Genomic DNA, 50,781 nt, shown 5'->3' on the forward strand with positions numbered 1-50,781 from the left:
CGGCCTCGGCGACCGCCGCGTCGCGCGGGTCCGCGCCGGTGTCGAGCACGCGCCGCCCGACCGCGCGGTAGAGCATCCCGGTATCGAGATAGGGCAGGCCGAGCGCGGCCGCGAGCCGCCGCGCGAGAGTGCCCTTGCCCGCGGCCGCCGGCCCGTCCACGGCGACGACGAAGTGCTGGCGCGCATCCTGCCCGGCGCCGGTGCCTTCGGCCGATCGCAGCGCTGCCGTCACGGCGCCGCCATCGCCTCGCATCCGGCCAGCCCGTTCATCAGCGAGGCGAAGCCGGGGAAGGAGGTCTCGATGAAGGCCGCGTCGTCCACCGCCACCGGCATCTGCGCGGCGAGGCCCATGACCAGCGCGCTCATGGCGATGCGGTGGTCCATGTGGGTCTCGACCGTGCCGCCGCCCGGGATGGCGCCGCCCGTGCCCTGCACGATCAGGTCGTCACCCTCGATCGCCGCCGTGATGCCGTTGACGGCGAGCAGGGCGGCGGTGGCCGAAAGGCGGTCGCTCTCCTTCACGCGCAATTCGGCGAGGCCTCGCATCCGGGTCACGCCGCGCGCGGCGGCGGCGGCGACGGCAAGCACCGGGTATTCGTCGATCATCGCCGGCGCGCGGCCGGGCGGGACCTCGATGCCCTGGAGTTCCGTGTATTCGGCGACGATGTCGCCCACCGGCTCGCCGCCGGCGACGCGCTCGTTCTCCACGCGCAGCGCCGCCCCCATCTCCCGCAGCGTGGTGAAAAGGCCGGTGCGCAGCAGGTTCAGCCCGACATTCTCCACCACCACGCGGGATCCGGGCACGAGCAGCGCCGCGACGATCGGGAAGGCGGCGGAGGAAGGATCGCCCGGCACCTGCACCGGCGCCGCGACGAGTTCCGGCTGGCCTTCCAGGCGCACGACGCGACCTTCCGCCGTGTCCTCGACGGACACGGTGGCGCCGAAATGGCGCAGCATGTTCTCGGTGTGGTCGCGGGTCGGCTCGGGCTCGACCACGCGCGTCGTGCCGGGGGCGCAGAGGCCCGCGAGCAGGCAGGCGCTCTTCACCTGGGCGGAGGCCACCGGCAGCACGTAGTCGATCGGCAGCGGGTCGGTGGCGCCACGGACGGCGAGCGGCAGCCGCCCGCCTTCCCGCGTCCAGAACTGCGCGCCGGTGGCGGCGAGCGGTTCCGTCACCCGCTTCATCGGCCGGCGGCGGAGCGAGGCGTCGCCCGTCATCACCGCGAAGATCGGATGGCCCGAGAGCAGCCCGAGCAGCAGCCGCGCCGCCGTGCCGGAATTGCCCATGTCGAGCACGTCCGCCGGCTCCACCAGCCCGCCCACGCCGCGGCCGGACACGCGCCAGGCGCCGGGCCCGACCTGTTCGACCTGTGCGCCGAGCGCGCGCATGGCGGCGGCGGTGCGCAGCACGTCCTCGCCTTCCAGCAGGCCGGTGATCTCGGTGGTGCCGACGGCGACCGCGCCGAACATCAGCGCCCGGTGGCTGATGGACTTGTCGCCGGGCACGCCGAGCCGGCCGGAGAGCGGCCTGCCCGGGGCCGCAGCACGAAAGGGACGAGGATCAGGATGCGACATGGTCCGCGCGTTTGACATGGCCCGGCCTTGCGTGGCAATGCGCCGCACTCTTTTTCCCCGGCCCGCACCAAGCCTTCGTGCAGGCCGGATTCCAATGAGGTCCCGCCGGATGGCAAAGTCCGAACTTGGCATGAAGCGCAGCTGCGTCGCCTGCGGCACCCGCTTCTACGACCTGGCCCGCACGCCCGCGGTCTGCCCCAAGTGCGGCACCGAGCAGCCGGCGGAACAGCCGCGCCTGCGCCGCGCCGCCGCCGCCCCGATCCCCGACGAGAAGCTGAAGAAGCGCGCCGCGACGCCCGAGGCCGAGGCCGAGGACATCGAGGTGGAGGACGTCGAGGGCGACGAGGCGATCGAGGACGCGGAGGAGCTCGAGGACGACGCCGAGGCCCTCGGCGAGGAGATCGAGGTCGAAGCCGACCGCGACGAGGAAAGCTGACCGTCCGCCGCGGGACACCCCGCGGCAGTCCAGCCCTTCAGCCGCGCTGGTCGGTGACGACCAGCGGGCAGGCGTGGCACGCCGCGGCGCCACGCTGGGAATGCCAGCGGCAATCCCTTCGGATGCCGCAGCGCGGCAGGGCCTCAGCCGCCTGCGCGGGGTCGAGGCGGGCCAGCACCCGCTCGATGATGCCGCAGGCCGAGCCCGTCCACTGGGCGCAGCGCCCTTCCTGGCAGGTGCCGGAGAAGCGGAACCGCGTCTCGGGCGAGGCCCCCTCCTGCCGCAGCCGCTCGACGAAGCCGCCATCCGCCCGCAGCGGCGTGGCGAGATGGGCGACGCGCCCGTCCGGCCCGACGATGCCGATCACCATGGCCCCGTCCTCCGCCGGCGCGCTGGGGCAGAGCCGGGTCATCGCGGCCCCGCGATTTCTCCGACCTGCTTCTCGATCTCCTCGAGTTGCTTGAGGGATTCGAGGTGCTCGCGGAGGATCAGCCCGATCCATTCCCGCGGGAAGCGGATGCCGTAGGTGCGGCCGCTGTCCTCGCGGTAGCGCGACAGCACGTCCAGCACGACGCGCTGGATGCCGTCGCCCATCTCCTTGGCCGCGGCCTCGCTGATCCTGACATCCCCGAGGTCCACCACGAAACGCCGAGCCTTGCCGCGCGATCCGGACATGGATTCCCTCCTCGCCTTCCATTGCACGCCCCGATTGGCGGGATGCCCCGAGGCGCACGCGACGGTAGCAGCGATCGTATTTCCGCAGTCGGAACAATATCGCGAGGAATGTCTCGGCAGTTGACGTCGTCGCGCCAACGCAATCTTCTCCGGCCTGCCGCAACGAGCGAAGGATTCCCGAGCCATGACCGACCGCCGCAGCCTGCTTCTGGGCGGCGCCGCCCTTGCCGCCGCCGCGATGTTCCGGCGTCCGGCCTATGCGCAGGCCCCTGCCGGGCCCTTCACCCTGCCGGCCATGCCCTACGCGCCCAACGCGAACGAGGCCGCGATCGACGCCATGACGATGGAGATCCATCACGGGCGCCACCACGCGGCCTATGTCGCCAACCTGAATGCCGCGGTGAAGGACCATTCGGCGCTGGCGCAGATGCCGCTCGACGACCTGCTGCAGCGGCTCTCCCAGGTGCCGGAGGCGGTCCGCACCGCCATCCGCAACAATGGCGGCGGGCACGCCAACCACTCCATGTTCTGGGAGATCATGGGCGGGCAGGGCGGTGAGCCGGCCGGCGATCTCAAGGCCGCGATCGACCGCGACCTCGGCGGGATGGAGAAGTTCAGGACGGACTTCAACACCGCCGGCACGCGCGTCTTCGGGTCCGGCTGGGTCTTCGTGGCGGTGACGCCGGCGGGGAACCTCTCGATCGTGTCGAAGCCCAACCAGGACTCGCCGCTGATGGATGGCGGCCGGGTGCTGATGGGCAACGACGTGTGGGAGCACGCCTATTACCTGCGCTACCAGAACCGCCGCGCGGACTACCTGACCGCGTGGTGGAACGTGCTGAACTGGGAGAAGATCCAGGCGCGCTACGACGCGGCGCGGAACGGCACGCTGCGGGTCTGACCCGGACGGGCAGGGGGAGGATGCCTCCCCCGCCCGCGCTCATTGGCCATTGTCATGCCGGCTGTCGCGTTTCCCGACCCGCGGCCCGCAGGCCGAGGCCGGGAATGCGGCCCGCCGGCAGCCCGGCGAGGCCCACGCGACCGAAGGCCAGGCCGCGCGCCCGCGGGTGATGCGACATTCATGCCGGCGGCGAACCACCCCGGCCGTTGGTGTCAGACGGCCTCCCAGGCTGCGGCCGGGACGCCCTTCGAGGTCGAGTACTCGAAGTGCAGCGCCTCCCCCGGGAAGATTCGCGGGTGGATGGCGTGCGCGGCCATCGCCGCCTCGCTGAACCCCTGCAGGATCAGCTTCAGCTTGCCCGGATAGGTGGCGATGTCGCCGATGGCATGGACGCCGTCGACATTGGTCGCGCAGGTGGCCGGCTCGACGGCGATGTGGTGGCGGTCCAGCGCCAGGCCCCATTGCGCGATCGGACCCAGTTCCATCGTCAACCCGAAGAAGGCGAGCAGGTGGTCGGCCGGGACCTCGCGCTCCTCGCCCTTCAGCGTGGCGAGCACGACGGCCTCCAGCCTGGACCCGTCGCCCTTCAGCCCGTGCAACTGGTAGGGGATGGCCATCTCGACCTCGCCGCGCGCGGCGGCGGCTTCGAGTTGCGCGGCGGTCTCGGGCGCGGCGCGGAACTTCGGGCGGCGGTGCACCACCGTCACCTTCGCGGCGACGTCCTTGAGGGACAGCGCCCAGTCCACGGCGGAATCGCCGCCCCCGGCGATGACCACGCGCTTGCCGCGGAATTCCTCCCGCCGCGCCACCAGGTAGCGCACGGCGCCCGTGGCCTCGTAGCCCGGCAGCCCGTCCAGCGGCGGCCGGTTCGGCCCGAAGGCGCCCGCCCCGGCGGCGACGATCACCGCCTTGCAGCGGATCGTGTCGCCGGCGGAGGTGCCGAGCTCGATCGTCTCGCCATCCCGCGCCAGCCGCTCCACCCTCCGCCCGAGCAGGTAGGTCGGCGAGAAGGGCGCCGCCTGCTGTTCGAGCCGGCCGATGAGGTCCGCCGCCGAGATGGTCGGATGCGCCGGGACGTCGAAGATCGGCTTCTCCGGGTAGAGCGCGGTGCATTGCCCGCCCACCGCGTCCAGCGCGTCCACGACGACGCATTTCATGCGCAGCATGCCGCATTCGAAGACGGCGAAGAGGCCGACAGGCCCCGCGCCGATGATCGCGACATCCGTTTCGATGACCGCCGCCATGGCCACTCCCCCGAATCCTGGCCCGCGTGATAGACGGGACGGCCCAAGGATCATAGCCGGGCGGCGCCCGGTGCGCCCCCGATGCCCCGGACATTGACACTCGACCTGCCCGACCTGCCCGCCACCCATGCCCTTGCCGCGCGCCTCGCCAGGCTGCTGCGGCCGGGGGATGCGGTGCTGCTGGAAGGCCCCCTCGGCGCCGGAAAGAGTGAATTCGCCCGCGCCGTGCTGCGCGCCGCCGCCGGCGACCCGAGTCTGGAAGTGCCGAGCCCGACCTTCACCCTGGTGCAGTCCTACGACCTGCCGGCCGGCCCGGCGCATCACTTCGACCTCTACCGACTCGACGGGCCGGCGGGACTCGACGAACTCGGCTGGGACGAGGCGCGGGAGGGCATCGTGCTGGTGGAATGGCCCGAACGCCTGGGCGGTGAGCGCCCCGAGGGCGCGCTGACCGTCGCGCTCGAACCGCTTGCGGACGAACATGCCCGCCGCGCCCGCCTTACCGGCTGGGACGCGCGGATCGAGGCGCTGGCGGCATGAGGGACGCGACCGACTTCCTGCGCGCCGCGGGCTTCGGCGGGGCGCGGCTGGCCCCGCTGGCAGCCGATGCCTCCTACCGGCGCTACGCGCGGCTGCATGGCGGGCCGCGCCCGGCGCTGCTGATGGACGCCCCGCCGCCCGAGGATGTCCGCCCCTTCCTCGCCGTCGCGCGCCACATCGCGGGCATCGGCCTGTCCGCGCCTGAGATCGTCGCCGCCGACGAGGCGCAGGGCTTCCTGCTGCTCGAGGATTTCGGGGACGCCACCCATGCCGCGCTGCTCGATGCCGGCGCGGACCCGATGCCGCTCTACCTCGAAGCGGCCGAGGCCATGGCCGCGCTGCATGCCGCCCCGCCGCCCGGCTTCCTGCCCGCCTGGGACGGCGCGGCGATGGCGCGCGCGACGGCGGCGACCTTCCTCGACTGGTGGTGGCCGGCGGCGACGGGCACCGATGCCTCCGACGCGACGCGCGCGGAATTCGATGCCGTGCTGCGCACGATGCTCGCGCCCTTCGCGGAGGCCGGCTGCTTCGTCCATCGCGACTTCTTCCCCGCCAACCTGATGCGCCTGGAATCGCGCCATGGCCCGCGCCGCACCGGGTTGATCGACTTCCAGGACGCCGCGCGCGGCAGCCCGGCCTACGACCTCGTCTCCCTGGTCGAGGATGCGCGCCGCGACGTGGCGCCGGAGGTCCGCGCCGCCGCCATCGTGCGCTACCTCGACGTCCGCGGCGACATGGACCGCGAGGCCTTCGCCGCCGCCATGGCCGCCTGCGCGGCGCAGCGGCACCTGCGCGTGGCGGCGCTCTGGGTGCGCCTCGCGCGGCGCGATGCCAAGCCGCGCTACCTGGTCCACGGCCCGCGCTGCTGGCGGCTGCTGGACCGGGCGCTCGCCCACCCCGCCGCGCGCCCGCTGCGCGACTTCCTCGACACGCATGTGCCCCGGGCGCTGCGTCGCAACCCGATCGCCGTCACGGAGCCCGCATGATCACTCTCACCCATGCCATGGTGCTCGCCGCCGGGCTCGGCACGCGCATGCGGCCGCTGACCGACGAACGGCCCAAGCCACTGCTCGAACTGGATGGGCGGTCGCTGCTCGACCACGCGCTGGACCGCCTCGCCGCCGCGGGGGTGGAGCATGCTGTGGTGAACGCGCATTGGCGCGGCGAGCAGATCGCCGGCGCCGTGGCCCGGCGCGAGCACCCGCCCGTCATCCTGCAGAAGGAGGACACGCTGCTCGAGACCGGCGGCGGCGTGACGCTTGCCTTGCCGAACCTCGGCAACACGCCCTTCGCCGTGGTGAACGGGGATGCCTTCTGGCTCGACGGCCCGACGCCCGCGCTGACGCGCCTTGCCGCCGCCTTCGACCCGGCGGAGATGGACGCGCTGCTGCTGATGGTGCGCACCACCCAGGTGGAGGGCGTGGTGGGGCAGGGCGACTTCCTGCTCGACCCGCTCGGACGGGTGCGGCGGCCGAAGGAACGCGAGATCGCGCCCTATCTCTACGCAGGCGTGCAGATCCTCTCGCCCGCGTTGTTCGAGGGCGCGCCCGAAGGGGCCTTCAGCCTGAACCGGATCTACGACCGCGCAATGGAGAACGGGCGCCTCTTCGGCCTGGTGCATGACGGGGTGTGGTTCCACCTCTCCACGCCGGAAGATCTGGGGCACGCGGAGGAAACCCTCCGCGCGGGGCTGGTGCGGGCGTTGTTCTGATGGGGCTGCGGACGCGCGGCGGGGAGGGCTCCGCCCTCCCCGGAACCCCACCCGCCAAGGGCCGAAAGGCCCTTGGAACCCGAGACTTGGGCGGTTGGCGGGAGGGGCTCCGCGCGCGTTTCGGTGCCGGAGGCCGCTTGGCGCCCCTCCCGCCAGCCGCCCATCTCATGGTGTCCAGAGGCCTTTCGGCCTCTGGCGGGCGGAGCCCCTCTCCGTGCGACCGCCGCGCCCCATGACCCTCTTCGCCATCCCGCCCCACGCCCGGTTCCTCGACACCCTGGCCGCAGGCGTGCTGGCGCGCCTGCCGTCCGATGCGCCTGACGCCCTGGCCCGCGTCACTTTGCTGCTGCCCACCCGCCGCGCCGCGCGTGGCCTGCGGGAGGCCTTCCTGCGTGCCGCCGGCGGCCGCGCCCTGCTGCTGCCGCGCATGCGCGCGCTCGTGGGCCTGTCCACCGAGGAAGCGGACGAACTTGCGCTGCCCGACCTGCTCGACCTGCCGCCCGCCGTCGCGCCGCTGACGCGCCAGGCGGTACTGGCTGAGATGGCGGGCCGCATCCCGCGCCGCGCCGGCGGCCCGGCCACGCCGGAACAGGCCTGGATGCTGGCGGGTGAACTCGCGCGGCTGTTCGACGAGATCGCGCTCGAGGAACCCGACCTGCGGATGCTGGAATCGGCGCCGCCTGAGGAATTCGCGGCGGCCTGGCTGGCGCGGCTCGACGGGCTGGTGCCGGAACGCCATGCGCAGCACTGGCAGATCACCACCACGGTGCTGCGCGCCGTCGCCACCGACTGGAACGACTGGCTGAAGGATCGCACGCTGCTCGACATCGGCGTGCGGCGCGTCAAGGCACTGGCCGCTCAAGCTGCTGCATGGCGCGCGGAGCCGCCGGAGCACCCGACCATCGCCGCCGGCATCGGCGCGGGCGGTACCATCCCCGCCGCCGCCGCGCTGCTGCGCGTGCTGGCGGGCGCGCCGCAGGGCGCGGTGGTGTTGCAGGGCCTGCCGGAACCGATGGACGCAGCGTTGTGGGAAGCGATCCGCAAGGCGCCCACGCATCCGCTGGCCGGGCAGGCTCGGCTGCTCGCGGCGATGGGCGCCACGCCGTCCGACCTGCGCCCCTGGCATGACGCGCCGCCCGCGGGGGCCGCGCCGGATCGCGCCGTGCTGCTCGGCCGCGCGCTGCATCCGGCCGAGGGCCTCGATACCTGGACGCAGCGCGCCCCCGCGCGCTGGTCGCCGGCGAGCGCGGGCCTGGCGCGCCTCATCGCCGCCGACGCGCAGCAGGAAGCCGCCGCCATCGCCCTGCTGCTGCGCGAAACCATCGAGACACCCGGCCGCACCGCCGCGCTGGTGACGCCGGATCGCGACCTCGCGCGCCGCGTCTCGGCGGACCTCGCCCGCCACGGCATCACCGCCGATGATTCCGCCGGCGAGCCGCTGGCCGAAACGCCTGCCGCGACCTTCCTCCGCCTCATCGCGCGCATGGTCGCGGAGGGCTTCGCGCCCGTGCCGCTGCTGGCCGTGCTGAAGCACCCGCTCTGTGCCGGCGGGATGGACCGCGCGGAATGGCTGGCGGCGGCGCGGACGCTGGAAGCGCGCGCATTGCGCGGCCCGCGCCCGGCGCCGGGGCTCGCGGGGCTGCGCGCTTCCGCCATCGCCGCGCGCGGCGCCGTGCAGGCCTCGGTGGAGAAACTGCTCACCGCGCTGGAAACGGCGATGGCGGGCTTCGCCACCTTGCCGGACTCGCCCGCGCGTCCCGCCGCCGACCTGCTGTCGGCGCACATGGAAGCCGCCGAGGCGCTCGCCGCTACGCCGGACATGCCGGGCGGGCTGCGGCTCTATGCGGGGGAGGAAGGCGAACCCCTCGCCCGCCACCTGCACGACCTTTCGGAAGCCCTGCCGCACCTGCCGCCGATGGCGCCCGCCGATTGGCCGGACCTGTTCGAGGCCGCCCTTGCCGGCCCTGTCGCGCCGTCGCTGCGCGCGGTGCGCGGGCGCGGGGATGCGGCGCATCCGCGCATCGCCATCCTCGGCCTGCTGGAAGCGCGGCTGCAATCCTTCGACCGCATCGTGCTCGGCGCGCTCGAGGAAACCACCTGGCCGCAGGCGACCGAACCCGGCCCCTGGATGAGCCGCCCCATGCGCGCGCAATTCGGCCTGCCGGAACCGGAAGCGCGCATCGGCCGCGTGGCGGCGGATTTCCTCACCGCCGCCGCGGCGGCGCCGGAAGCGGTGCTGTCCTCCGCCGCGCGGCGCGGCGGATCGCCCACCGTGCCGGCGCGCTGGCTGGTGCGGCTCGACACCTTCCTCGCGGGGCAGGGCGGGCTGGCCATCGCACCGTCGCCTGCCGCCGGCTGGGCAGCCGCGCTGGATGCGCCCGCCACCGTCGCCCCTTGTCCGCGTCCCGCGCCCGCGCCGCCCGTGGAGGCACGCCCGCGCCGCCTCACCGTGTCCGATGCCGGGCTGCTGATCGCCGATCCTTACGCCTTCTATGCCAAACGCGTGCTGCGCCTGGCGCCGCTGAAGGAACTGGAGGAGGACGTCGGCGCCATCGAATACGGCACGCTGGTGCACGATGCGATGGCGGGTTTCCTGCGCGCCCTCGGCACCTCCTGGCCGGGCGAGGACAAGGCGCGCGAAGCCTGGGCGCGCGCCAGCGGGACGGCGCTCGCCAAGCATGCCGACCGCCCGGGCATCCTCGCCTTCTGGACACCGCGCCTCGCGAACATCGGTGACTTCGTGATCGCCGAGGAGGAAACCCTGCGCCGCAACGGCGGCCTCGCCGCCTGCCTGGTGGAAACCAAGGGCACCGCCCTGCTCCGCCTGCCGGAAGGCGAGGTGGAGATCGAGGCCCGCGCCGACCGGCTCGACCACCTGACCGCCGGCGGCTGGCGCGTGGTGGACTACAAGACCGGCACCGTGCCGAAGGACGCCGCGCTGCTCACCGGCGACGCGCCGCAACTGCCCATCGAGGCCTGGCTGCTGGGCCAGGGCGCCTTCGCCGGCACCGAAGGCGGCACGGCGAGGGAACTCATCTACTGGCGCCTGACCGGCGGCGAGGTGCCAGGCGAGGTCAAGGCCATCGACGCCACCGCCGAGGACTACGCGGCCATCGCGCGCGAGAGGCTGGAACACCTGGCGGCGCGCTGGCTGCTGGGGAACGCGCCCTTCGCGTCACGGCCGCACCCGTCGCGCAGCGCGCCGGGGGGGGATTACGACCACCTGGCGCGGATCGAGGAATGGTCGGCGGGGGTCGGGGAAGCGGGATGAAGGTCGGGGGAGGGGAACCTCCCCCGATACCCGCCTTTGCCGAACCTGAGGTCAAGGCATCGACGAGATTGCGGTCTGCGGCGCCTTCTCCCGCCGGGAAGGCGCCTGCGGCCTTGAGCATGGCCATCAGTTGTCCGACCAGTTCGATCCCCGGCGGGTGGTCTGGCCCGTCGCCGGGGGTGATGATGACCTTGTCGATCAGGGCGCGGGCGGCCTCCAGCACCTCGGCGCCCCTGCCCACTCAGCGTGCTCCCGGTGCCCCTCGTCCCGGATGGTCGCACCATACGCCAGGACCCGGAGACCGCCCCAGCCAGACAAGACGGGCACCGGGATCTGCATACCGGTTACCAACCCGATCGAGCGGGTGAACGGGGAGATCAAGCGCCGCACCGACGTGGTCGGCATCTTTCCCAACGAGGCTGCCGTCACCCGCCTCGTCGGCGCCATCCTCCTCGAGCAGAACGACGAATGGGCGGCGCAGCGCCGCTCCATGAGCCTTGAGACGCTCGCCCCCATCAGCAATGCTCCCAACGTCAGCCTGCCCGCCGTGGCAAACTGACCGCGGCTCACACCCGCTCGGGAGACCAGGCGCTCTTACACCATCACCAGGGACACGACCCAGCGGCATCGACTTCACCCGGGAAATCCGAGCTTGGATCTTTTCGAGGATGCACTGATGCGACTAGCCTCCAGCTGTCTTACGGAACCGTTGGTGCGTGAGGAGGTTGAGATCGGTGGCGGAGGCGCGGATCGGTTTTCTCCAGTTCAAGCAGCAGCGGCTTCTTCTGTTTGCATTGCTCGTCCTGGTCGCGATCAGTTCAAACCAATTGAATTATCAGACCGATCACGAGCAGATCGTGATCGGAGCAGGCGATATTTTATCCTATTTCGCCATGTCGGAGGCCGCGCCGGGATTGGTCACTGTTCCCGTGCCGTATCACCATGCCCAGCGGATCTTCCTGCCATACCTTCTCGGCATAGTGAGTGACGTTACGGGACTTTCGATCCCGATGACCTACTTGGTGGCCGGAAGTCTTCTTCTGGCCCTGGCGTTCTGGTTTTTTGTCCGGTGCTGTGAGCTGCTGGGGATGCGCGAAGAGACGGTTTTTATTGTTTCAATGGCTGTACTCTTTAATCCGTATTTATTTCGTCACTATTTCATGTTTAATGGCTATATCAACGATATCGGGTTCCTCGCGGGACTTTCCGCCAGTCTGTTCGGCCTGTTCGCTGGCAGGAGAGGCATAATGCTGGCTGGCATCGTCCTCGCATCGCTAAGCCGACAAACGACGCTGGTCATCTTGCCAGCGTACATCCTGCTTGAGTATGCCCTGAATTACTCTCGCGGATGGCGCATCAACATCTTCACGCTGAGCTACCTCACGCTCCCCATCCTGATCTATATTGGCACATCGTTCATCGCCTCGCACACGGGTCTTCCCAGCGAGACGGACATGGCGTTGCTAGGGCTGCTGTATTGGATCCGTTCCGATTTTTCTATAGGACGGTTTTTGGATTTTACGATTCGAGGCGTGATTCCTTTTGCGTTTGCGTTCGCCTTACTGCTTGGCTGCAGGGTCACGGTCCCGCGCGAGCGCGATCGGCTGCTCGTTGTAGCTGGACTACTGGCCTTGATCGTCCCGATCTGCGCGCAGCCATTTCTTGGCGGACCTGATTGGACACTCAACAGCATCGCGCGGCTGAATGCACTGGCTGCGTTCCCGGTCTTCTTGCTCGTGGGGATGTCGATCGATTCCTATATGAATCGTTTGAGTCCGCAGATCGCGAGCGCGCTTGGAGCGCTAATCGTGCTTGGGTCCGTGCACCATATCTATACTTTTCCGGGGGCGTTCTCGGCCGAAAAGAACAAATGGTTTGCCGTGGTGCACTTCTCGGCCGCATTCGCGACCGCCGTGGTCTTGTGGATCAGCACTCGGCGGGATCAGGAGCGGGAACGGGCTGGGTCCCGGCTCGACGCCAGGTGATGCGGGCCGACAGGGATTGGTCCGATCCGCGGTCAGGCGCGGGTGGACAACCGCCCGCCGCACTCCGCCGCGTCTCCGCGAAGGGTGTTCCGAGCGCGGCATCGACGATGCCGTGGGCATCACATCCGAACCATCAGGCTGGTGAAGCCGCCGAGCGTAAAGAACAAGGCGGGCCAGCAATGGCGGCAGGCCGAAGAGGCCACGGGGAAGGAAGAATGCATCCATCCTCGGAGCTATTACGGATCGGGTGGCTTGAGTGGCTCGTCAGTACCCATAGGGGAGGGGAGTCATCATGACAAATTTGAGGAGCGCATATATGTCACCAGCCACCCTCTCCATTATTGTCCCCTGCTTCGATGAGGAGCGAACACTTCAGTCCTGTATCGAGAGAGTCCTAGAACTGAAACACGAGGACGATCTGTCGCTGGAGATCATTATTGTCGACGATTGCTCGCGTGACCGAAGTTTGGCAATTGCGCGGGAACTGGAGGCGCGCCACCCGGAAATCCGTGTCCTGCAACACGTCCGGAACCAGGGTAAGGGGGCTGCCCTCCGGACGGGATTTCGGGAGGCGACAGGGGAATTCGTAGCCGTCCAAGATGCGGATCTTGAATACAATCCACTCGAGCTTCGAAAACTCGTCGAGCCGCTACGCGACGGGCGCGCTGACGTGGTCATCGGGTCCCGGTTCAAAGGCTCCGGTCCGCATCGGGTGCTGTACTTCTGGCATTACGTCGGGAATGCCATCCTTACATTTCTCTCCAACATGTTTACCGACCTCAACCTGACCGACATGGAGAGTTGCTACAAAGTCTTCAGGCGTGAGGCCATCCGGGACATCCAGATCGAGGAAGACCGATTCGGGTTCGAACCAGAGATCGTCGCCAAAGTCGCCCATAAGAAACTGCGGATTTATGAAATGGCCATCTCCTATGACGGTCGGACTTACGCGGAAGGAAAGAAGATCAATTGGCGGGACGGGGTGCGCGCATTGTATTGTATCTTTCGCTATAATTCGTACCACCTACCGCTACCTATTCAATTCTTCGCATATCTCGTCATCGGCTTCATCGCCGGCCTTGTCAATCTCGCCATCTTTCTGGGTCTCCTCGGGTTCGGCGTGTCGCTCCCAGTGTCCACGCTGTCCGCCTTCGTCATTGCTGCCGCAGTCAACTATTTTCTTTGTATCGCCCTCCTGTTTCGCCACAAGGCGCGCTGGAAGACGACGGGGGAGATCATCGCCTACATCCTCGTCGTCGCGACCGCCGGAGTCGTCGATCTCGGCATCACGAGCGCGCTTGTCGCCATAGGAACGGCTGCCTGGCTCGCGAAGATCTTGGCCTCGATCATTGGCGTCGTCCTGAATTACCTCGGTCGTCGGTATCTCGTCTTTTGACGTCGGATGCCCACGCCAGAGTCACGACTTCGCCTGGTTTGCCTATCCGATCGCGTCCGGCGTTCTTGAAGTCGCCGACCGATATGCACGGCGGAAAGAACGTCGGACATTGGAGCGGCGGCATGATGCTGCTGCGGGTGGGGCGCCGGGAGATGTTCGCGGTGGGGGCCTACGCGGCGGTCCGTCGGTTCGTGTTCACGGAGCGGCATAGTCGTCGGGAGGCGGCCCGGGTTCTTGGACTGAGCCGGGACTCGATTGTTCGCGCGGTTCGATGCCGCGCTGTGTGCGGCCGGCTACCTCGCGATGGGCGGGCAGATCGTGGACGCGACCATCGTCGCCGCACCGAAGCAGCGCAACACCGAGGCCGAGCGTGCAGCCATCAAGGCGGGCCAGATCCCCGAGTGCTGGACGGAGAAGCCGGACGCCTCCAGCAACCCCGACTTCTGGGATTGTGATGGTTGTTTGGTGCGCGGTCAGTCGCTGTGCGGCGGGGCAACGGACAGCGCGTCGCTGATGGATGTTTGCCGGGGCGCGATGGTGACGGGCGCGGCGGTTCCGGACCCTACGCCGGCGCGGGCCCGCTGCTGAGCCAGACGAACCGCGACATGTTGTAGGTTAGAGCAGATCCCGATCAGGTGGAATCACCTGATCGGGTGAAGATGCTCGCAAAAACAGAGGCCTCGAGCGGTGTTCGTGAGCCGGGGCGAACGGAAACCGCTCTAGGTTGGCGAGGCCGATCTTCACCCGCGCCCTGGCGATGCCGATGGTGCGCACGACCAGCGCCATCGGCCCCTTCTGTCGGGCAAAGACGTGCTCGATGGCCGAGCGCACGGCCGATTTGCGGGCATTGGCCCATCGCGTCCTTGCCGCCATCGGCCGACCCGGCGGGCCATTCGATTCACCCGCCGGGTGGTCCATCGCGCCGTCACCGACGGCAGACTCAACCCATTGAAAGAATCCTGAAATTCCCCCGATTCAGGCCAGCGGCATCGACTTCATCCGGGAAATCCGGGCTGATCTTGCGACGTGACGTACGCTGAGCGCTGTGACTGCCGTCAGTTGACGGCCGTTCCGCTCTGGCGCCATTGGTTCGTTGCCAAGAAACGAACGAGGCGATCGGATGCAAGGCGTTGGCACCGCGGTCATCGGGGCGCGCCCGAAGACGACGTGGCTCCCAACGGACCTCTTCGGCGTCTTGGCGCTGGCGCGCCGGTACTGGCTCCTCATGCTCGGCTGCGCCCTGGCGGGGGCTGTGGCGCTGCTGGCCTCGGCCGTGCTGATCGGCGGGCCGCGCTACATCGTCGCCGCCAAGATCATGGTCAACCTCGGTCCTGAAATGGCGGGCTCGCCGCTGCTGGCGACGCTGCAGGGCACGCCCTCGGCCCCGGCCATGCTGCGGCCCGAGGATTCGGCGACCGGCGTCGAGATCTTCAGCAACCCGCGCCTGGTCCGCGACCTGGTTGAAAGCCTCGGCCCCGACTTCTTCGCCGACGATCCGCCGGTCACCTTCCTGCAGCACGTGAAGTACATCGGCAAGCAGGCCATGCGCGGCGTCCAGCGCGCCCTGCAGGAAGTGACCGTCGCGCTGGGCCTGCGCCCGCGCATCACCGAGACCGACCGGCTGGTGCTCGCCCGCAGCGCGGGGCCCTTCGACGAGGCCTGGCACGAGGTGATCGACCTCTGGCTGTTCTGCCGGATGTGCCTCGCGGGGGATATCGGCCATCTCGACCGCGTGCTGGTCGAATACCGCGTGCATCCCGCCGCGATGTCGCAGCAGATGAGCACCATGAACCTGATGTTCCGGCGCCAGATCACGGCCGCCAGGCAGGCCTTCGCCTGGCTGCAATCCGTCGCGATCGGCGCATCGGGGCAGCTACGGCAGGCCGAGCTCACCTGCGCGCGCACCGCCGTCGAGGTGCTTCATCTCACGCGGCGGGGCGGCTACGAGAGGTTCGCGGCCAGCCTCGCGGAGATCGTGCGGGAGGTGCCCGCCGTACTGGCCGAACCGGCGACCTGGGCGCGGATCGGCTTCGGGCTCTTGCCGCAAGGAGCGATCGTCGCGCTGTCCCGCCGCCGCCAGGATCGCGCGCGGGCACGCGCGGCGCAGGGGGCGGCATGACGCGCAGCGCTGCCCGGGACGCCATCCTGGTGACCGGCGGGCGCATCGGTTTCGCCGTGCTGTGGTTCCTGGCGGGCACGCTGTTCTGGCTCGCGGTGGCGCCGCTGCCGCTGCCGCTGACGATGGTGGCGGTCCACGCGCCGGAACTGCCCGGGGATGACTGGTCATGGGCCGGCACCAGGCGCTGATCCCGATCGGCGTCGGCGCCGGCCTGTTCGGCGCCGCCGCGCTCGCGGGGCCGCTGCTGGCGGCGGGCGGGGTGCTCGCCGTGGCGCTGGCCGCCGCCGTCTATGTCTGGCCGATCATCGGCCTCGGCATGATGGTGATCTCGGGCACCGCACTGCAGATCCTGGGCAGCGAGAATGTCACGGGCCTGCCGCTCAGCTTCAGCAAGATTGCGGGTGCGCTCACGCTCTCGGTCTGGCTCGCGCGGAGCATCCTGCAGCGCATCCCGATCACCTGGTCGCCGCTGCTGCCCGCGCTCGCCGCCTTCGTCTTCGCGGTCTGGGCGGCGGGCTTCGTCTCGCCCGACGCGGGCGAGGCGCGCGAGGGCGTGATGCGCTACATCCAGCTCGCGCTGCTGACCTTCATGATCGCCAACATCGCCGGCGAGAACGAGCGCACGCTCGACCTTGCGGTGATCGCGCTCACGGCGAGCATGACGGTCTCCGCCACCATCGGGCTGATGGAGTTCCTGCTGCCGAGCCTGGCGCTGGAATCCGACGATCCGAGCCAGGGCGGCGGCAACATCGGCGCCGTGATCGACCGCGACTCTCTCGATGGCGTCGACATCAAGCGCGTCACCGGCGGTGTCTCGGAGTCGAACTGGTTTTCGTACATGCTGGTAGCAGTGGTGCCGGTCAACCTCTATCTGTTCCACCGCTATGCCGGGCGGGCGGCGCGGTTCCTGATCCTCGCGGCGGCGACGCTGCAGAGCATCGGCATCGTGATCTCGCTGACGCGTTCGGGGATCATGGCGCTCGGCGTCACGGTGGCGTGGCTCGCGCTGCGCGGGCGCCTGCCGGCCAAGCCGCTGCTGATGGTCGCCTTCCTCAGCGCCGTCGGGTTCCTCGCCTGGAATCCAGCGGGCCTCGAGCGGATCTACTCGATCGAATACGCGCGGGAAGGCGGCAGCACGAACCTCCGCGCCTACCTGCTGCGCGGCGGCGCTGCGCTGGTGCAGGAGCGCCCGGTCACCGGCTGGGGCTACAACCAGTTCGGGGCGAACTTCATGAAGTGGCTCGCCTCGGAACCGAGTCTGCCGGACGAGATTTCGGCGTGGGAACGCGACATGGAGAACCGCGTCGCCCAGGGGATCGAACGCATCGAGTGGATCATGCCGCACAACACCGCGGTTCAAGTCTGGGTCGAGTTCGGCCTGCCCGGCATGGTCGCCTTCTGCACCCTCTACGTGCTCATGCTGCTCGACCTGCGGCTGGTGCTGCGCCTTGGCGACCCGCCACGGGGCCTGTTGGCGGATTGCCTCGTGGCTTCGGCGCTCGGGTTCCTGGTCTGCGCGATCTTCGGCCACCTGGCGCTGGCCAAGATCATCTGGATGCTGGCCGGCTATTCGGCGGCGCTGCGGCGCGTCGCCTTCGACCCGGCGACGAAGCAGGGCGCGACGGCGTGACGCGCCTCGGTCGCATCGCACGCAGCGCGGGTCTGGTGCTCGGCACGGGCTACGTGCTCTGCTTCTTCTCCGAGGCGATGTTTTGGTCGTTCTGGCGCCCGGACGAGGAGCCCTTCGGCCGGGTCGCGCAGTGGCTGCTCTATTCCCTGTTCGGCTACCTGACGCTGGTCGTGGTCGCGCTGTTCCGGCTGCGCGGCGGCTGGGCGCTGCTGATGGCCGGCGCCTTCTATGGCTGGCTGGGGGAAGGGCTGGTCGCCATGACCGTCTATGGCGATCCCAGCATGCCCTTCCCGGTGACCATCGCCTGGACCGCGCTCGCCTGGCATGCGCCGCTGTCGGTGGTGGTGGGGTGGTACTGGCTCGGCATGGCGCTGCGCGCGCCGCGCATCTGGCCGACGGCGCGGCTCTCCCTCGTGCTCGGCCTGTTCTGGGGCGTCTGGGGCTTCGGCTGGATGGCGGAGACGCCGCCGCTCGCCGCGGAACCCTTCGAGTTCCTGGCCAATGCCCTGGGCACGACGCTGTGTCTCGGCCTCGCGCACCGGGCGATCGCGGCGGGCGCGCGCGCGGACTACCGGCCCTGGTGGCCCGGCGTGGCGGTCGTCAGCAGCGCGGCGCTGGCGTTCTTCGCGTTGGTGACCGTCCCGGCCATTCCCTTCGCGCCGATCGTGCTGCTGCCGCTGCTGGCGCTTCTTGGTCTCGCGATGCGCCGCCGCAGCGCGGCCGCGCCGGACGAAAGCCTGCTCGTCGATCTCGCCGCGCCCATCCGTGGCCGCAACTTCCTGGCGCTCGCGCTGATGCCGGTCTGCGCCTCGGTGGTCTACGCGGCGGCGACCACCGCCCTGCCGCCCCTGGACGCGATCCACCTCGGCTTCGCCGTCATCGCCATCCCGGTGGGCACGGCGCTGTTCGGCATCGCCCTGGCCCGCGCGCTGCGCCGCCGGATCTGAAAGGCCCCGCGATGGACCGCGCTCCGCTTCCCGCCCGGACGCCGATCCCGCTGGTCATGGTCAAGGGCGCCTATGACAGCGCCGGCGGTCCCGAGACGGTGCTGCAGACCATCGCCGGCAACCTCGACCGGCAGAACTTCCCCCCGCTGCTCGCGCTGCTGGCCCGCCCGCACGAGACGCTGCCGCCCATCCTGGCGGACCTGGCGACGCGGCTGCCCACCGAACGCATCGACTGGCGCGGCATCGCCCGCGCGCCGGTCGTCGCGCGGCGCATCGCGGCGCTGATCGCGGAACGGCCCGGCGCGGTGCTGCACACCAACGACATGCGCTCGGACCTGATCGCCTGGATGGTCACGCGCGTGCGGCGCGTCCCGTGGATCGCGCATGTGCATGGCTGGCTGCGCCACACCCATTCCGGCATCCACCGCATCTACGAGGAGATCGACCGCCGCCTGATCCCCGCCGCGGACCTGGTGCTGGTCGGCTCCACCGCGATGGCCGAGGAGGTGCGCATCGCCGGCGCCCGACGCATCGACATCGTCACGAACGGCATTCCCGTCTCCGAGCGCGCACCGCATGCCGAGGCGGCGGCCGCCATCCGCGCCCGGGTTGCGCCCGGCGGCGGGCTGATCGCGGGCGTGCTGGGCCGCCTGCACCCGGGCAAGGGCCAGGCGCTGCTCATCGAGGCCCTTGCCGGGCTGCGCAAGCGCGGGTTCGACATCACCGTGCTGCTGGTCGGCGTCGGCCCGGCGGAGGCGGAGTACCGCGCTCTTGCCGCGCGCCTTGGCGTCGCGGAGCATGTCCACTTCGCTGGCCTCGTGCCGGATATCCTGCCCTGGCTCTGCGCGATGGACATGATGTGCGTCCCCTCGCTCAAGGACAGCCTGCCGCTCACGGTGATGGAGGCGATGAGCGTCTCGTGCCCGGTGATCGCCTCCCGCGCGGGGGACCTGCCGCTGGCGATCCGCGACGGCGAGAACGGCCTGCTGGTCGAGGTCAGCTCGGCGCCGGCGCTCGAGGCCGCGGTCGAGCGGCTGGCGCGAGATGCCGGGCTTCGCGCGCGCCTTGGCGCCGAGGGCCGCCGCACGCTGGTGGAGAAGTTCTCGCCCGCCGCGATGCTGCGGCAGCTCGAGGGATTCTGCGCCACCCTCGCCGCCGAGCAGGCCGCGCGTGGCCGCTGAGCGCCCGCGCCTGATCTGCGTCCACCCGAACAACGAGATCGGCGGGTCCGACATCGCGCTGGTACGCCTGATTGAGGCGCTGGGCACCCGGGACTACGACATCGCGGCGGTCGTGCCGGGGCAGGGGCCGATCACGCCGCTGCTGCAGGATGCCGGGGCGCGGGTGCATGTGCTGCCGATGGTGCAACTGCGCACGCTGCCCTCGGTGTCATACCAGGCGCGCTACGCCGCGCGGCTGTGGCCGACGGTGCGCGACCTCGCGGCGCTGATCCGCGCCGAGCGCGCCGACCTCGTGTACACCAATTCGCTGTACTGCCTGTATGGCGGCTTCGCCGCGCGGCTCGCGGGGCGGGCGCATCTGTGGCACGTGCGCGAGATCCCGGCGGCGATCCCGGTGCTGCGGCCCGCGCTCGGGCGGATGGTGCTGCGGCTGTCGCGCGTGGTGGCGTGCATGTCGCACGCCGTGTCGGACGCGCTGTTTGGCGCGCGCGCGAACGATCCGCGCATCCGGCATATCGGCGAGGGGGTCGACCTGCGGCGCTGGTCGCGCAGTGCGGTCGCGCGCGATGTCCGCGCCGAGCTCGGCATCGCGCCGGACGCGCCGGTGGTGGGCTTCGTCGCGCGGCTCGACCCATGGAAGGGCCTCGACGTCTTCCTGGAGGCGGCGGCGCAGGTGGCGCGCGCGGTGCCCGACGCCGTCTTCCTCGTCTCCGGCGATGCGCCGGGCGGCATGGAGGCGTACCGGGACCGCATGGTGGCGCGCGCCGCCGCGCTCGGCCTTGGCGATCGCATCCGCTTCCTGGGCTGGCGCTACCGGCTCGACGACATTCCCGCGCTCATGGCCGCCTTCGACGTGTTCTGCCACACCGCGATCGCGCCCGAGCCCTTCGGCATGGTGATCATCGAGGCGATGGCGATGGGATGCCCGGTGATCGCCGCGCGTTCCGGCGGCCCCATGGAGATCGTCGAGGACGGCGTGAGCGGGCTGCTGACCACGCCCGGCGATGCCGCCGCACTCGCCGGGGCCATGCTGTCGGTGCTGCGCGACCCGGCCCTGCGCGCGCGCCTGGCCGTGGGCGGGCGTGCGCGCGTCGAGGCGCGGTATTCGCGCGAGGAGCATGCCGCCGACGCGCGCGCCCTGTTCGACCATGCGCTTGGGCGAAGCCGCGCATGAGCGACGCGCCCGACCTCTCGGTGGTGATCGTCAGCCACGGGCACGAGGCGATGCTGCCCGGCTGCGTCGCCTCCTTGGCTGCGGCGCTGGCGGGGCAGCGGGCCGGCATGACCCGCGCACGAGAGCCGGTGGTGGCGGCGCGTGCGACCGGAGGACCGCCATGATCCGTCCATGCCGCCTGCGCTCTGCGCTCTGCGCCCTCGTGCTCGCTCTGCCGCCGCCGGCCTCGGCCGCGCCACGCTGCCGCTTCCCCGGCCCCTTCACGCGCGTCTAGAGCGGTTTCCGTTCGCCTCGGCTCACGAACACCGCTCTAGGTCTTTGTTCTTGCGAGCATCTTCACCCGATCAGGTGATTCCAGCTGATCGGGATCTGCTCTAACCGCCCGCACGCACCGCTGCCGGCACGCATCTCAGCCCGCTGCAGATCGCCGCCGATCCGTCCGTGCTGCACCGCAACGGGCGCTACGAGCTGTTCTTCACCAATGCCGACAGCCGCCAGCGCACCGGCATCGCGCGCGCCGAGAGCGCCGACGGGCGCGTCTGGAACGTCTGGCGCAATCCGGCGGGTGCCGACCGCGCGATGGACCTGGTGCTCGCGGCCCCGTCGGACGCCTGGGACGCGCCGGGGCTCGAGACCGCGAACGTCCTGGTCGGCCATGACGGCGTGCTGCGCATGTACTACACGGCCACCCGCCCCTGTGCCGCCGCAGCTTCGCGCAGTCGAGAAGTCGCCCGCCCGGTGTGCCAGGCACCACGGGCGGACCAGCGATCTCTCAATCAGGCGGTGATGTTGAAGCGCCGGATCAGCTCGACCTCGTACGTGTTCCGTTGATCGATCATGGCTCGATACTCGGTCGGCCCCAGGTATTCCGCGTTGAGGTCGAAGCGGCGGCAGATGTCTCGGCTCGCCTCGGATTCGAACGCCTTGCGATAGGCGCGGACGAGGACGTCGAGATGCTCCGGCGGGATGCCTGCCTTGGCGAAGAGGCCATACGGAGAGTGGGCCACGATCGGGAAGCCGAGTTCCTTCATCGTAGGCACCTGACTGTAGCGTTCGACGCGGGCCTCGGTCGCGAGGGCCAAGGCGCGCATCTGCCCACTCTCGACATTCGGCCCCCACGCCGTCGAATCAGCGACCGCGTCGAGCTGTCCGGAGATCACCGCGAGCGTTGGCTCGACTGCGCCGCGGAAGGGTACGTGGATCATCTCCAGCCCCTCACGGGAGGATAGGTCCTCCATCATGATGTGGCTGGTGCCTGCCACCGCCGACGTCCCATAGGAGACCTTGCCCGGGTTCGCCTTCGCATAGGCGATGAAATCCTGGAGGGTGCGCCACGGACGATCGGCACGAACGGCGATCCCGTACGTGTAGCTGACGAAGTTGCAGATATAGGTGAAGTCGGCCATCGGATCCCACGGCCGCGGCTGCGTGATGTGGGCGTGCCTGAGGATTGAAAAGTGCATCAGGGAGACGGTGTGCGCGTCCGGCTCCGGCGTCCCCTTGATCAGCGCAGCACCGAGCGAGCCTCGCGCGCCGGTCCGGTTTTCGACGACCACGGGCTGTCCGAGATCCCTCGAGACGATCGCCGACATCTGCCGGATATGGGCATCCGATGACCCGCCCGCGGGGAAGGGCAGGACCATTCGGATCGGACGGTTCGGAAAGGCTGCGACCTGAGCGATCGCCGGCGTGGCCAGAACGCCCAGCGATCCGAGCAGAAGGCTTCGACGCCCTGTGGCGGGAGATCCCGGGGTTCGGTTGATTTGCATGACGTTTCCTTCTTCACGCGCCCGGTCAAGTGCGGACAAGTCAAGGCTGCCCCTGGGGTCCTGAGCGAACAAGCGCGCACCGCCAATGTTCCCACATCGTGGAACAGCGCACATACTGCCCTGAACAAGTCCGAGGCGGCTCACTGTCCGAGCCGACCATCCCGTCGGGGGAAGTGCTGATGGAAGCCTCGTCGAGAGCCGCTCGTCGACCTGCGAGAACGCCAGCTGAGACAAAGAGCCGTCGCCGATCGAACGAGGCGCCGGCTCCCGAGCCAAGCCAACCCGCTGACCGCGGCCGTATGGCAGGTGCCCAGGCACTTCGCCGGGCGTTGTCCCTGCTCAGGATCATCGGTGACAATCCGGGACGACACCTCACCCTGTCGGACCTGATCTCTTTGTCGGGCATGGAACGGACGACCGTTCATCGGCTGCTGACCAGCCTGACCGAGGAGTCATTCCTCTTTCGCTCGGCCGACCGTCGCTCCTACCACCTCGGCGTCGAACTGCTCGCCCTGGGTCTCCGCTCCCTGGAGGACGTCTCCTACGTGAAGCACCTCCAACCCGTGCTCAAGCGGATCGCCCTCGAATGCCGTGAAGCCACCTTCCTTACGATCAGGGAGGGCGACTACTGCTACTGCGTCCAGCGCGAGGATCCATCCCCCGACTTCTTCAAGCCGCTGTGGACGCATGTCGGCCAGCGCATCCTGCTCTCGGGCTCGGGCGCCGGCCTTGCCATGCTGGCGGAACGAACCGACGCCGATACCGCGGCGTACATCAAGTCGCGCCAGGCCGACCTTCGGAAGTCCAAGATCTCCCCAGCCCAACTCATGCGCGTGGTCCGCAGTACGAGGGAGCGCGGCTACTCCGTGCTCAGCGATCTCAATCCGGCCGGCAGCGCCGTCGGCGTTGCCTTCCAGGTCGGGGCGGGAATCCAAGCGGCCATCAGCGTCGGTGGCTTTGCCGGGCCGCCGGACGATCGGCGGCATGCAGCCTGGGCCAAGGTCATCAAGCGCGAGCTCGCGATGGCCTTCCAGTCCAGGCCACCCGCCGACGCAGAGTCAGAGACCTGAAGCGAGGAACGCCGACGTCTCTTCGGCTATGACCCGGAGCCTCTGACGCGGAGGCAAGTGCGCCAGGTCCGCGCGAGGGACCTCGATCTCCAGGGGCACGCCGGCAGGCAGCTTCGCAAGGAGGTCGCGCAGAGGGAGGTCGCCGCCTCCCGGGCTGAACCGCTGGCTCCTGCCTTCATAGCGAAGGGCATCCATCGTCGGGGGCTTCGATGCGGGAGCATCACAGAGCTGGCCAACGAAGACCCGATCGGCAGGGATGCCCTCGAGATTCTTCGGCGTCCCACCCGATCGATCGAGATGCAACGCATCGACGAGGACGCCGCAATTCGGTCGGCCGGTCGCCAAGGCGATGGCCAGGGCGTCCTCGACAGTCTTGATCTCCGTGTAGACGACGAACTCGATGGCTACCCCGAGACCACGGGCATCTGCCGCCTCGGTCAGAGACGACAGATTGTCCTGCAGGCGGTTGCGATCCGGATCGCCCCCAACGACCACGACATACTTAGCCCCGAGGTCCGCGCCGAGATCGAGGCCAGCCAGCGTATCCGCAATCCGGGTGTCCGGGCGCAACCAGATGCCGCCCATCTCCAATAGGGGCAGGCCGCTGCCTGACAAGGCCCGGCGGATATCCCGGATCATCACCGGGTCGCCGATCACCGGGGGGACCGGATCGCCGGCGGCCGGCAGCAGCTTCAGGCTGATCGAGCCGAAGCCGCACTCCGCCGCGCCTTCGATCAGCCCGACATGACCAGCGTCAGCGACGGTCAGCCAGCCCAGGGCGATGTCCTTGAGCGTCAGGGCACTCACGTCATGAACATCCCGCCGTTCACATCGATCACCGTCCCGGTGATGTAGTTCGCGTCATCGGAGGCGAGGAACGCGACAGCCGCGGCGATATCCGCCGGCGTCCCCTTCCGCTTCATCGGGATGCGACTGAGCATCGCCTGCTGGACGTGCGCCCCGTACATCGCCTGCAATGGCGTCTCGATGATCCCCGGTGCGATGCTGTTCACGGTGATCCCGCCATCAGCGACCTCCTGGGCAAGGACGCGCGAGAAGCCGATCAGGCCGGCCTTGGAAGACGCGTAAGGTCCGTTCGTCGACTCAGGCCTGGTCCGTCCGGACTGGGAGCTGATGTTGACGATGCGGCCCCACCCCGCCCGCCGCATGATCGGCAGGACGGCGCGGCAGAGGATGAAGGGCGCCGTCAGGTTCACGGACATCGTCCGCGTCCAATCCGCCGCGGTCGTCTCCTCGAGCGGGATCTTCTCGCCATTCCGCTTGATCGAGATGCCCGCGTTATTGACGAGAATGTCCAGTCGCTGGTGGCGCCGACCGACATCAGAGATCAACGAGGCGACCGCCCCCTCGTCGGTGATGTCCATCTTGACCGCTTCGGCCTTACCGCCGCGCTGATTGAAGTCCTCGGCGGTCGCCTTCACCTCGTCGAGCACGTCGACCAGGATCAGTTCGACGCCCTCCTCGAACAGACGGGTGGCGATCCCGAGGCCGATGCCCCTGGCTGCTCCCGTGACCAGTGCAAGCCGTCCCGACAGCCCTCTCACGCCGATGCTCCGGGGAGCAGCAGGATCTTGGACGCCTCGCGCCGATGCCCGATCTCGATCGCTTCGGCGGCCTGGTTGAGGGGCATGCGGTGGGTGACCATATGGCTGAACAATTCGGGCTCCGTCGCGAGAGCATTGACGACATCAACCCAGACCTCGTGCCTGCCGCGCGCCGAGCCGCGGATCTGAAGCTGGCGTCGGGCGACCATCGTCAGGTCGGTCCTCGGAGGCTCGGGATGGATGCCCACCGCCACCATGACACCCTTGAGGCGAAGGGAGGTCAGAGCCGTCTTGACCGCGGCCTCGGCGCCAGCGGCTTCAATCGCGATATCAAAGCCATCCCCCGCGAGTTCGGCCAGGCGCTCCTTGCCGCCGGGCTCGGCCAGATCGACCAGCTTGTCGAAGCCCATGGCCGCGAGAGCGGCAAACCTGGGGCCGTCATTCACGCCGACGATGACCACCTCAGCGGCGCCGGCGCGCCTCGCCAGCAGGGCGGCCCCCTGCCCTATGGTGCCCGGCCCCAGGACCAGCACGCGGTCACCAGGACCAACGCCGCCGGCTTCCACGGCGGCCCCGGAGACGGCGAGTGGCTCTGCCAGGGCACCCAGCACCGGGTCCAGGGTGTCCGGCAGGGGCAGGAGTTGGCTGACCGGGGCGCAGACATAGGGCGCAAACCCGCCATCCTTGTGGATGCCGAGAGCGGCCCGGCGCGAGCAGTCATCGGGCCGGCTGTCCCTGCAGGCCGGGCAGCCGCCGCAGGCCTTGGACGGCTTCACCGCCACGGCATCGCCGATCTTCCATCCCGTGACGCCCGGCCCGATGGCGCTGACCCGGCCCGAGAACTCGTGGCCCAGGGTCAACGGCAGGTGCGGTGTCAGGAACTCATAGGCCGACGTCCACTCCTCGATGTGGAGGTCGCTGCCGCATACGCCGGCGGCGGCCACCTCGATGATGACCTCGTCCTCTCCGGGGGCGGCCGGCATGGGCACGCGGGAGAGTTCGAGACCCGGGTTGGGGCCGGCCTTGCGCAGGGCCAGCATGGTGCCTTCGTTCTGCATGGTCATGCTCCCCTTCACCCTTAGAACGGGTCGTCCCAGATGCTGATGCCCCGGTCGATGAGGATGTCGACGACGTAGGGGACGTCCGAGGTCTTGGCACGCTCGATGGCGGCCGGCAGGTCTGCGGCCCTGGTCACCCGCTCACCATCTGCTCCGAACGCGCGTGCGGCATCGGCAAAACGGATGTCTCCGTAGTCCACGCCGATATGCCGTTGGCCGTACTGCTTGAGCTGGAGCTGCCGAATGTTGCCGAGCGAGCAGTCGTTGAAGACCAGGACGATGACCGGCGACTTCTCACGAACAGCCGTCTCGAGCTCGCACAGCGACATCCCGAGAGAGCCGTCGCCGACCACCGCAACGCAGTGAGCTGCGGGGCGGCTGACCTTGACGCCGATGCTTGCGGGCAAAGCGAAGCCCATCGCGCCGAATCCGACGGGCTTCATGTAGTGACGAGGCTTCTCGACCGGGACGGCCTGGGCCCAGATCCCGCAGTTGCCGGCGTCGTAGCAGATCACGTCGTCCGGGCCGAAGCGCTCCTCGATCTGGCGCATCACCCACAGGGGGTGAACCGGCGCGGTGTCGGCGAAGGCCGGGTTGTGGATCTGCTTGCGCCATTCGGCGTAGCGACCCTTCATCGTGGAGACCCAAGGCGCCCGGTCTTCGGCACCACTGTCCCCAGCGAGGAGTTTGGTGATCCGGCACAGGGCATCCGCGGCGTCGCCGAGGACCGGCACCTCAACCGGATACCTGCGCCCGATCATCATGGGGTCGCAGTCGATCTGCACGATGTCCGGCAGCTTCAGGGACCACCGCGCCGTGGAGATGGAGTTCAGGCTGTTGCCGACGACGATCACCAGGTCGGCTTCGCTCAACGCCGCATTCCCCGGACGTCCACCCCACCGGCTACGGGGTCCGATCCACATCGGGTGGCTGCTCGGAAAAGCGCCGATGCCATTGTAGGTGGAGGACACAGGAATGCCCGCGGCATCGGCGAGAGCCACAAGTTCCTGGGTTGCATCCGAGATGATGGCACCCCGGCCAGCCCAGATGACCGGTCGCTTGGCCGCACGGATCCGATCTGCCGCGGCGACGATCGATGCTTCAGCGGCAATGGGTGCCTGGAGCGGACGGCTGCTCGCGCCGTTGAGGGCAGTGAAGGTGATCTCTCCCTTCTCGATGGCGTCGCGGGCGAAATCGAGGTGGGCCGGGCCGGGGTTGCCGGTCGTCGCAGCACGGAAAGCCTCGCGGGTCGCGATGGTGACCATGTCAGGGTCGCCGACGAAGCGAGTCGACTTCACGAACTGCCGCATCACCTGAACGTGGTCGGCGTCCTGCGGCTCGTCGTAGCCGATGTCCTTGCGGTTGTTGTTCACCGTCACGACGATCATCGGCACTGAGTCACGATGGGCGTTGCCGACAGCCGTTGGCAGGTTCGTCGCACCCGGCCCTGTTGTTGCGATGACGACGGCTGGCTTTCCGTTCACCCGGGCATAGGCATCCGCCATGGCCGCGGCGGCCGCTTCGTGGCGGGCGGTGACGTGCCGCATGGTCGGCTGGTCATAGATCGCATCCAGGATGGACAGGGTTTGGCCACCAGAGACGCTGAAGATGTACTCGACGCCCTCCTCTCGAAGGCATTCAACGAAGGCTTGGGCGCCTAGTAAGGTCACGAACAGAACTCCCCTTGATCGATTGCCTGTGGCCGGCCCGCATTCCGCGCGGGAGCAGGCCGGTCCTTCCTCATCTCACTCGGCAGCGATGAGCTTCAGCTTCCGAGCGGCGGCGACGGATTGTGGTGTGGCCGCCGGGCGGAGCACCGGCAGGAGCTTCTCGCGGCACTCCTGGTAGGTGATGACCTCGTCCGCGGGGCACTTCCTGATCGTCCGGTCGGAGCCCTTGTAGACGCGTTCCTCGACCACCCTGGCGAGTTCGTCGAACGGCCAGAACATCGCCTGCGTCAAGCGCACGACGTAGATGGCTTCGGGATCGTCGATGTCGTCGCCGAGGCTGCGGAGGACCTGGCCGGGCCAGAAGCGCTCGACCACATATTCGGTGAACAGCCCCTGGTCGGAGACCGCGACGTGCTCGTCGAGGTGGTACATCACCGTCGTGCCGGAGGTGATGAAGCCCTTGTACTCGTTCACCACGGCTTCCATGCCATCGAGGATCCGCAAACCCTCGGGCATGTGGAAGCGGTAGACGGGATGGGGGACCATCAGGTCAGGCGCGACGATGCCTTCCCACATCGCGCAGACCTCGAGGATGGCGTGACGCCGATAATTCTCGAGGATCGCAATGTGGCGCGGGTTGTCGAGTGTCGCGATCAGGCGGTCGACTTCGGGCATGCGCTTGGTGATATCGAACTTCATCCGTTCCTCCGGTTGCCGACGGGTTTGCTGGGGAGGCGCTCAGCTGCGCCGCAGGTTCAGGCGCTCCATGACCGGGATCCACTTGGCTCGCTCGGCGGCGATGAAGCGCGTGAAGTCAGCCGGACCGAGCGCGAGCACCTCGAGATCGGCGGACAGCCTGGCGCGCACGGACGGAGCCGCGATCGCCTCGGCAAAGGCTCCGTGCAGGCGGTTCAGGATCTCCGGCGGCGTTCCTTTCGGGGCGGCCACGCCCTGCCAGAAGTAGGAGGTCGCGTTGGGGTAGCCCGCCTCCGCGAAGGTCTGGACGTCCGGGAGCAGGTCGATGCGACGCTCCGAGGCGATGCCGATCAGCTTCAGATGCCTGGCGCGATGGGCCTGCAGGAAGGTGTCCACGATATCGCTCGCTGCCGGCAGGGAGTTCTGCTGCAGCGCCAGGACGAGGTCCGGTCCACCCCGATAGCCAGCCGGCTCGATGGTGATCCCTGCTTCGGTGCCGAAGACCGAGGCCATGAGGTAGGCGGTGCCACCGACGCTGGTCGCCCCGATGATCGCGGGATGGCCGGTCCGTTTGATGTGAGCGACGTACTCGGTGATGTTGTTGGCCGGGATCTGGTTCGAGACGGCGAGGACCATGGGCCCGCGGTAGAACATGATTACCGGTGCGAAGTCCGACACCTGGTAAGGGGCGTCGGGGAAGATGTAGGTCGTGCTGACGAAGGTGTTCCCGGCGTACCAGCCAAGCGTGTAGCCATCGGGCGCCGCACGGGTGACCGCCACCGCCGCGGGGATGGTGTTGCCGCCGGTGCGGTTCTCCAGGATGACCGGGACGCCGAGCTTCTTGCGCATCTCCTCGGCGATCGCGCGGGCGACCACATCGCTCAGGCCGCCTGGCGAGAATGGCAGGACGATCGTGATCGGCTTCGATGGATATTCGTTTGCCAAGGCCAGGGACGGCGCCGCCAAAAGCGGCGCAACAGCGGTCAGGATGCCGCGTCGCCCTAGTATCGGCCGCGCGGTAGTGGCGGCTCTTGCATCTCCGTTTGCCTTCATTTGGCGTTTCTCCCGTAGTATTTTCGCAAGTACGTCGTGCGGTATCTCTACGGTGAGAGGCGTCAGAAGGTACGCCAATCTCGATCTGCGCGGGCGCCCACTATGTGGGAATCAATCTTCGCAAACGCCCGTCCGTCTGCGCGGCAACGAGACCAGCGGCTCAGCGATCATCGGCCGGGCCCTGCGCATGGAGGCCTGCTCACCCATCGTCGCCCGGCACACCGCCGCGGCGCAGGACTGCGAGTACGAAGTCGCCTGGTCCAACACCTACCAGGTCGGCATCGACTACACGGCGACCGCCACCCGCTGCGGCAATGCGGTGATCAATCGCCACCGCGCCCCAGCCTCGCGGCATCTGCGGCTGCTGGGAGCCGTCCCGAATGTCCGGGCCAGGGCGTTCCGGCACAGCGCCACCGAGATCGGCGTCGAGGGGCTGGCGGTGGTCGCCACCTCGACCACCAGCGCCACGACGCTGGCCGGACTGTCCTTCAATGGGTTGGACGACATCACCCCGACCTCCCGCGGGCTGTTGCTCGCCGCGCAGCGGGGGTTGGCCTTCGTGGTGGAGTGCAGCCAGGCGAAGGAGTTCGCCCTCGTCCATTCCCTCGTCGGCGGGGCGGATGCCGGAGGCCGCGCCGTCGCTGCTCTGCGGCACCCCAGCGCTGCCGGTCGGGCAGCGGGAGTTCGCGGCGGAGGTGTCGTGGGATCTGCCGTCACTGGCACCTGGAGCGACCAGCCTGCTCGACGTCACCGTCAATGGCGCGCGGCAAGGGGACCTTGCCCATGCGCTGCGCGATCGGCCGGTCGTGGATGATGGCGTCAGCGCCGATGACTTCGCCGCGCGGGAGGGCGTCACCCCATCCTGGGTCACCCGGCTGGCGCGCCTTGCTTGTCTCGCGCCCGACATCGTGGCGGCGATCCTCGAGGGACAGCAGCCGGTCGAACGGACCGCCAACCGGCTGCTGCAGGATACCCGGCTGCCGATCGACCGGACCGAACAGCGCGCCCGCCTCGGCTTTGGTTGAGCACGGCAGCGCTGCCAGCAGCGCCGCCAAGCGCATCGTCCCCGCCACGCAGCACCGGCGGCTCGCCCCATCTCAGCATCCCGAAGGCGGCAGTTCTCAACCCCGCATCGCACTGAGTGCCCAGCGCGCACCGATCATCAGGCACTGCCTGACACGCGAGCCTCAGGGCATTCCGTCCAAGCCCATCGCAAATAACGTAGTGCCGTACTGGCGCGCAGAGACAGGCCGCCGAGACAGCGCAGCATCTGCCAAAGACCGGACTACCAGAGACGCGCCCGCCCTATCGCACGGGGGCAATGGGCGGCCAGGTGCGGGCCTTCCAGCGAGATGCCGGAAGGACAAAAAGATGTGCTGAATCAATGGTTTGTAAGGTGTCGGAGCGAGTGGGACTCGAACCGACGGTCCGGCAATAAGAAGAAGCGGAGAGACTCGCTGGTTCATATAGGGACGGTGATGACTTGGCATCGTCGGTTGCGTGTCCCCGATTTGAACCTGCCATCCACTTCAGTTTCGCCATCGAAGTGAAATGGAGGTTCGGCATAAGTGGCTCCAGGCCCCGAACCCCCTCCCATCTTTGGTTACCCCTCGCCGGCCCCCGCGGTCGGAAGGGGGGAGAGGGGCGCCGATCACCGGTGCCGAACGAGTTGCGCCGGCCCCCGCGGTCAAAGAGGGGGGGGGAGAGGGGCATCCGTTGGCATCGCCACGCAACGCCAACGGGAACCGGTGCGGGGGGAGATGTTTCCGTCTTCCCCCGCCTGCTACCCGCGCCTGACCGTCGCCCGCAGCGCGTCCAGCACCCCGTCCATCGCCGCCTGGAATCCCGGCCCGTCCAGATACCCGTCCATTGCCCCCGTGCGGTCCAGGAAGGTTTTCCATGCCGATTCCTGCATCGCGCGCCGGAAGCGGTCGTGCAGGGTGGTGTAGATCTCGTCCGGCAGTCCGGCCGGGGCGTTGAGCCCCTTCATGTTCTCGACCACCACGTCCCAGCCGAGTTCGCGCAGCGTCGGCACGTCGCGGTAGTTCGCCAGCCGCTCGGCCGAGGCGACGGCGAGCGGCCGCACCTCCCCGGCCTGGGCGAGGCCCGCCATCTCCTCCGGCGCCAGCACGGCCAGTTCCACCGTTCCGGCGAGCAGCGCCTGCAGCGAGGGCGCGCCGCCGGTGAAGGGGATGTTCAGCAACTCGATCCCCGCGGCCTGGGAGAGCAGCACGAACACCGCATGGTAGATCGACCCGACGCCCGAGGAGGCGTGCGGGATGGTGCCCGGCGCGCGCTTCGCCGCCTCCACCACGGCGCGCAGGTCGGCGTAGCGGCCGCCGCGCTTGGCGACGATCAGCATCGGCTGGCGCGTCAGGCGGATGATGGCGCGGAAGGACGTCTTGGGGTCGTAGGGCAGGTCGCGGAAGGCGGGCAGGGAAGTGCTCTCGCTGCCGCCGCCGACCAGCAGGTTCAGCCCGTCCGGCGTCATGCCCGCCACCTGCTGCGCCGCGATGGCCCCGCCCGCGCCCGGGCGGTTGATGACGACGATCGGGGTGGGGAAGAGGCGGGAGGCCGCCTCGGCCGCCGCGCGCGCCGCGAGGTCCGCCCCGCCGCCCGGGGCGAAGCCGACGATCAGTTGGATGGGGCGGGAGGGTTCCCAGGCCCTTGCGGTCCCCGCCCTGCCGGCGACGGCCAGCCCCGCCGTCGCGGTCATGATGGTCCTGCGCGTGATCATCTGGCGTTCCTCCCGGTCGATGTCGTTGCCGTGAGCCTAGGGTGGAACGCGCACCGCCGGAAACCTCCGAAGGTGCAGGAAACCGAGTTTCCTGCCGGGGTGCCCGAGGGGCGGAGCCCCTCGGAGGGCGCATGGACACGGGTGGTCGGTCGCGCTTCGGTTGTCTGTTCGCGGAGGAAACCGATGCCCCGACTGCCCGTGCCGCCCGGCGCCACCGACTGCCACATGCACATCTACGGACCCGCTTCGCACTACCCGGTTGCGCCGAGCAACCCGTCGCCCGTGCCCTTCGCCGCGGACCTCGCCGCGTACCGCGCGGTGCGGGCGCGGCTCGGCCTGACGCGGACGGTGGTGGTCCAGCCCGCCGCCTATGGGCTCGACAATCGCTGCACCCTCGATGCCGTCGCGGCGCTGGGGCCGGCGGCGGCGCGCGCGGTGGTGGCGGTGACGGCGGAAACCCCCGAGGCGGAACTTGCGCGCCTGCACGAAGCCGGCGCTCGCGGCGCGCGCGCCTTCATGCTGAAGGGCGCGGTGGTGGGCTGGGACGGGCTGCCCGCCCTGGCCGCCCGCGTGGCGCCCCTCGGCTGGCACCTGCAACTGCAGTTCGACGGCGGGGAGATGGCGGAGCGCGCGGCATTGATCCGCGCGCTGCCCTGCCCGGTGGTGATCGACCATCTCGGCCGCTTCCACGACCCCGTGCCGCCGGAGGCGCCGGCGGTGCGGGCGCTGTTGGGATTGCTCGGGACCGGGCGGGTGTGGGTGAAGGCGTCCTCGCCCTACGGCGTCTCGCGAAGCGGGCCGCCGGGCTACGAGGATGTCGCGGCGATCGCGCGCGCGATCATCGCGGAGGCGCCGGAGCGGGTGGTGTGGGGGTCGAACTGGCCGCACCCGAACGCGCCGGAACCGAAGCCGGACGAGGCGTCGCTGCTCGACCTGCTCGGGGACTGGGCCCCGGAAGAGGCGACGCGCCGCGCCATCCTGGTGGACAATCCGGCGCGGCTTTACGGCTTCTGACCGGTCCGGCCGAACTGGGTCTCACGCCCGCCGTGCGCGAGACCAGGGGGAAACGGACCGCGGCGACCCTTGGCCACGAGTGGGCATGCGCTGCCGCCCGTATCAGACCGGGAGGTCCCGCCAGAACGGGTTGAGCGAGTATCCGAGCAGGTTCTGCCCGAACGCGTCGATCGGCGTGATCATGGTGTCGGGCGACCAACCGCGCGCCAACTGCGCCTGGAACTGCGTCGCGATGGCGCCGCCTTCCGTATAGGCAGAACCCCAGCAGCCCACGACCAGGTCATTCCCGACATGCAAGGTGACGTGGGAGATCGGGTTGCCCGGCCGCCCATGATAGACCATGGCGCCGAGCGGCACGTTGTCGCCCGGCGCCCAGCCGCTGTAGGGCATCATGCTGTGGATCAGGAGCATGGCCTGGTCGTTGACCCCGTTCGCCGTGCCGCCGGCCGCGTCCAGTTCCGCGCAGAAGCGGTTCGCGCGCGGTGCCGAGAGCGCCCCCGACATCACCGCCCATTTCACGACGCTGGTGTAGCAGTTCACCGCGGAGCCGAAATTGCCGAGACCCTCCTGCGCGAGGGCCAGATTGCCGTGGTGGTTGTCCCAGACGGCCCGTCCGACGGCCTGCAGCGCCACGATGCAGGTGTCGCGCACATCGTCGGCGAGATTGCCGTTCGCCTGCAACGCGACGAATTGCTGCGCGGCGACGGGGTCGGCCGGCAGGACACCTGCGATCGTCGTCATCTCGACGTTCCCATATTATTGCGAAAGCGGACCATATAACCGGCGGTTGTTCCCCGGCAACGACGAACGGTCAAACCCCTGTCGCGGGCCGGCGGCTCAGCCCGCGCTCGCCGCCACCTCCGCCGCCGCACGCCTGCCCCCCAGCAGCGCCCCGTGCGCGTAGGAGGGAGCGTCGGTCGTCGCGGCCTCTCCCGCGAAGAAGATCCGCCCGGCGATCGGCCGGGACAGCGCGGCGTGGTCCTGCAGCGAGGCCCCCACCGGCAGGAAGGAATAGGACCCGCGCGCGAAGACATCCCGTGACCACCGGGTGACGCGGGTTTCCACCGGGCGCGGGATGCCATTGCCGAACATCCGCCGCAGCGCGCCCATGACCAGGTCCGCCTGCGCCGCGTCGGGCAGCATCTCGATCCGCCGCGCGGCGGAACCGCCCACCAGCGCCACCAGCACGGGCGCGCCCAGATGCGGCTGGAGGGAGACGATCTCCGGCGCCGCATTGTCCGGCTGGTCCGAGAGGCTGCGCAGGTAATGCGTCTCGGCTGGCCAGAAGCCGCGCGGGAAGGCGAGCACGATCTTGTTCAGCAACCCGTTGCCGATGCGCGCGATGGCCCCCTGATGGGCGGCGGGCAGCGGCGGGTCGAAGGCGACATCGCCGCGCTTCAGCACCCCGAGCGGCAGCGTCACCACCACCCGGTCGGCGAAATGGGCCTCCTCGGCGGTCGCCACCACCACCCCGTCCCCGGCCAGCCGCACCGACCGCACCATCTGGCGCAGCCGGATGTCGAGGCCGCGCGCCAGCAGGTCCGTGACGGCGTTGTAGCCCTGGGCGAGGAGGTGGTTCTCCTCCGGGATCTCGCCCTCGCCGCCGAACCAGCCCTGGGCCGAGACCTCCGCCGCGTCGCCCCCGGCATATCCGGCGACGTAGGACGCGAGCCAGGCAGACACGCGCCGCTCATAGGGTGTCGCTCGGGTGGTGGGGTCGAGCAGCGTCACCGCCTCGGCCAGCGAGACGTCCCGCGCACCGCGCCAGGCGAAGGGACTTTCATGGGCGATCAACTGCCCAACGGTGTCAAAGATCGCGCCCGTCTCGGCTTCGGTGAGCCGCCGCCCATCGGCATCCGCCATGACCGAGCGCGCATCGTAGGTCGGCATGCGCCGGATGCCCGCCTGGTCGGCGAGCGGCGTCAGTGGGTTGCCCTCCGGCCCATGGATCCAGGCACCGCCCATGTCGAGCCGAACGCCCCGGAAGGTGACGGTGTGCAGGCGTCCGCCGGTGCGCGCGCGGGCTTCCAGCACCGTCACCCGGTGCCCCGCATCGGCCAGCGCGCGCGCCGCCCCGAGCCCCGCCAGCCCCGCCCCTATGACCACCACGTTCAGCGCCCGGGCCGGCTGGGTGCCGGCGGCAACGGGCATCACCGGCGCGGTCGCGGCGGCGGCGAGCAGGCGCAGGAGGGAGCGGCGGGAAAGGCCGCGCGGCATGATCATGCGATTCGGTCCCGGCATTGGTGGGCCGAGCCTAGCGAGGACCGGCGCCGGCCCGCATCAGGGAAGGTGCCGCACCCGGAACGGCGCCGCCCGGCGCGGTCCCGAGCGGCCCCTCAGCGGCTGCTCCCCGCGGGGATGACGCCGGTCGGCCCGATGCCGGTCACCATCATCAGCACCTCCTCGTCCCGTGTCCCCGCGAAGTGCGGCGCGGTCCGGGGCTCGTTGAAGAAGGTGCCGGGCGGGAAGGCCTGCAGCCGCGCCTCGTCCCAGGCGTCGCCGAAGCCGAAATAGAGCGTGCCGGACAGGACGATCACCGTGCGCACCTCCTCCGGATGGGTGTGCGCCTCGCTGCGGTAATTCCGTGGCAGGCGGACCTGCACGACATAGAGCCCCGCCTCGCGCGGGTTGCCGTAGAGCACCGCAACCTGCGGAATGCCCGCGGCATAGACCGCGCCGCGGGCGGGATCGGTCGGCGGCCCCGAAAAGCGGATGTCGCCTGGCCGTCGGAGTACGAAGCCCTCCGGCGACTGGGGGGTGGCCGGTCCAGCCGCCAGGGGCACGGCCAGAAGCACTGCCGGCACGAGTCCACGGATCCGCATGGCCGCCTCCCGGGCACAGGAAATGGGCGCCGGGTAGGCTAGGAAGCCGAGCCCGGCCGGCACAAGGCCTATCCACGGCTGCGCCGGCCTTGCGCCGCCGCAAGGCGCCCCTGCGCCCCACGCGGCACAAAGCCCGACAGGGCGGGCGGTCCGGGACTTGTCCGCCGCCCCGCGGATCAATACATCCCGTTCGTCACGACCCCCGCCCCCGCGGGGACCCCCAGCCACCATCCGCGGCGGCCAACGCCGCCGGTCAGCACAGGGGGCGGGCACGGCGCCACTTCCGGGCCGAACCCGCCTGCCGCAGAGGAGAGTATCGGATGAGCAAGGTCATCGGCATCGACCTCGGCACCACCAACTCGTGCGTCGCCATCATGGAAGGCAAGGACGTCCGGGTCATCGAGAACGCCGAGGGTGCCCGCACCACCCCCTCCATGGTCGCCTTCGCGAAGAACGGCGAGCGTCTCGTCGGCCAGTCCGCCAAGCGCCAGGCGGTGACCAACCCGATGGGCACGCTCTACGCGGTTAAGCGCCTGATCGGCCGCCGCTTCGACGACCCGATGGTGCAGAAGGACATCGACCTCGCGCCCTTCCACATCACCAAGGCCGCCAACGGCGACGCCTGGGTCGAGGTGGACGGCAAGTCCTTCGCGCCGCAGCAGATCAGCGCGATGGTCCTGACCAAGATGAAGGAGACGGCCGAGGCCTACCTCGGCGAGACCGTCACCCAGGCCGTCATCACCGTCCCCGCCTATTTCAACGACGCCCAGCGCCAGGCGACCAAGGAAGCCGGCGCGGTCGCCGGCCTCGAGGTGCTGCGCATCATCAACGAGCCGACGGCCGCCGCGCTGGCCTACGGCATGGACCAGAAGAAGACCGGCACCATCGCGGTCTATGACCTCGGCGGCGGCACCTTCGACATCTCGATCCTCGAGATCGGCGACGGCGTCTTCGAGGTGAAATCCACCAACGGCGACACCTTCCTGGGCGGCGAGGACTTCGACCAGCGCATCATCGACTACCTGGCCGAGGAGTTCCGCAAGGAGCAGGGCATCGACCTGCGCGGCGACAAGCTCGCGCTGCAGCGCCTCAAGGAAGCGGCCGAGAAGGCGAAGATCGAGCTGTCCTCCGCCAAGGAGACCGAGATCAACCTGCCCTTCATCACCGCCGACGCCTCCGGGCCGAAGCACCTGGTGATGAAGCTGACGCGCGCGAAGCTCGAGGCCCTGGTGGACGACCTGATCCAGCGCACCCTCGAACCGTGCAAGCAGGCGCTGCGCGATGCGGGCCTTTCGGCCGGCGAGATCGACGAGGTCATCCTCGTCGGTGGCATGACGCGCATGCCGCGCACCATCGAGACGGTGAAGGCCTTCTTCGGCAAGGACCCCGCGCGCAACGTCAACCCGGACGAGGTCGTGGCCATCGGCGCGGCGATCCAGGGCGGCGTGCTCAAGGGCGACGTCAAGGACGTGCTGCTGCTCGACGTGACGCCGCTGTCGCTCGGCATCGAGACGCTGGGCGGCGTGTTCACGCGCCTGATCGACCGCAACACCACCATCCCGACCAAGAAGTCGCAGGTCTTCTCCACGGCCGACGACAACCAGACCGCGGTGACCATCAAGGTCTACCAGGGCGAGCGGGAGATGGCGGCCGACAACAAGCAGCTCGGCACCTTCGACCTCACGGGCATCCCGCCCGCGCCGCGCGGCGTGCCGCAGGTCGAGGTCACCTTCGACATCGACGCGAACGGCATCGTCTCCGTCAGCGCGAAGGACAAGGCGACCGGCAAGGAGCAGCAGATCCGCATCCAGGCCAAGTCCGGCCTGTCGGACGCCGACATCGAGCGGATGGTCAAGGACGCCGAGGCGCACGCCGAGGACGACAAGAAGCGCCGCGAGAACGTCGAGGCCCGCAACCAGCTCGACGCGCTGGTGCACTCGACCGAGCGCACGCTGAAGGAGAACGGCGACAAGCTCGGCCCGACCGAGAAGTCGGACGTGGAGGCCGCCATCGCCGACGCCCGCGCCGCGATCGAGAAGCAGGACGCGGACGCCGTGACGCGCGCGAGTGAGCGCCTCGGCCAGGCGGCGATGAAGATGGGCGAGTCGCTCTACAAGTCGCAGGCCGAGAAGCCGGCCGAAGGCGAGCAGGGCGGCGCCGGCGGCGCCTCGGGCGCGGCGGGCGGCGACAAGGTCGTTGATGCCGAGTTCGAGGAAGTGGACCCGAACAAGCGCAAGCCGTCCTGAGCGGACGGATCGCGCCGAACATGAGCCGTGCCGCCCGGTTCCCCCAAGGACCGGGCGGCGCACTTTCGGGACTGCCGCGATGACGGGCGCGCCCTTGGCCGCAACCAACCCGGACGCCCAGGCGCAGCGCAACCTGCGGATCGCGGCCTGCCGCGATGCGGGAGCGCGAAGCGCGACCGCGCGCGACCGTGCGTCGCGCCGGGTGCGTCCTGGCCGCGCGAAGCCAAGCGCCGCGGATGCGGCGCGCCCGGCGCCTGAGGGACACAATGTCAAAGCGTGACTACTACGAGGTTCTCGGCGTCGCCCGCGACGCCGACGAGGAGGCCTTGAAGAAGGCCTACCGCAAGTTCGCCATGAAGTGGCACCCCGACCGCAACCACGGGAACACGGATGCCGAGGCGAAGTTCAAGGAACTGAACGAGGCCTACGACGTCCTCAAGGATGCCGAGAAGCGCGCGGCCTATGACCGCTTCGGGCACGCCGCCTTCGAGCAGGGCGGGCCCGGCGGCGGCGGCTTCCACGGCGGCGGCAGCCCCTTCGGCGGCGCCTTCGAGGACATCTTCGAGGAGATGTTCGGCCGTTTCGGCGGCGGCGGGCGTTCGCGCGGCGGCGCCACCGGCCGTGGCGCGGACCTGCGCACCCAGGTCGAGATCACGCTCGAGGAAGCCTTCGCCGGCACCAAGACCAACATCCGCATCCCCACCTCCGTCTCCTGCGAGGCGTGCAAGGGGACGGGTGCGGAAGGTGCCTCCTCCACCGGCGCGCAGACCTGCCCGGGCTGCAACGGCCAGGGCAAGATCCGCGCGCAGCAGGGCTTCTTCCTGATCGAGCGCACCTGCCCGACCTGCGGTGGTTCCGGGCGCATCATCAAGAACCCGTGCAAGATCTGCCACGGCGCGGGGCGTGTGCAGCGCGACCGCTCGCTGAACGTCACCGTCCCGCCGGGGGTGGAGGACGGCACGCGCATCCGCCTGGCGGGCGAGGGCGAGGCCGGGCTTCGCGGCGCGCCCTCGGGCGACCTCTACGTGGATATCGCGGTGAAGCCGCATGCGATCTTCCAGCGGGACGGGGCGAACATCTTCATCCGCGTGCCCCTGCGCCTGACGCAGGCGGCACTCGGCGGGCATGTGGAGGTGCCGAGCATCGACGGTGGCCGCGCCCGCGTGACCATCCCGGCCGGCACGCAGACGGGCGACCAGTTCCGCCTGCGGGGGAAGGGGTTCTCCGTGCTGCGCTCCGCCGCGCGCGGGGACATGTACGTGCAGGTCAGCGTCGAGACGCCGCAGAACCTGACGCCGAAGCAGCGCGAACTGCTCGAGCAGTTCGAGTCCGAGGCGTCCAAGGGCGGCAAGACCCACCCGGAAAGCGAGGGCTTCTTCGCCAAGGTGAAGGAGTTCTGGGACGGGTTGGGGCGGTAGCCAGGCCGGATCGAGGGGGCTCTGCCCCCTCGAACCCCCCCGCAAGGGGACTAAGGTCCCCTGGACCCATAAGGCCGCCGGCGCATCTAGTCCGGCAGCCCTGCCTTGCGCAGGCCCTCGGCCAGCAGGGCGAGACTCTCGCGGTCCCATGGCGCCCGTTCCCGGAGGTTGGAGACGCGCAGGCCCGGGTCCTGGCTGCGCAATGCCTCGAGCGCCGCCTGCGCCTCCTCCGCCCGGCCGCACATCGCATTGGCGGCGGCCGCGACGCGGAGGGCCAACCCATAGGCCGGCTGGTTGCGGAGAGCCCGCGCCGCCCAAAGCCGCGCTTCATCCAGGCGCCCCGCGATGAAATGCGCGGCAGCGGTTCCGCCCTGGAAGACAAAGGTTCGCGGATCCACGGGGCTGAGCCGCATGGCGCGCGCGAAGCGCTGGATCGCCACTTCGGGCTCGCCCTGCCAGACCTTGATCAGGCCCCCGGTAAGCCAGACCTGGACGAGGTTGGGATCGAGCGCAAGCGCCACCTCGATCAACTCGGCTCCGGCGTCGCTATCGCTGAAGCGGGCGATCGCATGCGCCGCGTGGCACAGCGCCAGCGCATCGTCCTTGCCCAGTTCCACCGCCCGTCGCGCCAGGCGCAGGGCTTCCGCCGCCCCGGCGGCCCGGTCGGTCAGCCAGCCGTTCGAATCGAGCTGATCGTACGTGATGGCCGCGGCGCCGTAGGCCGCGGCGTAGCCGGGATCGATCTCCGTGGCTTGGATGAGCAGCCGGAGGGCCTCGGTGAAGGACTCCCTGGTCCATTGGCGTGCGAACTCGACGCCGCGCAGGTAGTAGTCGTAGGCATCCAGGCTTTCGGTCGGCTTCCGGCGCGCACGCGTCATCTCCGCCCTCTCGAGCTGCGGCGAGAGCATCCCGACCACAGCCCCGCTCACCTCGTCCTGCAGCTCGAAGACATCCTCGATCGTGCGATCGTAGCGTTCGGCCCAGATATGCGCGCCTGTCGTCGTGTCCACGAGCTGCACGCTGATCCTCAGCCGGCCGGCGGAAATCTGGACGCTGCCCTCCAGCACGTAGCGCACGCCGAGCTCGCGCCCGATCTGCTTCACATCGACCGCGCGGCCCCTGTAGGTGAAGGTGGAGTTGCGCGCGATGACGAGGAGCCAGCGCTTCCGGGAGAGGCCGGTGATGATCCCTTCCACGATGCCGTCGGCGAAGTAGCCCTTGCCCTGGTCGTCGCTGAGATTGTCGAAGGGCAGGACGGCGATGGATGGCCGGTCGGGCGGCGCGAGCGGCGTAGCCGCCGGCATCGCCGGCGCGTCGGCGGCGGCGGGCGCCGGACGCGCGGTCGACACGGCGCGGGGATCATCCGCCGCAGTTTCCGCGGCGACAGCCGCCGCCGAGGCTCCGAGATGGGGCGCGGACGCCGGCCCGGCATCGCCCCCGCCGGCCGATGGCGTCGAGGACGAGCCGCCCGCGCGGCGCCAGGCCTTGTCGAATTCCATGAGCTCGCGCACCTGCGGCACCGGATCGCGTCCGACGAGCCGCGCAACCTCGAGCAGCAACGGGTCGAGCAGGTGGCTTCGCGGCGCGCCGTCCCAGCCTGAAAGGTCGATGCTTTGCAGCGTTCCGAAGCCCAGCGGCACCTCGGCGCGCTCCAGCCGGACCGGGATCATGGTGCGCAGGCGCTTCGCCAGGCTCGCTTCCTCGCGCACCCATTCGCTTGTCACCGCAAGGTTGCACCAGACCACCACAACGGCACGTGCGGCACGCAGTTCCCGCTCGATCTCCTGCGAGAACCCTGCCCCGGCCATGAGCTGCCGATCATGCCAAACCGAATAGCCATTCAGTTCGAGCACGCGGACGAGTTGTTCCGCGATATTCCTCCGACGCGAATTGTAGCTGATGAACACGTCCGCCATGGGTGTTCCGTCCGCTGAGCCGCCAGTTGCGACGGGCGGCGTGATGGCCGTCGGGAATGCTAGAATGTATCGAGCCGACTGTAGTCAACGACGGCGCAACCCTCGGCGACAAGTGCGGCAGCAGACTGTTTCGCTCGCCTGACCTGATCGCCCTGGCCTTTGGCGAGGAAAGGGGCGGCGCCCCTCTCGGAACACCCGCTTGACCCGCGCGCCCCGCACCCGCACAGGCTGGCCGCTCAGCCACGGGGGAACCGCGCCATGACCATCCGCATCGGCATCGCCGGCATCACCGGCCGCATGGGCCGCCTGCTCGCCGAGGAAGTGCCCGCCGCCGGCGCGGCCCTCGCGGGCGGCACGCTGCGTTCCGGCGCCGCGCCGGCCGGCGCCGCCGTCCTGCCGGATTTCGGCGCGCTCTGCGGCGCGTCGGATGTCGTGATCGACTTCACCCACGCCCATGTCGCCCGCACCCATGTGCAGGCCGCGGCGGACAGCGGCACGCCGCTGATCCTAGGCACCTCCGGCCTCTCGGCGGATGACGAGGCCGCGGTGGCCGAGGCCGCGAAGCGCATTCCCATCGTCTATGCGGCCAATTTCGCGCCGGGCGTGAACCTCTTCCTTGCCATCGCCGAACGCATGGCCGCCGCCCTGCCGCCCGCGCAGTACGACGCCGAGATCGTCGAGATGCACCACCGGCAGAAGGTGGACGCGCCCTCGGGCACCGCCGTCGCCCTCGGGCGCGCCGTGGCCGCCGGGCGCGGCACCACGCTGGAAGCGGCCGGCAAGGAAAGCGGACGCGACGGGCACACCGGCGCACGCGGCACCGGCACCATCGGCTTCGCGGCGCTGCGCGGCGGGCAGGTGGTGGGCGAGCACACGCTGATCTTCGCGGCGGCTTCCGAACACATCAGCCTGACGCACCGGTCCTTCGACCGGCGGGTCTATGCCACCGGCGCGGTGCGGGCGGCGGTCTGGGCGAAGGGGAAGGCGGCGGGGCTCTATTCGATGAAAGACGTGCTGGGGATGTGAGGCACCGGAGGGGCGCCGCCCCTCCGGACCACCCCGCCGAGGGCCGAAAGGCCCTCGGAACCCGGGACCGGGTCATTGGAGGCTGCAGCCCTGGGGGCCTCGACTGTCCGGCGCACGAGGTTGCTGGCGGGAAAGTTTTCCTGATACACTTTCGGGTCGCAGCAATCCTGCGCCCGGGCCTCGCCCGAAGCGATAAATGCCTAAAATCGTAAAGTGCTAAAGCAGGTTCCGGTTTCCAAAGGCCTTTCGGCCTTTGGCTGGGGTCCAGGGGGCAGCTCCCCCTTGGCCGGGGCCATGCCTTGACCCCGCCACACCCCCTTGCGATACGCCCCCAATCCCGGATTCCCCGGGGCCCAGCCTGCCGGGGCTTCCCGCCGGCATCTTCCCGCGACAAGAGGCCGAACCAAGCCATGCGCGATACCGGCGAGTATCTCTTCACGTCCGAATCGGTTTCCGAGGGCCACCCGGACAAGGTGGCGGATCGGATCTCCGACACCGTCCTGGACGCCTTCCTGACGGCGGATCCCTATTCGCGCGTGGCCTGCGAGACGCTGGTGACGACCAACCGTGTCGTGCTCGCCGGCGAGGTCCGCGGCCCCGGTGCCGTGACGGCCGAGTACCTGATGCATCTCGCCCGCATGGCGATCCATGACATCGGCTACGAGCAGGAAGGCTTCCACTGGCAGAATGCCGAGATCGCCTGCCACCTGCATGCCCAGTCCGCGCACATCGCGCAGGGCGTGGACGCCGCCGGCAACAAGGACGAAGGCGCCGGCGACCAGGGCATCATGTTCGGCTACGCCTGCACCGAGACGCCGGACCTCATGCCCGCGCCGCTCTACTATGCTCACCTGATCCTGCGCCGCATCAGCGAGATGCGCCGCAACAAGGACAAGGCGGTGGCGGGCCTGCTGCCCGACGCCAAGTCCCAGGTCACGCTGCGCTACGTCGACGGCAAGCCGGTCGGCGCAACCTCCGTCGTCGTCTCGACCCAGCATGTGGACGGCATGGAGCAGGCCGAGATCAAGCGCCTGCTGCGCCCGATCGTCGAGAGCAGCCTGCCCAAGGGCTGGATGTGCCCGGACAACGAGTTCTACGTGAACCCGACTGGCCAGTTCGTCATTGGCGGCCCGGACGGCGACTGCGGACTGACCGGGCGCAAGATCATCGTGGACACCTATGGTGGCGCGGCACCGCATGGCGGCGGCGCGTTCTCCGGCAAGGATCCGACGAAGGTGGACCGCTCGGCCGCCTATGCCGCGCGCTACGTGGCCAAGAACGTCGTCGCCGCTGGCCTCGCTGCCAAGTGCACCATCCAGGTTTCCTACGCGATCGGCGTGTCCAAGCCGCTGTCCGTGTATTTCGACCTGCATGGCACAGGGCGTGACATCGACGAGGTGAAGCTCGCCAAGGTCGTGGACGGCCTGGTGAACCTTTCCCCGCGCGGCATCCGGGAGCACCTGCACCTGAACCGCCCGATCTACGTCCCGACCGCCGCCTACGGCCATTTCGGCCGCACGCCGGAGGAGGAGAAGGGCACCTTCACCTGGGAGAAGACCGACCTGGTGGACGAGCTGAAGCGCGCCTTCGGCCGGTGATGGACAGCGGCGCCGGAAAGACGGGCGGCGGGAACGCGCCGCCGGCGGCAGAGGGCGCGGAGATGCCGCATCGCGCGCCGTCGCTGACGCCGGAAGGCATCCCCGACCGTCTCTATGGCCGGCGCCGCGGTCACCCGCTGCGGCCGCGGCAGGAAAGGCTGATCGAGCTTTCCCTGCCGCGCTTCCGTCTGACCGCGGCCGAGGCCGCGCATCCGCGCGCGATCTTCCCCGACGCGGCCGACCTCTGGCTCGAGGTCGGCTTCGGCGGCGGCGAGCACGCCCTCGCCCTGCGCGAGGCGCACCCCGAGGTGGCGCTGATCGCCTCGGAAGTCTTCGAGAACGGCCTCTGCTCCCTGCTCACCCGCCTGGTGCCGGAGGAGGAGGAAGCCACCGCCCCCGTGCCGGACCGCCTGCGCCTCTGGCCCGAGGATGCGCGGCACCTGGTGGCGCTTCTGCCCGATGCGGTGCTCGGCCGGCTCTACCTGATGTTCCCCGATCCCTGGCCGAAGGCGCGGCACGCCAAGCGGCGCTTCGTGCACCCGGCCATGCTGCCGCTGGTCGCGCGCGTGCTGCGCGCGGGCGCCGAATGGCGCATCGCCAGCGACGACCCGACCTATCAGGCCTGGGTCGAGGAAAGTTTCGCGGACCAGCCGTTCTTCGCGCGGGAAAGCCTCGTGACCGGCGAACGCCCGGCGGGCTGGTTCGCGACGCGCTACGAGGCCAAGGCGATCCGGGAAGGTCGCATCCCGCACTACTGGACCTTCCGCCGCACCGACGCGCCGGCCTAGAGCTGATCGCATACGGCTGGGATCAGCCGTATGCGCGAAGATGCTCGCTCGGACACGGCGAGAGCGGCTTCCACCGGTATGGAAACCGCTTTCGCCTGCCGCGCGACGCGGGAGGGAACGGCATGGAGATGACAGGCAACGCCGCGCTGGTGACCGGCGCGGGATCGGGCCTCGGCGCAGCGACGGCCGAGGCGCTCGCCGCCGCCGGCATGCGCGTCGTGGCGATGGACCTCAATGCCGAGGGCCTCGCCGCGCTCGCCGCCCGATGCGGCGCGACGCCCGTCGCCGGCGACGTCGCCAGCGAGGCCGATGTCGCCAGCGCCCTGGAAGCCGCCGCCGGCCTCGGGCCGCTGCGGCTTGCGGTGAACTGCGCCGGGATTGCGCCGGCCGGGCGCGTGGTGGGACGCGGCGGCCCGCATGACCTGGCGCTGTTCGAGAAGACGCTGCGGGTGAACCTGCTCGGCACCTTCAATGTGCTGCGGCTCGCCGCGCAACGCATGCAGGCGCTGCCGGTCACCGCGCCGGATGGGGAGCGCGGCGTGATCGTCAACACCGCCTCCATCGCCGCGGAGGACGGGCAGGTCGGGCAATGCGCCTATGCCGCGTCCAAGGCAGGCGTTGTCGGGCTGACGCTGCCAGCGGCGCGCGAACTGGCCAAGACCGGCATCCGCGTCGTCACCATCGCGCCCGGCCTGTTCGAGACACCGATGCTCGCCGGCCTGCCGGAGGCCGCGCAGGCTGCCATCCGCGCCCTGCCGCCCTTCCCGGCACGGCTGGGGCGGCCGGAGGAATTCGCGCGGCTGGTGATGGCGATCTGCACCAATCCGCTGCTGAACGGGACCACGCTGAGGTTGGATTCGGCACTGCGGCTGCCACCCTGAAACGGGCGGGAGGGCTCTGCCCCCGGATCCACCCGCCAAGGGCCGGAAGGCCCTTGGGATTTGAGGCAACGCAACGCGGGGGCGCGTGCTGCGACGCAACATGATATGTCACGCGCATCATGATGCAGGAGAGAAGATGATGGCCGAACGGAAACTCTGGTTTGTGTGGGGTGGGGTCTTCACGGATTCCGCCTGGCAGGAACTCGAGCCCGGCTCGGAGGAATGCTTCGGCCCCTTCCACGATGCCGAGACGGCCGAGCGCGTCTGGCGCGACGAGATGCGTCGCCGCGTGGATACAGCGCAGCACCGGCTCTTCGTGATCGAAGTGCCGCGGCCCGGCGGCGCCGCGGCCTGAACGGCAGAACGGCCGGCAAATGCCGGCCGTCCAGATGTCACGCTCGGCTCTGCGCCCGGGTCAGCGGCGCAGGTTGAGCCGCCCGATCAGCGTCGTGTAGCGCGTCTGGCTCTTGCGCTTCAGGTAGTCGAGCAGGCCACGGCGCTGGCCGACCAGCACGAGAAGGCCACGGCGCGAATGGAAGTCCTTCGCGTGGGTCTTGAGGTGCTCGGTGAGGTTGGAGATGCGCTCGGAGAGGATCGCGACCTGCACTTCCGGGCTGCCGGTGTCACCCGGCTTGGTCGCATAGTCCAGGATGAGCGCCTGGCGGCGCTCCGCAGTGATCGACATCGGGTTCGTCCTTTGTGTTGGCCGGGCGCGGACGCCTTCGGCGGGCTTCAGTTGCCGCCCTGGCCCAGCCACCGCTCCGGCTTCAGCAAGCCGTCCTCGAAGCGGGCAAGACCCATCAGGCGCCCCCCCGCCATCGCCCTGGCCAGGCCCCCATCGGGGTTGGCCTCGCGCGGAACCCGGCCCATCAATTCGACCAGCGGAATGGGCTGGCCGAAGGACATGCGGGTGGCCTCGGCCTCGGTGAGGGCCAGCGCCGGGATGTCGGCCAGCGCGGTCGTCACCGGAAGCAGAAGGTCCGGGGAAGGGGGCGGGGTATCGCCGGAAACGGCGATCCTGTCCAGCGCAACCGCATCCTTCTCGAGGAAGGGTCCGACCCGCATGCGGCGCAGGGCTGCGATATGCCCTAGCGTGCCGCAGGCCTTGGCGACGTCCCGCGCCAGGGAGCGCATGTAGACGCCCTTGCCGGATTCGACGAAGAACACGGCGGTGTCGGCATCCGGCCGCTCGATCAGTTCGAAGCGGTCCACGCGCGCCGGGCGGGCGGCGAGTTCCACGGCCTCGCCGGCCCGCGCCAGGTCATAGGCGCGTTCGCCGGCCACCTTGATGGCGGAGAAGATCGGCGGGACCTGCATGATGTCGCCGGTGAAGGCGGGCAGGGCGGCACGGATCTGCTCGTCGGTCGGGCGGACATCGCTGGTGCCGGTGACGTTGCCGTCGGCGTCGTCGGAATCCCGCGCCTCGCCCAGCCGAAGCGTGAAGCGATACTGCTTCGTCCCGTCCATCACGTAGGGAACGGTCTTGGTCGCCGCCCCGAAGGCGATCGGCAATACGCCCGTCGCCAACGGATCCAGCGTGCCGCCATGGCCGCATTTCTGCGCCTGGAAGGCGCGCTTGCAGATGGTGACGACATCGGTCGAGCCGATGCCGGTCGGCTTGTCGATGATCAGCCAGCCGTCGATCGGCCGGCCCTTGGGCTTGCGGTGGCGCTGCGCCATGTTTGGGAATCAGTCGCTTTCGGGGGGCACGGGGCGTGGGCGGGATTCGTCGTCCAGCGCCACGAAGGTGAAAGTCGCCTCGGTCACGCGGGCGTCGTCCTCGGCCGTGCGGTCGCGGCGCCAGGCCTCGACATGCACGCGGATGGAACTGCGGCCCACGCCGAGCAGGCGGCCATAGAGGCTGACCTCGTCGCCGACGCGCACGGGCAGGTGGAAGGTCATCGCCTCCACCGCGACGGTCGCGACGCGGCCGCGCGCGCGCCGCAGCGCGACGGAGGCGCCCGCCTGGTCCATGTGCGCCATCAGCCAGCCGCCGAAGATATCCCCGGCGGGATTGGCATCGGCCGGCATGGCGATGACACGGACCTGCGGCGCCTCTCCGGGCGGGGAGGCGGTCATTCCTCCTCCTTCCGTGTCGCCAGGTCGCGCTGCACCTCGGGGCGGTGCATCACCTCGTTGATGTGCATGGCATAGCCGAGCGCGGTGTCGGGCTGGAAATGCAGGTCGGGGGCGAATTTCAGCCGGACGGAACGCGCCACCTCCCGCCGCAGGAAGGGCGAGACGCGCTTCAGCGCCGCGAGTTGCCCATCCGTCAGGTCCTTCCCCAGCGCCGAGACAAAGGCTGTCACGTGCTTGAGGTCGGGCGAGGCGCGGACTTCCGTGACGGTCACGTGCAGCCCATGCAGATCGGGGTCGCGGAATTCCTCCCGCGCGAAGACGGCGCAAAGCGCGTGGCGCACTTCCTCGGCGACGCGGAGCTGTCGCTGGGAAGGGCCTTCGCCATGGCCACGGCCGTGTTGCTTGCTCATTCGGAACCTATCCGCCCTAACCGGGCGCAACCTGCGGCGCGGCCCTGCCGCGCCGGGAGCGCAAAGCGCGACCGCGCCCAGACCGCCCTTCGTCGCCGATGCGACAGCGCAGGGCGCGTAAGCCAGGCGCGCGGATGCGCGCGCCCGGCGCCCGAGGGCACACAAAAATCAGGTGGAAGCCGCCGTCAGGCGGCGGCCACCGTCTCGACCTCATAGCACTCGATCTGGTCGCCGACGCGGATGTCGTCGTAGTTCGCGAAGGACATGCCGCATTCGAGGCCGTTGCCCACCTCGCGCACGTCGTCCTTGAAGCGCTTCAGCGTCGAGAGATCGCCCTGGTGGATGACGACGCCGTCGCGCAGCAGGCGCACGCCCGCGCCACGCTTCACCACGCCTTCCGTCACGCGGCAGCCTGCCACCTTGCCGATCTTCTTGACCTCGAAGACCTGCAGGATCTGCGCGTAGCCGAGGAACTTCTCGCGCTGCACAGGGGCAAGCTTGCCCTTGTAGAGCTTCTCGATGTCGTCCGCGACTTCGTAGATGATCGAGTAGTAGCGGATATCGACGCCTTCCTTGGCCGCCAGGTCGCGCGCCTGCGACGTCGCGCGGACGTTGAAGGCGACGATCACGGCATCCGACGCCTTCGCGAGCTGGATGTCGGATTCGGTGATCTGGCCCACCGCGGAGTGCAGCACGCGGACCTTCACCTCGTCGTTGCCGAGCTTGCCGAGCGTCACGCCGATCGCCTCGGCGGAACCCTGCACGTCGGCCTTCACGACGACGGCGACTTCCTTCTGCTCGCCCGCCTGGATGCGCGCCAGCATGTCGGTCAGGTTGCCGCGGCCCGCACCGGCGGCAGCCGCCGCCTTGTCGCGGGCCCGGCGCTGGCGGAACTCGCTGACCTCGCGCGCGCGGGCCTCGTTCTCGACCGCGATGAAGTTGTCGCCGGCCGAGGGCACGCCCGAAAGACCCAGGATCTCCACCGGCAGCGACGGCGGCGCGTCCTTCAACTGGCGGCCCTTGTCGTCGAGCATCGCACGCACGCGGCCCCATTCGGCGCCGGCCACCACGATGTCGCCCTGCTTCAGCGTGCCCTTCTGGACCAGCACCGTCGCCACGGGGCCGCGGCCGCGATCGAGCTTCGATTCGATCACGGTGCCTTCCGCCGCGCGGTTCGGGTTGGCCTTCAGGTCCAGCACCTCGGCCTGCAGCGAGATCGCCTCGAGCAGCTTGTCGAGGTTGATGCGCTGCGTCGCCGAGACCTCGATCTCCTGCGTGTCGCCGCCGAGGGATTCCACCACGATCTCGTGCTGCAGCAGTTCCTGCTTCACGCGCTCGGGCTTCACGCCGGGCTTGTCGATCTTGTTGACCGCGACGATCAGCGGCACGCCCGCCGCCTTGGCGTGGCGGATCGCCTCGACCGTCTGCGGCATGACGCCGTCATCGGCCGCGACGACCAGCACGACCATGTCCGTCACGCCCGCGCCGCGGGCGCGCATGGCGGTGAAGGCCTCGTGGCCCGGCGTGTCGATGAAGGTCACCTTGGACCCGTCGGGCACGGTGATCTGGTAGGCGCCGATATGCTGCGTGATGCCGCCGGCCTCGTGCGCGACCACGTCGGTCTTGCGCAGCGCATCGAGCAGCGAGGTCTTGCCGTGGTCGACATGGCCCATGATCGTGACGACGGGCGGGCGCGCCGCCAGGTCGGTGTCGGTATCCTCCGCACCTTCCAGGCCGATCTCGACGTCGGACTCGCTCACGCGCTTCACGCGGTGGCCGAATTCCTGCACCACGAGTTCCGCGGTGTCGGCGTCGATGGACTGGGTCAGCGTCGCCATGACGCCCATGCGGAACAGCGCCTTCACCACCTCGCCGCCACGGGCGGCCATGCGGTTCGCGAGTTCCTGCACGGTGATGGCTTCCGGCACCACCACGTCGCGCACCACGCGCTCGGCACCCGAGCGCAGGCGCTGCAGTTCCTGCTGCCGCCGCTCGCGGTCACGGGCGCGGCGCAGCGAGGCGATGGAACGGCTGCGCTCGTCCTCGCCCTCGATGGCGGCCTGCACGTCGATGCGGCCTTCGCGGCGGCGGTCGGTGCTGGGCGCGGCCTTCTTGACCGGCACCGGCATGGGCCGGCGGCCGGGGGCGCCCGGCGGGCCGCCGGGGCGGCGCACCGCGGG

General features: G+C 69.8%; 49 protein-coding genes and 3 pseudogenes. 28 read left to right on the forward strand and 24 right to left on the reverse strand.

The annotated features are described in order from the left end of the window. Together GXW76_RS11215 and aroA are read right to left on the reverse strand one after the other, a co-directional pair. Positions 1-220: (d)CMP kinase (locus GXW76_RS11215; protein ID WP_246514128.1), on the reverse strand; the 220-nt coding region annotated here is incomplete at its 3' end. A gap of 8 nt (positions 221-228) precedes the next feature. Beyond that, positions 229-1,575, reverse strand: coding sequence for a 3-phosphoshikimate 1-carboxyvinyltransferase (gene aroA / locus GXW76_RS11220; RefSeq protein ID WP_211862111.1), 1,347 nt, complete (start codon positions 1,573-1,575; stop codon positions 229-231). A gap of 109 nt (positions 1,576-1,684) precedes the next feature. Here aroA and GXW76_RS11225 point away from each other — a divergent pair, with 109 nt between their 5' ends. Further along, on the forward strand, positions 1,685-2,011 hold the full coding sequence (locus GXW76_RS11225; protein WP_211862112.1) for a TIGR02300 family protein: 327 nt from the start codon (positions 1,685-1,687) through the stop codon (positions 2,009-2,011). Between the two features lie 37 nt (positions 2,012-2,048). On the opposite strand, the gene GXW76_RS11230 is transcribed toward GXW76_RS11225, so the two are convergent. Next, positions 2,049-2,423 carry a hypothetical protein gene (locus GXW76_RS11230; protein WP_211862113.1) on the reverse strand — a complete coding sequence of 125 codons (375 nt, stop codon included), beginning with the start codon at positions 2,421-2,423 and terminating at the stop codon, positions 2,049-2,051. Next, positions 2,420-2,686, reverse strand: coding sequence for a hypothetical protein (locus GXW76_RS11235; protein WP_211862114.1), 267 nt, complete (start codon positions 2,684-2,686; stop codon positions 2,420-2,422). The genes GXW76_RS11230 and GXW76_RS11235 overlap by 4 nt, the downstream gene beginning before the upstream one ends. Positions 2,687-2,870: 184 nt before the next feature. On the opposite strand from GXW76_RS11235, the gene GXW76_RS11240 reads away from it, so the two are divergent. Then, positions 2,871-3,587 (forward strand): superoxide dismutase, encoded by a 717-nt coding sequence (locus tag GXW76_RS11240; protein ID WP_456307104.1) that lies wholly within the window; start codon positions 2,871-2,873, stop codon positions 3,585-3,587. A 212-nt stretch (positions 3,588-3,799) separates the two neighbouring features. Here the strand turns inward: GXW76_RS11240 and GXW76_RS11245 are convergent, their stop codons facing one another. Then, positions 3,800-4,831 (reverse strand): NAD(P)/FAD-dependent oxidoreductase, encoded by a 1,032-nt coding sequence (locus GXW76_RS11245; RefSeq protein WP_211862115.1) that lies wholly within the window; start codon positions 4,829-4,831, stop codon positions 3,800-3,802. Between the two features lie 81 nt (positions 4,832-4,912). On the opposite strand from GXW76_RS11245, the gene tsaE reads away from it, so the two are divergent. The 8 genes and pseudogenes from tsaE to GXW76_RS11285 form a co-directional block, all read left to right on the forward strand. After that, entirely contained in the window at positions 4,913-5,371 is a 459-nt protein-coding gene (gene tsaE, locus GXW76_RS11250; protein WP_211862116.1) for a tRNA (adenosine(37)-N6)-threonylcarbamoyltransferase complex ATPase subunit type 1 TsaE, read from the forward strand. Then, positions 5,368-6,357, forward strand: a complete 990-nt coding sequence (locus tag GXW76_RS11255) for an aminoglycoside phosphotransferase family protein (RefSeq protein WP_211862117.1) — start codon at positions 5,368-5,370, stop codon at positions 6,355-6,357. The genes tsaE and GXW76_RS11255 overlap by 4 nt, the downstream gene beginning before the upstream one ends. Beyond that, positions 6,354-7,082, forward strand: a complete 729-nt coding sequence (locus GXW76_RS11260; RefSeq protein ID WP_211862118.1) for a nucleotidyltransferase family protein — start codon at positions 6,354-6,356, stop codon at positions 7,080-7,082. Before GXW76_RS11255 ends, GXW76_RS11260 begins: the two co-directional genes overlap by 4 nt. A gap of 232 nt (positions 7,083-7,314) precedes the next feature. Further along, positions 7,315-10,353, forward strand: coding sequence for a double-strand break repair protein AddB (gene addB, locus GXW76_RS11265; protein WP_211862119.1), 3,039 nt, complete (start codon positions 7,315-7,317; stop codon positions 10,351-10,353). A 346-nt stretch (positions 10,354-10,699) separates the two neighbouring features. Next, positions 10,700-10,912 (forward strand): annotated as a pseudogene (locus GXW76_RS11270) (transposase); the annotation flags it as partial. A gap of 175 nt (positions 10,913-11,087) precedes the next feature. After that, on the forward strand, positions 11,088-12,338 hold the full coding sequence (locus GXW76_RS11275; protein WP_211862120.1) for a hypothetical protein: 1,251 nt from the start codon (positions 11,088-11,090) through the stop codon (positions 12,336-12,338). A 316-nt stretch (positions 12,339-12,654) separates the two neighbouring features. Next, the gene (locus GXW76_RS11280; protein ID WP_211862121.1) at positions 12,655-13,734 is read left to right on the forward strand and encodes a bifunctional glycosyltransferase family 2/GtrA family protein; all 1,080 of its coding nucleotides are present in this window, start codon (positions 12,655-12,657) and stop codon (positions 13,732-13,734) included. Positions 13,735-13,986: 252 nt separating this feature from the next. Further along, positions 13,987-14,142, forward strand: a pseudogene (locus GXW76_RS11285) (IS5/IS1182 family transposase); the annotation flags it as partial. Between the two features lie 207 nt (positions 14,143-14,349). On the opposite strand, the pseudogene GXW76_RS25700 reads toward GXW76_RS11285, so the two are convergent. Continuing rightward, positions 14,350-14,592: pseudogene (locus GXW76_RS25700) on the reverse strand (hypothetical protein); the annotation flags it as partial. 262 nt (positions 14,593-14,854) lie between these two features. Between GXW76_RS25700 and GXW76_RS11295 the strand changes: the two are divergent. The 8 genes from GXW76_RS11295 to GXW76_RS11330 all read left to right on the forward strand — a co-directional run bounded on the left by GXW76_RS11295 (position 14,855) and on the right by GXW76_RS11330 (position 21,616). Further along, complete coding sequence (locus GXW76_RS11295; protein ID WP_211862122.1) at positions 14,855-15,853, forward strand: hypothetical protein; 999 nt, start codon at positions 14,855-14,857, stop codon at positions 15,851-15,853. Beyond that, on the forward strand, positions 15,850-16,041 hold the full coding sequence (locus GXW76_RS11300; RefSeq protein WP_211862123.1) for a hypothetical protein: 192 nt from the start codon (positions 15,850-15,852) through the stop codon (positions 16,039-16,041). Before GXW76_RS11295 ends, GXW76_RS11300 begins: the two co-directional genes overlap by 4 nt. After that, entirely contained in the window at positions 16,020-17,483 is a 1,464-nt protein-coding gene (locus GXW76_RS11305) for an O-antigen ligase family protein (RefSeq protein WP_211862124.1), read from the forward strand. Before GXW76_RS11300 ends, GXW76_RS11305 begins: the two co-directional genes overlap by 22 nt. Further along, positions 17,480-18,430: a hypothetical protein gene (locus GXW76_RS11310; protein WP_211862125.1), complete on the forward strand. Its 951-nt coding sequence runs from the start codon at positions 17,480-17,482 to the stop codon at positions 18,428-18,430. The genes GXW76_RS11305 and GXW76_RS11310 overlap by 4 nt, the downstream gene beginning before the upstream one ends. 11 nt (positions 18,431-18,441) lie before the next feature. Beyond that, entirely contained in the window at positions 18,442-19,611 is a 1,170-nt protein-coding gene (locus GXW76_RS11315; protein WP_211862126.1) for a glycosyltransferase family 4 protein, read from the forward strand. Beyond that, complete coding sequence (locus tag GXW76_RS11320) at positions 19,601-20,785, forward strand: glycosyltransferase (RefSeq protein ID WP_211862127.1); 1,185 nt, start codon at positions 19,601-19,603, stop codon at positions 20,783-20,785. The genes GXW76_RS11315 and GXW76_RS11320 overlap by 11 nt, the downstream gene beginning before the upstream one ends. Further along, complete coding sequence (locus GXW76_RS11325) at positions 20,782-20,949, forward strand: hypothetical protein (protein ID WP_211862128.1); 168 nt, start codon at positions 20,782-20,784, stop codon at positions 20,947-20,949. The genes GXW76_RS11320 and GXW76_RS11325 overlap by 4 nt, the downstream gene beginning before the upstream one ends. A 277-nt stretch (positions 20,950-21,226) precedes the next feature. Continuing rightward, positions 21,227-21,616 (forward strand): glycoside hydrolase family protein, encoded by a 390-nt coding sequence (locus tag GXW76_RS11330; RefSeq protein ID WP_211862129.1) that lies wholly within the window; start codon positions 21,227-21,229, stop codon positions 21,614-21,616. On the opposite strand, the gene GXW76_RS11335 is transcribed toward GXW76_RS11330, so the two are convergent. Continuing rightward, positions 21,562-22,554: a tripartite tricarboxylate transporter substrate binding protein gene (locus GXW76_RS11335; protein WP_211862130.1), complete on the reverse strand. Its 993-nt coding sequence runs from the start codon at positions 22,552-22,554 to the stop codon at positions 21,562-21,564. The genes GXW76_RS11330 and GXW76_RS11335 overlap by 55 nt on opposite strands. A 299-nt stretch (positions 22,555-22,853) precedes the next feature. On the opposite strand from GXW76_RS11335, the gene GXW76_RS11340 reads away from it, so the two are divergent. Continuing rightward, entirely contained in the window at positions 22,854-23,624 is a 771-nt protein-coding gene (locus GXW76_RS11340) for an IclR family transcriptional regulator (protein WP_211862131.1), read from the forward strand. Here the strand turns inward: GXW76_RS11340 and GXW76_RS11345 are convergent. The 7 genes from GXW76_RS11345 to GXW76_RS11375 all read right to left on the reverse strand — a co-directional run bounded on the left by GXW76_RS11345 (position 23,613) and on the right by GXW76_RS11375 (position 30,173). Next, on the reverse strand, positions 23,613-24,431 hold the full coding sequence (locus tag GXW76_RS11345; RefSeq protein WP_211862132.1) for a sugar phosphate isomerase/epimerase family protein: 819 nt from the start codon (positions 24,429-24,431) through the stop codon (positions 23,613-23,615). The genes GXW76_RS11340 and GXW76_RS11345 overlap by 12 nt on opposite strands. After that, a complete protein-coding gene (locus GXW76_RS11350; RefSeq protein WP_211862133.1) occupies positions 24,428-25,189 on the reverse strand; it encodes an SDR family NAD(P)-dependent oxidoreductase in 762 nt (253 codons plus the stop codon). The genes GXW76_RS11345 and GXW76_RS11350 overlap by 4 nt, the downstream gene beginning before the upstream one ends. Beyond that, entirely contained in the window at positions 25,186-26,253 is a 1,068-nt protein-coding gene (locus GXW76_RS11355; protein WP_211862134.1) for a zinc-dependent alcohol dehydrogenase, read from the reverse strand. Before GXW76_RS11355 ends, GXW76_RS11350 begins: the two co-directional genes overlap by 4 nt. Before the next feature lie 14 nt (positions 26,254-26,267). After that, positions 26,268-27,917 carry a thiamine pyrophosphate-binding protein gene (locus tag GXW76_RS11360; protein WP_211862135.1) on the reverse strand — a complete coding sequence of 550 codons (1,650 nt, stop codon included), beginning with the start codon at positions 27,915-27,917 and terminating at the stop codon, positions 26,268-26,270. A 75-nt stretch (positions 27,918-27,992) separates the two neighbouring features. Further along, a complete protein-coding gene (locus GXW76_RS11365) occupies positions 27,993-28,616 on the reverse strand; it encodes a hypothetical protein (RefSeq protein ID WP_211862136.1) in 624 nt (207 codons plus the stop codon). Between the two features lie 39 nt (positions 28,617-28,655). Continuing rightward, positions 28,656-29,666 (reverse strand): tripartite tricarboxylate transporter substrate binding protein, encoded by a 1,011-nt coding sequence (locus GXW76_RS11370; protein WP_211862137.1) that lies wholly within the window; start codon positions 29,664-29,666, stop codon positions 28,656-28,658. Positions 29,667-29,951: 285 nt separating this feature from the next. Further along, positions 29,952-30,173, reverse strand: a complete 222-nt coding sequence (locus GXW76_RS11375; protein ID WP_211862138.1) for a hypothetical protein — start codon at positions 30,171-30,173, stop codon at positions 29,952-29,954. Between the two features lie 113 nt (positions 30,174-30,286). Here GXW76_RS11375 and GXW76_RS11380 point away from each other — a divergent pair, with 113 nt between their 5' ends. Continuing rightward, positions 30,287-30,691: a hypothetical protein gene (locus tag GXW76_RS11380; protein ID WP_211862139.1), complete on the forward strand. Its 405-nt coding sequence runs from the start codon at positions 30,287-30,289 to the stop codon at positions 30,689-30,691. Positions 30,692-31,449: 758 nt separating this feature from the next. On the opposite strand, the gene GXW76_RS11385 is transcribed toward GXW76_RS11380, so the two are convergent. Continuing rightward, positions 31,450-32,403: a Bug family tripartite tricarboxylate transporter substrate binding protein gene (locus GXW76_RS11385; RefSeq protein WP_211862140.1), complete on the reverse strand. Its 954-nt coding sequence runs from the start codon at positions 32,401-32,403 to the stop codon at positions 31,450-31,452. Positions 32,404-32,586: 183 nt separating this feature from the next. Between GXW76_RS11385 and GXW76_RS11390 the strand changes: the two genes are divergently transcribed. Further along, positions 32,587-33,417, forward strand: a complete 831-nt coding sequence (locus tag GXW76_RS11390) for an amidohydrolase family protein (RefSeq protein ID WP_211862141.1) — start codon at positions 32,587-32,589, stop codon at positions 33,415-33,417. 102 nt (positions 33,418-33,519) lie between these two features. On the opposite strand, the gene GXW76_RS11395 is transcribed toward GXW76_RS11390, so the two are convergent. The 3 genes from GXW76_RS11395 to GXW76_RS11405 all read right to left on the reverse strand — a co-directional run bounded on the left by GXW76_RS11395 (position 33,520) and on the right by GXW76_RS11405 (position 36,239). Then, positions 33,520-34,158 carry a hypothetical protein gene (locus GXW76_RS11395; protein WP_211862142.1) on the reverse strand — a complete coding sequence of 213 codons (639 nt, stop codon included), beginning with the start codon at positions 34,156-34,158 and terminating at the stop codon, positions 33,520-33,522. 96 nt (positions 34,159-34,254) lie between these two features. Further along, positions 34,255-35,640, reverse strand: a complete 1,386-nt coding sequence (locus GXW76_RS11400) for a flavin monoamine oxidase family protein (RefSeq protein ID WP_246514125.1) — start codon at positions 35,638-35,640, stop codon at positions 34,255-34,257. 113 nt (positions 35,641-35,753) lie between these two features. After that, a complete protein-coding gene (locus GXW76_RS11405; protein ID WP_211862144.1) occupies positions 35,754-36,239 on the reverse strand; it encodes a cupin domain-containing protein in 486 nt (161 codons plus the stop codon). Between the two features lie 320 nt (positions 36,240-36,559). Here GXW76_RS11405 and dnaK point away from each other — a divergent pair, with 320 nt between their 5' ends. Together dnaK and dnaJ are read left to right on the forward strand one after the other, a co-directional pair. Next, complete coding sequence (dnaK, locus tag GXW76_RS11410) at positions 36,560-38,485, forward strand: molecular chaperone DnaK (RefSeq protein WP_211862145.1); 1,926 nt, start codon at positions 36,560-36,562, stop codon at positions 38,483-38,485. 266 nt (positions 38,486-38,751) lie between these two features. Continuing rightward, entirely contained in the window at positions 38,752-39,903 is a 1,152-nt protein-coding gene (dnaJ, locus tag GXW76_RS11415; protein WP_211862146.1) for a molecular chaperone DnaJ, read from the forward strand. A gap of 86 nt (positions 39,904-39,989) precedes the next feature. On the opposite strand, the gene GXW76_RS11420 is transcribed toward dnaJ, so the two are convergent. Continuing rightward, positions 39,990-41,819: a TIR domain-containing protein gene (locus tag GXW76_RS11420; RefSeq protein WP_211862147.1), complete on the reverse strand. Its 1,830-nt coding sequence runs from the start codon at positions 41,817-41,819 to the stop codon at positions 39,990-39,992. A 258-nt stretch (positions 41,820-42,077) separates the two neighbouring features. Here GXW76_RS11420 and dapB point away from each other — a divergent pair, with 258 nt between their 5' ends. From dapB to GXW76_RS11445, 5 genes are all read left to right on the forward strand, one after another. Then, a complete protein-coding gene (dapB, locus tag GXW76_RS11425; RefSeq protein WP_211862148.1) occupies positions 42,078-42,845 on the forward strand; it encodes a 4-hydroxy-tetrahydrodipicolinate reductase in 768 nt (255 codons plus the stop codon). A 410-nt stretch (positions 42,846-43,255) separates the two neighbouring features. Continuing rightward, a complete protein-coding gene (gene metK, locus GXW76_RS11430) occupies positions 43,256-44,443 on the forward strand; it encodes a methionine adenosyltransferase (protein WP_211862149.1) in 1,188 nt (395 codons plus the stop codon). A 62-nt stretch (positions 44,444-44,505) separates the two neighbouring features. Continuing rightward, on the forward strand, positions 44,506-45,231 hold the full coding sequence (gene trmB / locus GXW76_RS11435) for a tRNA (guanine(46)-N(7))-methyltransferase TrmB (RefSeq protein ID WP_211862150.1): 726 nt from the start codon (positions 44,506-44,508) through the stop codon (positions 45,229-45,231). Positions 45,232-45,359: 128 nt separating this feature from the next. Continuing rightward, positions 45,360-46,112: an SDR family NAD(P)-dependent oxidoreductase gene (locus GXW76_RS11440; protein WP_456307105.1), complete on the forward strand. Its 753-nt coding sequence runs from the start codon at positions 45,360-45,362 to the stop codon at positions 46,110-46,112. A 136-nt stretch (positions 46,113-46,248) separates the two neighbouring features. Continuing rightward, a complete protein-coding gene (locus tag GXW76_RS11445; RefSeq protein WP_246514126.1) occupies positions 46,249-46,467 on the forward strand; it encodes a DUF4170 domain-containing protein in 219 nt (72 codons plus the stop codon). Positions 46,468-46,527: 60 nt separating this feature from the next. Here GXW76_RS11445 and rpsO read toward each other — a convergent pair whose 3' ends face one another. The 5 genes from rpsO to infB form a co-directional block, all read right to left on the reverse strand. Next, a complete protein-coding gene (gene rpsO, locus GXW76_RS11450; RefSeq protein ID WP_211862152.1) occupies positions 46,528-46,797 on the reverse strand; it encodes a 30S ribosomal protein S15 in 270 nt (89 codons plus the stop codon). Positions 46,798-46,844: 47 nt separating this feature from the next. After that, complete coding sequence (gene truB, locus GXW76_RS11455; RefSeq protein WP_211862153.1) at positions 46,845-47,792, reverse strand: tRNA pseudouridine(55) synthase TruB; 948 nt, start codon at positions 47,790-47,792, stop codon at positions 46,845-46,847. Positions 47,793-47,801: 9 nt separating this feature from the next. Beyond that, on the reverse strand, positions 47,802-48,191 hold the full coding sequence (locus GXW76_RS11460) for an acyl-CoA thioesterase (protein WP_211862154.1): 390 nt from the start codon (positions 48,189-48,191) through the stop codon (positions 47,802-47,804). Further along, positions 48,188-48,601, reverse strand: coding sequence for a 30S ribosome-binding factor RbfA (gene rbfA / locus GXW76_RS11465; protein ID WP_211862155.1), 414 nt, complete (start codon positions 48,599-48,601; stop codon positions 48,188-48,190). Before rbfA ends, GXW76_RS11460 begins: the two co-directional genes overlap by 4 nt. A gap of 185 nt (positions 48,602-48,786) precedes the next feature. After that, positions 48,787-50,781, reverse strand: a 1,995-nt coding sequence (gene infB, locus GXW76_RS11470; RefSeq protein WP_246514127.1) for a translation initiation factor IF-2, incomplete at its 5' end; no start/stop codon positions are given.

Source organism: Neoroseomonas soli (assembly GCF_018129065.1).
In the GTDB taxonomy this organism is placed as follows: domain Bacteria; phylum Pseudomonadota; class Alphaproteobacteria; order Acetobacterales; family Acetobacteraceae; genus Neoroseomonas; species Neoroseomonas soli.

Bases quoted from the DNA above. Each gene is read 5' to 3' on its own strand.
- aroA (WP_211862111.1), bottom strand. From the start codon at position 1,575: ATGTCGCATCCTGATCCTCGTCCCTTTCGTGCTGCGGCCCCGGGCAGG.
- GXW76_RS11225 (WP_211862112.1), top strand. From the start codon at position 1,685: ATGGCAAAGTCCGAACTTGGCATGAAGCGCAGCTGCGTCGCCTGCGGC.
- GXW76_RS11230 (WP_211862113.1), bottom strand. From the start codon at position 2,423: ATGACCCGGCTCTGCCCCAGCGCGCCGGCGGAGGACGGGGCCATGGTG.
- GXW76_RS11235 (WP_211862114.1), bottom strand. From the start codon at position 2,686: ATGTCCGGATCGCGCGGCAAGGCTCGGCGTTTCGTGGTGGACCTCGGG.
- GXW76_RS11240 (WP_456307104.1), top strand. From the start codon at position 2,871: ATGACCGACCGCCGCAGCCTGCTTCTGGGCGGCGCCGCCCTTGCCGCC.
- GXW76_RS11245 (WP_211862115.1), bottom strand. From the start codon at position 4,831: ATGGCGGCGGTCATCGAAACGGATGTCGCGATCATCGGCGCGGGGCCT.
- tsaE (WP_211862116.1), top strand. From the start codon at position 4,913: ATGCCCCGGACATTGACACTCGACCTGCCCGACCTGCCCGCCACCCAT.
- GXW76_RS11255 (WP_211862117.1), top strand. From the start codon at position 5,368: ATGAGGGACGCGACCGACTTCCTGCGCGCCGCGGGCTTCGGCGGGGCG.
- GXW76_RS11260 (WP_211862118.1), top strand. From the start codon at position 6,354: ATGATCACTCTCACCCATGCCATGGTGCTCGCCGCCGGGCTCGGCACG.
- addB (WP_211862119.1), top strand. From the start codon at position 7,315: ATGACCCTCTTCGCCATCCCGCCCCACGCCCGGTTCCTCGACACCCTG.
- GXW76_RS11280 (WP_211862121.1), top strand. From the start codon at position 12,655: ATGTCACCAGCCACCCTCTCCATTATTGTCCCCTGCTTCGATGAGGAG.
- GXW76_RS11295 (WP_211862122.1), top strand. From the start codon at position 14,855: ATGCAAGGCGTTGGCACCGCGGTCATCGGGGCGCGCCCGAAGACGACG.
- GXW76_RS11300 (WP_211862123.1), top strand. From the start codon at position 15,850: ATGACGCGCAGCGCTGCCCGGGACGCCATCCTGGTGACCGGCGGGCGC.
- GXW76_RS11305 (WP_211862124.1), top strand. From the start codon at position 16,020: ATGGGCCGGCACCAGGCGCTGATCCCGATCGGCGTCGGCGCCGGCCTG.
- GXW76_RS11315 (WP_211862126.1), top strand. From the start codon at position 18,442: ATGGACCGCGCTCCGCTTCCCGCCCGGACGCCGATCCCGCTGGTCATG.
- GXW76_RS11325 (WP_211862128.1), top strand. From the start codon at position 20,782: ATGAGCGACGCGCCCGACCTCTCGGTGGTGATCGTCAGCCACGGGCAC.
- GXW76_RS11335 (WP_211862130.1), bottom strand. From the start codon at position 22,554: ATGCAAATCAACCGAACCCCGGGATCTCCCGCCACAGGGCGTCGAAGC.
- GXW76_RS11340 (WP_211862131.1), top strand. From the start codon at position 22,854: ATGGCAGGTGCCCAGGCACTTCGCCGGGCGTTGTCCCTGCTCAGGATC.
- GXW76_RS11355 (WP_211862134.1), bottom strand. From the start codon at position 26,253: ATGACCATGCAGAACGAAGGCACCATGCTGGCCCTGCGCAAGGCCGGC.
- GXW76_RS11365 (WP_211862136.1), bottom strand. From the start codon at position 28,616: ATGAAGTTCGATATCACCAAGCGCATGCCCGAAGTCGACCGCCTGATC.
- GXW76_RS11370 (WP_211862137.1), bottom strand. From the start codon at position 29,666: ATGAAGGCAAACGGAGATGCAAGAGCCGCCACTACCGCGCGGCCGATA.
- GXW76_RS11375 (WP_211862138.1), bottom strand. From the start codon at position 30,173: ATGTCGTCCAACCCATTGAAGGACAGTCCGGCCAGCGTCGTGGCGCTG.
- GXW76_RS11380 (WP_211862139.1), top strand. From the start codon at position 30,287: ATGCCGGAGGCCGCGCCGTCGCTGCTCTGCGGCACCCCAGCGCTGCCG.
- GXW76_RS11385 (WP_211862140.1), bottom strand. From the start codon at position 32,403: ATGATCACGCGCAGGACCATCATGACCGCGACGGCGGGGCTGGCCGTC.
- GXW76_RS11390 (WP_211862141.1), top strand. From the start codon at position 32,587: ATGCCCCGACTGCCCGTGCCGCCCGGCGCCACCGACTGCCACATGCAC.
- GXW76_RS11395 (WP_211862142.1), bottom strand. From the start codon at position 34,158: ATGACGACGATCGCAGGTGTCCTGCCGGCCGACCCCGTCGCCGCGCAG.
- GXW76_RS11400 (WP_246514125.1), bottom strand. From the start codon at position 35,640: ATGATCATGCCGCGCGGCCTTTCCCGCCGCTCCCTCCTGCGCCTGCTC.
- GXW76_RS11405 (WP_211862144.1), bottom strand. From the start codon at position 36,239: ATGCGGATCCGTGGACTCGTGCCGGCAGTGCTTCTGGCCGTGCCCCTG.
- dnaK (WP_211862145.1), top strand. From the start codon at position 36,560: ATGAGCAAGGTCATCGGCATCGACCTCGGCACCACCAACTCGTGCGTC.
- dnaJ (WP_211862146.1), top strand. From the start codon at position 38,752: ATGTCAAAGCGTGACTACTACGAGGTTCTCGGCGTCGCCCGCGACGCC.
- GXW76_RS11420 (WP_211862147.1), bottom strand. From the start codon at position 41,819: ATGGCGGACGTGTTCATCAGCTACAATTCGCGTCGGAGGAATATCGCG.
- dapB (WP_211862148.1), top strand. From the start codon at position 42,078: ATGACCATCCGCATCGGCATCGCCGGCATCACCGGCCGCATGGGCCGC.
- metK (WP_211862149.1), top strand. From the start codon at position 43,256: ATGCGCGATACCGGCGAGTATCTCTTCACGTCCGAATCGGTTTCCGAG.
- trmB (WP_211862150.1), top strand. From the start codon at position 44,506: ATGCCGCATCGCGCGCCGTCGCTGACGCCGGAAGGCATCCCCGACCGT.
- GXW76_RS11440 (WP_456307105.1), top strand. From the start codon at position 45,360: ATGACAGGCAACGCCGCGCTGGTGACCGGCGCGGGATCGGGCCTCGGC.
- GXW76_RS11445 (WP_246514126.1), top strand. From the start codon at position 46,249: ATGATGGCCGAACGGAAACTCTGGTTTGTGTGGGGTGGGGTCTTCACG.
- rpsO (WP_211862152.1), bottom strand. From the start codon at position 46,797: ATGTCGATCACTGCGGAGCGCCGCCAGGCGCTCATCCTGGACTATGCG.
- truB (WP_211862153.1), bottom strand. From the start codon at position 47,792: ATGGCGCAGCGCCACCGCAAGCCCAAGGGCCGGCCGATCGACGGCTGG.
- GXW76_RS11460 (WP_211862154.1), bottom strand. From the start codon at position 48,191: ATGACCGCCTCCCCGCCCGGAGAGGCGCCGCAGGTCCGTGTCATCGCC.
- rbfA (WP_211862155.1), bottom strand. From the start codon at position 48,601: ATGAGCAAGCAACACGGCCGTGGCCATGGCGAAGGCCCTTCCCAGCGA.